Below are 57,671 nucleotides of genomic sequence, written 5' to 3' on the forward strand. Positions count from 1 at the left end.
ATGCTGCGGAAGTCTCGGCCGTCCCAGCGCAACGACCCAGACGTCGGGTCGTGGAAGCGGCACAACAGCGCGAGGATGGTCGACTTCCCCGCACCGGATGGGCCGATCAGCGCGGTGATCTGGTTGCGGGCCAGGGTGAACGACACGTCGTGCAGGACGGTGTCGGATCCGTAGCTGAACGACACCCGGTCGAACTCGACGAGCGTGCCGTCGGGTGGTGTTCTCGCGTCGGGCCCGGTGACGGCCAGTGCCGGGGGGTCACCCTCGGGAAGCTCCCGCAGGATGGTGTCGAGGTGCTGATATGCCCCGGCCGCGGAACGCAGCACGGTGAGCGCGATGAACGCGGCGTTGATCGGAAAGATCGCGTACATGGCGAAGGCGAACAGACTGACGAACTGCCCGACAGTCAAAGCACCGCCGGCGACCCGGCTGCCGTCGACGATCATGATCGCCAAGAACGACCCGGTGATACCCAATCGTACGATGCCGATGTTGGTCGCGGTGGCAGCCGCGACGCGAACACCCGCATCGTAGGCGGCATCCGCGCTGAGGCTGATGGACTCGGCTTCGCGGTTCTCGGCGCCGAACAGCTTGATCGTGCGGGCCGCACCCAGCGCCCGGTCGAGTCCGGAGGTGTAGTCGCCCAGCGCATCCTGGCGACATAACGATGCCCGCTGAATACGGGACAGGAACGGATTGCCCGCGGTGAAAGCCACCGCCAGCGCGGCCACCACCACGGCCACCGTGACCGCGTCGATGGCCAGCATGAACATGCTGGCTCCGAGCAGGGTCACGGTGCCGAACACGACGTCGGCGACCGCGCGGGGCATGTCGCGCAGCAGGCCAGCATCGCTGGTGCCCCGGGCCAGCAGTTCACCCGTCCGGGCGCGGTCCAGCAGTCCGATCGGCAGGCGGACAACATGATTGGTGAAGTCGTTGCGCAGTGTCAGCACGATTTTCTCGCCGATCCGGTCCAACCCGAAATGTCCCAGTGACTCCAGCAGCAGCTGAACCACCAGCATCGTCACCAACGCGACGACGAAGCCCCGGATCGGGACTTCTGCGGAGGCGCGGTCCACCAGCCGGCCGGCCAGCAGTGGCTGCAGCAACGTCAGCGCGGTGGCCGCGGCGAGCAGCACCAGAGCCACCGTCATCGAAAGCCGATGGGCGCGAAGCAAAGTGAGCATGAGCGGCCTAGACCAGTCCGAGGCGCTGCAGGACGGCCGCGTAATGGCGGATGACCGGCGCCGAGATGTGCGGAATGTCGTTGTCGGAGCCGATCTTCGCCTCCCGCACCGCGGCCCGGAACCGGTCCGTCGAGGCGTAGGCGCCGCGGGTCGGCGACAACGGGCGCAGTTGGGCGGCATCGCGCAACAACAACGTCTGCAGCACCGAGTGCTGACGCTGTCGGGTCGGGAGGGCACGCAGTCCGGCTTCGAACAACCGCACCCATTCGTCGAAGTCACCCACCCGCCGGATCGGATATCCGGCCTCGCTCAGCCAGTCGACATACTCGTCCAGTCCGATACCGTCGTCGTGCGGATTCATCACGTGGAACGTCTGGAATCCGTCCACCGCTCGCCCACCCAGCACAGCGATCGCCTCGGCGACGAAATCCACGGGCAGCCCGTCGAAGTGCGCGCGTTGCCGGCCTCCGTTCGCGTCGAGCCGATAGAACGATGCGGGTGCGATGCCGGTAGCCAGCACGCTCAGCACCATCCGGGTCACGGTGTCCGACAGGTTCAGCGGGCCGGTGGCGGTGCCGTCGGCGAGGACCATGTCGCAGCGGAACACGGCCACCGGCAGGCCGCACAGCTCGTTGGCCTCCCGCAGCAGTACTTCACTGGCCCATTTGCTGGTGGCGTAGCCGTCGGCCAAGCCGCCGTTGATCACCCGGGTGGGACTGACGACGCGGATGTCGGCGTTCTCGGTGAAGGCCGACGGCTCGATCTGGTTGCCGACGTCGGCGGTGGACACATAGGCGAACGTCTTACGCTTGGCCGTCAGCGCGAGGCGGATCAACTCGGCCGTGCCGACGACGTTGGGTCCGAACAACTCGCTGTAGGACAGGACCGCGTTGACCACGGCCGCGGAATCCACGATCAGGTCGACGGTCTCGGACAGCCGCTGCCAGGATTGCCGGTCCAGACCCAGATCGGTTGCTGCTTTGTCACCGGCGAAGACCCTCAGATGATCGGCAGCCAGATCGCGGAACACCGAAAGCGTTTCCGGGTCGCCGCCCTCGAAGACCTGTTCCAGGCGCCGCCGGCCGTCCTCGTCCGTGTCCGCCCGGACCAAGCAGACCAGCGTGCCGTCGACCGACTCCACCTGCTTGAGCAACTCCAAGACCAGGTATCGACCGACGAAACCGGTGGCGCCGGTGAGCAGAACGGCCCGGACTTCGGCACTCGGGCCCGGCAGGCCGGGGGCGCCGGTGAGCGTCGCGTCGTCGACGAATTCGTCCAATGTGAGGTCCGCGGCGCGTACCTCGACGCCGTCGCGTCCGTGCACGGCCAGATAACGCGCGTGCACGGCCGGGCTGGCGGTGCCCAACCGCTGGCTGAGGCTTCGGACCGATGGGGCGTCGAGCAGGGTGCGAACCCCGAGATCGCTGCCCAGCGCGGCGTTAATCGCGGTGATCGCCCGCATCGCCAAGATGCTGTCCCCGCCGAGTTCGAAGAACGAGTCGTCGACGCCGACACGCTCGAGTCCGAGCACCCGGGCATAGATCCCGGCGAGGGTGTCCTGGACCGCGTTGATCGGCGCCCGGTACAGCTCGCCGTCCTGGTACTGCGGCGCCGGGAGGCCGCGGGTGTCGAGTTTGCCGTTGACCGTGAGCGGCAGCGCATCCAGGACCACCACCGCGGCGGGCACCAGGTAGGAGGGCAGCCGATCGGCCAGCGCCGCCCGCACGTCGGTTCGATCGACGGCCCCGGTCACGTAAGCCACCAGCCGCCTGTCCCCGGGCCGGTCTTCGCGGGCGATCACCACCGCCTGATCGACCTCGGCCAACTCGGTGAGCGCCGCCCGAACCTCTCCCGGTTCGATGCGGAATCCGCGGATCTGGACCTGTTCGTCCGCCCGACCCACATAGCGCAGTTGCCCGTCGACGTCCCAGCTCACCAGATCACCGGTGCGGTACATGCGCGCGCCGGGAACGCCGAACGGGCACGCCACGAATCTCGATGCGGTGAGCCCTGATCGACGCCAATAACCCACACCCACACCGTCACCGGCGACGTACAACTCGCCCACCACGCCGGTCGGCACCGGCCGGAGCCAACCGTCCAGCACGAACAGCGCCACCCCGGGCACTGGCGAACCGATCGGCGGCGCCCCGCACCCGGGCAGCAGCGCGGCGCTTCTGGCCGCATCCACGGTGGTCTCGGTCGGTCCGTAAGCGTTGACCAGTAGACGCCCGCCAGCCCACCGGTCGACGACCTCGGCCGGGCATGCCTCGCCGCCGGTCACCAACGCGAGCGATTCGAGACCATCCGGAGACAACGCGCCCAGCGCGGTCGGGCTCAAATCGAGGACGGTCACCCGTTCGGCGACCAACAGCGCGTGAAATTCGTTGGGCGACTGCATGGTTGCCTCCGGGACGATCACCAGCCGTCCGCCGCGCAGCAGCGCACCCCAGGTCTCCCACACCGAGACGTCGAAGGCGTAGGAATGGCACTGCGCCCACACTCCCCCGCGCGGCAGCGATGCGTCCAGCGACGCCACCATGTGGGTGACGTTGCGTTGAGTGATGGCCACGCCCTTGGGCAGGCCGGTGGTGCCCGACGTGTAGATCAGGTAGGCGATCTCATCGGGCGCGGGCACCGGAACGGTGGTGCCGGGATGGTCGCCGCTGCCGCGCCCATCGATGATCAGCGGATCGTGTCCGTTCAGCCGCGCGGCCAGTTCCGCCGTGGTCAGCACGATGGTCGGGACGGTATCGGCGAGCATGACCTCGATCCGGGCGGCGGGCAGGGCCGGGTCCAGCGGCAGATAGGCCGCCCCGGTTTTGAGGACCGCCGTGATGGCGACGATAGCCTCGATCGAGCGTGTAAACATCAGCGCCACAACGGCTCCCGGGCCGGCACCGAGACCGATCAGCCGGCGCGCCAGCCGGTTCGACGCCTCGTCAAACTCCCGGTAGGTCATCGTCGAGCCGATGCAACTCAGCGCGACCGCATCGGGGGTGCGGGCGACCTGAACGGCCAACGCCGCCGGAATCGATTGTGCCGTCGCCGGACCCCGGGCCAACACCACGCGGTTGGCCCATCGATCCAGTTGCGCCCCCTCCGCGGGATCCAGCAGATCCAGTGACGACAACGAAAGCCTCGGGTCGTGGGCCATCGTGACGAGGATCCGCCGCAACCGGTCCGCCAGGCCGTCGATGGCCGCCGCGTCGAAGAGGTCGCTGCGGTAGTCGACGTCCAGGCGCAGTTCGTCGCCGGGTGCGGCTTGCATCACCAGCGGGTAATGCGTGTGTTCGCGGGTGGTGACGCCGGTGACGGCGATTCCAGGCGTGTCCAGCAGGACGCCGGTGTCGAGCGGGTAGTTCTCGTAGACGACGAGGGTGTCGAAGAGGACCTGGTGGCCAGTGATGCGGTGCAGATCGCGCAACCCCAGGTGTTGGTGCTCGAGTGTGCGGTGGTGATGAGTGTGCAACTGGCGCAACAAGTCTGCGGTCGTGGTTGCCGCGGTGACGCGCGCCCGCACCGGGACGGTGTTGATGCACAGCCCCACCATCGATTCCGCGCCGGCCAACTCGGTCGGCCGGCCCGACACCGGGACACCGAAAACGACATCGTGGCAACCGGTCTGGATGACGAGCAAGTGGGCCCAGGCGGCCTGCAGGACGGTGCTGATGGTGGTGCGGAATGCGCGCGCCAGTTCGCCGAGCAACCGAGTGTCATCGGCGGACAGCCGGACCCCGACGGAGTTGCGCGGACCCTGCCCGATCCGGTCGGCGGGGGCCACCAGTGTCGGGGTGTCGAAGCCGGCCAGGACCTCGCCCCAGGCGGCGTGGGCGGCGGCAACGTCCCGGTCGGCCAGCCAGGCCACCAAGCGGCGGTACGGCGGGGCCGCGGGTAGCCGCTGCCGGTGATAGCCGGCGAAGATCTCCCGCAGCAGGATCGGCATCGACCATCCGTCGGCTACGACGTGGTGATTGGTCAGCACGAACCGGTACTGATGCTCGGCAGTGCGGATCAGCAATGCCCGAAATCCTTGTGCGTCAACGAGGTTGCATACCGCCGCGCGCTCGTCGGCGCACAGTTGCCGGATCTGGTCTTCGTCGTCGAGCTCGGCATAGCGCCACCGGGCGGCGGGGTCACCGGCGAGAACCTGCACGGGCTCGTCGAATTGGGTGCTGAAGCGTGCAACCAGGTGCGGGTGCCGCTCGACGACCGTTTGCACCGCGTCGCGCAGCCGGCCGGGTTCGACGGCTCCGGTGACCGTGATGTCCAGCTGGACCGTGTACACCTCACCGGACTCCGCGGTGCTGGTGTGGAAGAGCAGCCCCTGTTGCATGGGGGTCAGGGGTAGCACGTCCGCGACCCGGTGTTGCCGCTGCAGCTCGTCGATCTGCTGTTGAGTGAGTCGGGCGGGCGCGATGTCGGACGGGGTCAACCCGCCTCCGCCGGATCGCACGTGCGCGCAGATGCCGCGCAGCGCTTCGAACCACAATCCGCTGAGCCGGGCGACCCGGATGTCGTCCAGTGTCGACGGTGCCCACGTCCAGGTGGCATGCAGCTGTGGGCCGGTATCGGTGTCCAGGGTGGCGGCGTTGAGTTCGACGGTGTGCAGCAACGGCATGGGCAATGCGGTGCCCACGGTGTCGGTGAACAGGGAACCCCAGTGGCAGATGCGCCAGCCGTCCTTGCGGGCGGCAGCGCCCAGTCGTCCCAGGTAGTTGAATCCGATCGTGGGATCGGTTGCGGGCAGGGTTATTTCGTCGTTGAGATAGCGCAGCATGCCGTAGGTCAGGCCGTCGGGCACGGCCCGGAGCTGCTCCTTGACGTTCTTGACCACGTCACCGAGTGCCGGCTGGCCGGCCACCACCTGCGGCCAGGTCAGCCCGCCCGCCGTCAGCGCCACCGGGTACTTCGCGGTGAACCAGCCCACGGTCTGCGACAGGTCGATTCCGGGTGCCCGTTCGTCGTCGCGTCCGTGGCTCTCGACGTCGACGCCGATCGGTGTGTCCATTGCGTCGAGGAATTCAGCGCACGCCAAGACGAAAGCGATCAACAAGATGTCGTGCACGCCGGCGTGAAACGCTGCCGGCACCTCGCCCAGCAGCTCCCGCGTGGTCTCGGTGTCCAACGTCACCGCCAGGTTCCCGGCGGTGGCGAACGTGTCGAGCGCGGCGTTCACCGGCGGCAACGCCGGGGGCGTCACGGCTACTCGGCGCCATATGTCCGCGGTCGCGACAGCTTGCGGTGAACGCGCTTGCTCACGTAGCAGTGCCGCCCAGCGCCGATACGACGTCCCGGCCGCCGGCAGTTCGACCGGCTGACCTGTGCGGCGGTGCACCCACCCGGCATTGATGTCCTGCAACAGGATTCGCCAGGACACCCCGTCGACTGCCAGGTGGTGCACGATCAGCACCAGCTGGCCGACCGAGGTCACCCACAAGGCACTCAACATCATGCCCGCAGCCGGATTCAACCGGGACCGCGCCGCGAGCAACGCGTGGTCGGACAGCACCTCGACCGATTGCAGGCAATCGGTGGCGTCCAGCGCATCCGGGTCGGGCACGTGCATCGCCCAACCCCCGGTGCCGTCGTCGTCGACCCGCAAGCGCAGCATGGCATGTCGCTTCAACAAAAAACGCAGCAGCGCAACGACATCCGCTTCGGTGACGCCCGCCGGAGCCTGCAGCAACACCATCTGGTTGAACTGTGCCACCGGCGCGTCCAGAGCGTGTAGCCAGCGCATCATCGGTGTCAGCGCTACCTCGCCCACGACGTCGTCGTCGTCCGCGTGGGTTTCGTCGGCGATCGCGGCGACCTGGGCTACCCCGGCGACGGTCTGTTCGACGAAGATGTCGCGTGGCCGGCAGAGCACCCCGGCCGCGCGCACCCTCGACACGACCTGCATCGCCAGGATGCTGTCACCCCCCAGCTCGAAGAACGACTCGTCGACACCGACGCGCTGCAGCCCGAGGACTTCGGCGTAGACGACCGCCAGCACTTCCTCCACCGGGCTACCCGGGGCGCGGTAGGTGTCGGCGTCCTGGTAATCCGGCGCCGGAAGTGCCCGCGTGTCCAGCTTGCCGTTGACGGTGAGCGGCCACGCGTCCAGGAGGACCACCGCGGCCGGCACCATGTACGACGGCAGCCGCTCGGCCAATGCCGCACGCGCACCGGCGAGATCGGGCACTCCGGTGACGTAGGCGACCAGTCGCTTGTCGCCGGGCCGGTCTTCGCGGGCGATCACCACCGCCCTATCCACTCCGTCGAGGCCGGCGACCGCGGCCTGAACCTCCCCGAGTTCGATGCGGTAGCCGCGGATCTTGACCTGTTCGTCGGCGCGGCCGAGGTACTCGAGTTGGCCCTCGGCTGGACCGTTGTGGCACCACCGCACCAAGTCCCCGGTGCGGTACATGCGCGCGCCCGCCGCACCGAACGGGCAGGCGACGAATCGAGACGCCGTCAACCCGCCCCGGCGCCAATACCCCAGGCCGACACCCCTTCCCGCGATGTAGAGCTCGCCAACCACACCGGGCGGCACCGGGCGCAACCAGTTGTCCAGCACGAACAACGACGCCCCCGACACCGGTGAGCCGATGGGAGGCGAACCCGGCAGCCCCGCTTTCAGGGGTGCGCTCATCGAGGCATAGATGGTGGCCTCGGTCGGGCCGTAGGCGTTGATCATGATCCGCCCGGGCGCCCACTGTGCCACCACGTCGGGCGGACATGCCTCACCGGCGACCACCAATGCCGTCGATTCCAGCCCCGCGGCGGGCAGGACCCTGACTGCCGACGGGGTTTGGCTGAGCACGTCGACCTTCTCCGCGGCCAGCAGATCGTGGAAGTCTGTCGGCGAGGCGGCCACTTCCTCCGGGACGATGACCAGTCGGCCACCGCGCAGCAAGGTGCCCCAGATCTCCCACACCGACACGTCGAATGAATACGAATGCCACTGCGCCGCAGCGAACGCGAACGGCTCCGGGGACGCCTCGAAGTAACCTGAGTTGCCGAGCAGCTGCGTCACGTTATGGTGCGTGATCGCAATGCCTTTGGGCACACCGGTGGTGCCCGACGTGTAGATGAGGTAGGCGATGTGGTTCGGCGCCGGCACTGGCAGGGGTGTGCACGGCAGTTGCTGGATCTCGGGGTCGGTGACGTCGATCACCGGCAGCTCGTGCCCGTCCAGCAGGTGTGCGCGGTCGCTGGCCGTGACCGCCGCGACCGGGGCGGTGTCGGCGAGCATGAATGCGATCCGCGCCGGCGGCAGCGCCGGGTCGATCGGCAGGTATGCCGCACCGGTTTTAAGCACCGCCGTCATTGCCACGATCGCCTCGGCGCAGCGACAGAACAACAGCGCCACGCCGGTGCCGGGGCCGACGCCATGCTGGGTGAGCCTGCGCGCCAACCGGTTCGATGCCTCGTCGATTTCCCGGTAGGTCCAGGACCGCGGCCCGCAGGTGAGCGCCGTCGCATCCGGGGTGCGCGCGACCCGAGCCGCCCACGCCGCCGGGATCGACACCGCAGGGGGTGCGGGCTGGGTCAGCACGGCGCGGTTGCCCCAGCGGTCCAGTCGGGTCTGTTCGTCGGCGACAAGCAGGTCCACCGCGGACAATCGGCGTTTCGGGTGCGCGGTGAGTTCGGTCAGCAGCCCCTCCAGCCGGTCGCACAGCGTCTCGATGGTGGCGACGTCGAACACATCGGTGCGGAACTCGCACGTTCCGCCAATGCCGGCCGGTGCGCCCGCGTCGGTGAGACGTTCACCGAGCGAGAACATCAGATCCATTCGCGCGGTGTGGGTATCGACCGCTACGGGGGTGACCTCGAGGTCACCCAGCGTGAGTTCGGGCGCGACGTTGTTCTGCCAGGCCAGCATGACCTGAACCAAGGGATGGTGGGTCAGCGACCGTTCGGTGTCAAGGCGTTCGACGAGCAGCTCGAATGGCACGTCTTGATGCTCGTAGGCGGCCAGGCTGCGGTGGCGCACCTGCACGAGCAGATCGGCGAACGTCGGACACTGGGCCAAATCGACCCGCAACACCAGCGTGTTCACGAAAAAGCCGACCACACCGTCCAATTCCGGGGCGCCACGACCGGCGACCGGGAATCCCACCGCCACCTCGGGGTTACCGCTGAGCTTCGACAGCAGCACCGCCAGCGCCGACTGCATCACCATGAAACTGGTCACGCCGTGCGCGTGGGCGACCTCGCGTACCCGCCTTTGCAGACTTGCCGGCCAGGTGACCACCACCTTGTCGCCCTGGTGATCGGCGACCGGGGGGTACGGCCGGTCGGTGGGCAGCTCCAGACGCGACTGCAGTCCGGCGAGCGCGTTTTCCCAGTACCTCAACTGCGTCGCCATCCGACTACGACCGTCGTCCAGATCTCCCAACGTCTCCCGCTGCCACAGCGTGTAATCGATGTATTGCACCGGCAATTGCGGCCACGCCGGCGCCAGCCCAGCACACCGGCTCGCATACGCCGCACCCAACTCGGCGGCCAGCACGCCGACCGACCACCCGTCGGCGGCGATGTGATGCAGCGTCAGCAACAGCAGGTGTTCCCGCTCGTTGCTGCTGAAAAGCATTGCCCGCAAAGGCGTCTCGTGCGTCAGGTCGAAGCTGCGGCGCGCGGCATCACACAGGGCCTGCTGCACGCGGACCGCCGGCCAAGTGCCGGTGTGGACGACCCGCCAACCCAGGTCGACCTGCTCGGCGGGGACGACCTGCTGGCGGGGGATGCCGTCGACCGACGGGAACATGGTGCGCAGGCTTTCGTGCCGGGCCACCAGATCGGCCAGCGCCGCACCCAACGCCCGGATGTCGAGCTCGCCACGCAACCGCAACGCCACCGGCATGTTGTAAACCGCGGAGCGGCCGTGGAATTGGTCGATGATCCACAACCGGTTCTGCGCGAACGACAATGGGACGATTGCCGGGCGCTCGACGGCAACCAGCGAACCCGACCGATTCCCGCCCACCATGATCCGCGCGGCCAACTGCGCTATGGCCGGCGAGTCGAACAGTGTGCGCACCGCCAGGTTGGCATTTAGGGCGGCGTTGACCGCCGCGACGACTCGCATGGCCATCAGCGAATCACCGCCGAGGTCGAAGAAGGAGTCGTCCACGCCGACTCGCTCCACACCGAGCACGTGGGCGTAGATGCCCGTCAGGATCTCCTCGACCGGCGTTGTCGGGGCACGGTAGTCGCCCCTGTCCCGATGGCGCGGGGCGGGCAGGGCGTCGACGTCGAGTTTGCCGTTCACGGTCAGCGGCAACGCCTCCACCGACAGCAACGCGGCCGGCACCAGGTAGGACGGCAGCCGCTGCGCCAACTCGGTGCGCAGCACGGCCGGGTCGGCCGTCCCGGTCAGGTATCCGATCAACCGCCGGTCCCCCGGACGGTCCTCACGGACGACGACCGCCGCCTGCTGCACCCCGTCCAGCCCGGCCAGAACGCTTCGCACTTCACCCAATTCGACGCGGTAGCCGCGGATCTTCACCTGGTCATCCACGCGCCCGGCATAGTGCAGTTGTCCGTCAGGACGCCACGACACCAGATCACCGGTGCGGTACATACGTGTCGCGGACGTTCCCGGGCCGGCGAAGGGGCAGGCCACGAATCGCGATGCCGTCAAACCGGTGCGGCCCACATACCCGTAGGCGACGCCGTGGCCGGCTATGTACAACTCCCCCACCACACCGGGCGGCACCGGACGCAGCCACTCGTCGAGCACGAACAACGCCGCACCGGGCACCGGGGAGCCGATCGGTGGCGATTCGGGCCGCCCGGCGGTCAAGGGCGCGCTCGAGGTCGCATAAATGGTTGTCTCGGTGGGCCCGTAGGCGTTGATCATCACCCGCCCCGGCGCCCACCGATCCACCACGTCGGCCGGGCACGGTTCACCACCCAGCAGCAGCGCGGTTGATTCCAGGCCGGCGGTGGCCAACATGCCTGTCGCGGAAGGGGTTTGGGTGAGCACGTTCACCTGTTGGGAGACCAGCAGGCCGTGAAAGTCGGTCGGTGAGCCCGCCACCTCTTCGGGCACCACCACCAGTCGACCACCGTGCAGCAGGGCGCCCCAGATCTCCCACACCGAGAAATCGAAGGCGTACGAATGACATTGGGACCAGACCTGCTCCGCTGCCAGGCCTGCGATCGGGGACCGGATGAGTTGGGTCAGGTGGTGGTGACTGACGGCGACGCCCTTCGGGACACCGGTGGTGCCCGAGGTGTAGATGATGTAGGCGATGTCGTGCGGGTCCGGGGCTGACAGGGCGGTGCCGGTTTCGGGGTCGGCCCGGAGCGCTTCGTCGAGGTCGGTCACCGGCAACCGGTGTCGGTCCAACCGGTCAGCCAGATCGGCGGTGGCGACCGCGGCGATCGGTGCGGCGTCACCGATCATGAAACCCATTCGGCTACTGGGTGATTGGGGGTCCAGCGGCAGGTAGGACGCACCGGTCTTGAGGATGGCCAGCATCGCGATGACAGCCCGCGCCGACCGATGCAACAGCAACGCGACGCACGCCCCCGGTCCCGCTCCGCGCTGGGAGAGCAACCGGGCCAGGCGATCAGCGGCCCGGTCGACGTCGTAGTAGGACCACGAGGACGCCCCGTCGGTCAGCGCCACCGCAGACGGAGACTTCGCGACCTGCAGCTGCCAGGCCGCCGGAATCGATATCGCTGGGGGCGCCGCGCTGGTCAGCACCGCGCGATTGCCCCATTGCGCCAGTTGCGCGTACTCCTCGGTGCTCAGCACATCCAGGGCCGACAACCGTTGGCCGGGATGCGCTGTGACGGCTGCCAACACCGTCGCCAACCGCGCGATCAGCGTTGCGATCGTGGCGACGTCGTACACGTCGGTGCGGAATTCGGCCCGCACGCCGACGCCGGCGGGTTCGCCGCTATCCGTGGCACGCTCGACGAGGAACAACGCCAGATCCATGCGGGCGGTGTGGGTGTCGACCGGCACGGAGGTGATCTGCAGGTCACCGGCGGCCAGTCCAACGGTCGGATCGTTACTCTGCCAGGCCAGCATCACCTGGACCAGCGGATGGTGTGCCCGCGACCGAGGCGGATTGAGCCGATCGACCAGCGCCTCGAACGGCACATCCTGGTGCTCGTACGCGGCCAGGCTGCGCCGCCGCACCTGCGCGAGTAGCTCGGTGAAAGTCGGGTCACCGCTCAGGTCGACGCGCAGCACCAGTGTATTGACGAAGAAACCCACCAACGCCTCGAGCGCCGGGTCACCGCGACCCGCGATCGGGAAGCCCACCGCCACATCGTGACTCGCGCTGAGCCGAGACAACAGTGCGGCCAACGCCGCCTGGACCACCATGAAGCTGGTCGCGTTGTGCGCGCGGCCGAGGTCTCGAACCCGGCGTTGCAGTGAGGCCGGCCATTCCACGACGACCTGGTCACCGTGATGATCGGCGACCGGCGGATACGGCCGATCGGTCGGCAGCTCCAGGCGCTGCGGCAGCCCGGCCAATTCCGTCGCCCAATAGTCCACCTGAGCTGCCAGCGGGCTGTCCGGGTCGGTCAGGTCGCCGAGGTTCTCCCGTTGCCACAGCGTGTAATCGATGTACTGCACGGGCAATTCGGCCCAGTCCGGCGCCTGGCCCGCGCATCGGCTCAGGTATGCGGTGATGATGTCGCCGGCCAGCACGCCGATCGACCAACCGTCGCCGGCGATGTGGTGCACCACGACGACCAGCACGTGTTCCCGCTCAGAGAGCGCGAATAGCGTTGCGCGAATGGGTATCACCGCTGCCAGATCGAAACTGTAACGCGCCGTCTCCCCGATGGCCTGTTCCAGTTGGTCCGGTGCCCACCCAGCGGCGCAAACGATCTGCCAACCGAAGTCGGCGCGCGCTGCGGGTACGACCACCTGCCGGGGCACGCCGTCGACCGCGGCGAACACCGTACGCAGCGCCTCATGGCGCCGCACGGTGTCGATCAAGCCCGCACCCAGCGCGTCGGTGTCGAGGTGGCCGAGCAGTCGCAACGCGACGGCCCGGTTGTAGACCGGCGAGGCCCCCTGCAACTGGTCGATGAACCACAACCTGCTCTGCGCATACGACAACGGCACGATCGCCGGCCGCGGGACGGCCCGCAACGGCTTGAGCACACCGGAGTCACCGACGATCCGTGACGCCAGCTGGGAGATGGTCGGCGCATCGAAGAGCGCACCGACCCGCAGATCGGCGTTGCAGGCCGCATTGGCCGCGACGATCACCCGCATCGCCGACAGCGAGTCCCCACCCAAGTCGAAGAACGATTCGTCGATACCGACCCGCTCGGCACCGAGCACCTGGGTGAAGATGTCGGTCAGCAGCTGCACGATTTTCGCGGCTTCCTCGTCGGACCGCGGTGGTCCCCCGGTGTCGAGTTTGCCGTCAAGCGTTGTCATCTCGCCGCCAAGTTCCCGACGGCCCGCAACTCAGAAGCCCGTGCCCTGCGCCAACCTCTCGCGCAGGCTCTTGGGCCGGATGTCGGTCCAGTTCCGGTCGATGTAGTCCAGGCAAGCGGCTCGATCCGCTTCGCCGTACACCACCCGCCACCCAGCCGGAACATCGGCGAAGACCGGCCAAAGGCTGTGCTGCTCTTCGTCGTTGACCAACACGACAAAGCGACCACTGTCGTCGTCGAACGGATTGATACTCACTCGTTCTCCTAACCACCTAGCGATGGGTCAACGGCTAGACCAGCGAGCGCGGACCGTCTTGGTGTGCACGGACCAGCGTCGACAAGATAACACCGGCAACCTGTTCTTCGGGACTCCAAAACCCCGGTTGCCACATAGCTTGCGGCGCAGCGCTTGCCGTCGCTTCGCGGATTTCTTGCGGAATTCTTGCGCGTACCGGATCGGCATTCGATATCCAGAACCGGCCACTCGGGCGGATAATCGACACGCCGTCGACGATTGGAGCGCACCATGCCCGTCATGCCCAAGCCCTACCGATCTTTGCAACTGGCACTCGTAATCTTCGGCTCGGTAATGCTTCTCGTCTATCCCTTGGCCGTGGTCTGGCCGTCGGGTTGGGCCTGGCATCCCGGACCGCCCCACCACTCCGACTACTTCATGATGATCGTCGGGGTGTACGCGACCCTGGGCGTGTTCTTGATCAATGCGGCCCGCAGCCCGCAGCAGCACCTCAGCCTGATCTGGTTTGCGATCTGGTCCAGCGCTGTGCACGCGGCGATCATGGCGGTCGAGTCCTTCGGCGGCCACCATCGAATGGGACACCTGTGGGGCGATGTCGCCGCGCTGCTTCTGGTGGCGGTCGTGTTGGCTGTGCTGGTACGGCTGTCCGACCTCAAACAGCCTGCCGCCGGCCACGTCAGCCGGTAGGCGTCACGACGCCGGTGACTCCTCCGGAGTCCAGGCTGGTGGTTGGCCCGGCCGCCCGGGAAACAGGAAGTCGACGAAAGCCGCGGCGGTGGGCTGTGGTTCGTGGTTGGCCAGCCCCGGTCGCTCGTTGGCTTCGATGAACGCGTACTCGTCGCCGGCGACGTCGGGTACCAGCAAGTCGATGCCGGTCACCGGGATGCCGATCGCCTCGGCGGCCGACACGGCCACCCGACACAGTTCCGGGTTCACCTGCGCGGTGACGTCGTGGATCGTCCCGCCCTGATGCAGGTTGGCGGTGTGGCGAACCCGCAAACGGATCCCTTCGGGAAGCACGTCGTCGAGCGACCAACCCGATTCGGCGACGGTGGCCTCGGTGAGGTCGTCGAGGGGGATGCGGGATTCGCCGCCGGTGGACGCCGAGCGCCGCCGGCTCTCGGCACCGATCAGATCCCGGATGGTGTGGTCGCCGGTGCCGATGACTTCCGGCGGCACCCGCAGGGCCGCGGCGACGACCCGGCCGTCGATCACCACCAATCGTAGGTCGTTGCCCGGCACCCGCTGTTCGATCAGCACCTCCCGGTACTGTTCCCGCGCCCGCGCGAGGGCGGCGGCAAGCTCACCGGGCCCGCGTTCGGCGGTGATGCCCACGGTGATGCCCTTGCCCTGCTCGCCGCGGGTGGGCTTGACGACGACCTCCCCGACCTCGGTCAAGAACGCGTAGTCCGCGTCGTCGAAGGTGGCCAGCCGGGCACGCGGTACGGTGATGCCGACCTCGGAAACCAGCCGGCGGGTCAGCCGCTTGTCGTCGCACCGGCACATCGCGACAGCCGACGTGAACTCCGACAGCGACTCCCTGGTGACGATACTGCGACCGCCGTGCGAGAGCCGGATCTCGCCGGTCTCGGCGTCCAGGACCTCCACCCAGATACCGCGGCGCAGAGCCTCGTCGGCGATGATCCTGGCATAGGGGTTGAGGTCGTCGACGGTCTCGGGCGACGGGGTGAACAGCGGTTCGTTGATCGCGTTCTTGCGCTTGATCGCCAGCACCGGGACCCGCCGAAAACCCAGTTTCTCGTACAGGGCGGTGGCAGCGGCGTTGTCGTGCGCGACGGACAGATCCATGTAGGCACGGCCCTTGGCCCGGAAGTGCTCGGCCAGCGCCCGGGTCAGGGCCGCGCCCAGTCCGGGCAGCGCGGCGGCGGGATCCACCGCCAGACTCCACAGACTCGATCCGTGTTCGGGATCGGAGAACAGCACTTCGTGGTCGACTCCGGTGACGGTGCCCACCACCGCACCGTCCTCGTTGCGTACCGCCAGCAGATAGGTCAACGCCTCGACCCCTAGATGGTTCTGCCAGATCGTCTCGACCGGCGCGGGGACCATTCCGCACCGGACGTAGACGCGGTTCATCGCGTCGGCGTCGCCCACATCGCTCAGGGTGCGCACCGTGACATACGGAGGTGGAGTGGGCGGCTCCTCGTCGCTCAGTTCGGCGAAGCGCAGCCGGTAGGTGTGGCTGGGGTCGATGAACAGTTCAGCGGGAGCCTTGGCCACCACCACATGGGACTCGCGCGCATAGATGCAGATGTCGCGACGGCCGGGCGCCTCCCGGCGCAGCGTTTCGGCCAATGTGTCGGCGTCGGCGAATGTCTGCCCGAAAATCAGCCGGCCCCAGCCTAATTCGAGTTCCACATCGTGCGACATCAGCTCTGCGAACTCCGGTGGTGCGGCATTGTGCAGCGCGAGGGTGATCGCCTCCGGGTTGTCCTCCGACGGGTCGAACTCGCTCATTCCGCGGTCCCGGTGACGCCGTGCTTCTGCAACCACATCTCCAACAGGGCGATCTGCCAGAGTTCGTTGCCGCGCAACGGAGTCAACCTGCGGTTGGGATTGGCCAGCAGAGCCTCGACGGCGTCGGCGCGAAACAGCCCGCGCTCCTTGGCAACCGGCGCGTACAGCGCGTCACGGACCATGTCCAGATAGGGCCCCTCCAGATGGGTCAGGGCCGGAACCGGGAAGTATCCCTTGGGGCGGTCGATGACCTCGGCGGGAATGACCCGGCGCGCAGCCTGTTTGAGGACACCTTTGCCTTCGTGGGCGATCTTCAACTCCGGCGGACAGGTCGCGGCGAGTTCCACCAATTCGTGGTCGAGGAAGGGCACCCGTCCTTCCAGACCCCAGGCCATGGTCATGTTGTCCACCCGCTTCACCGGGTCGTCCACCAGCATGACCGTCGTATCGAGACGCAACGCCCGGTCGATACCGGTCTCGGCATTGGCGCGCGCGAAATGTTCGCTGACGAATCGCTCGCTGGGATCGCCGGGTGCGATGTGCTCCGGTGCCACCAAACCCGCGAGACCGGTCACGTCCCGGTCGAAGAAGGCGCTGCGGTACGCCGCGACCGAACCTTGCAGGCTGCCCGCTTCCGGCGCGCCCATCGGCGGATACCAGTGATAGCCCGCGAACACCTCGTCGGCACCCTGGCCCGACTGCACGACCTTCACGTGCCGGGACACTTCCTGGCTGAGCAGATAGAAGGCGACACAGTCGTGGCTGACCATCGGCTCGCTCATCGCCCCGATCGCGTCGTCGAGCGCCGGCAGCATCCGGTCGGTCCCGATCCGGATCTGGTGATGATCGGTACCGAAGCGGTCCGCGATGATGTCGGAATACCGGAATTCGTCGCCCTCGACGCCGCCCACCGACTCGAAGCCGATGGAAAACGTCGCGAGCCCGTGCTGGCCCGCCTCGGCGAGCAGCCCGACGATCAGGCTGGAGTCCACACCACCGGAGAGCAGGCAGCCGACCGAGACGTCCGCGACGAGTCGGCGCTTGACCGCGGTACGCAGCGCGGCGAGGACGGCGTCTTCCCAGTCGTTCTCCGACCAGTCGGCGCGCTCGGCGTGGCGGGTGAAATCGGGCACCCAGTAGGTGGTGGCGACGCGCCGGCCGTCGGGTTCGATGGCCAGCAGCGAGCCCGGCGGGATCTTGCGCACTCCCCGCAGGATCGTCAGCGGCGCCGGGACGACGGAGTGGAACGTCATGTAGTGGTGCAGCGCGACGTGGTCGATCCGGGTGTCCACGCCACCCCCGGCCAGTAACGCCGGCAGGGTCGAGGCGAACCGGATCCGGTGGCTGTCCTCGCTGAGGTACAGCGGTTTGATGCCGAGCCGATCGCGACCCAGCAGCACCCGGCCGCTGTCCCGTTCGACGATGGCGAACGCGAACATCCCGTGCAGGTGGGAGACGAAGTCGTCACCCCAACGGTGGTACGCCTTGAGCAGCACTTCGGTGTCGCTGTGCGAGAAGAACCGGTAGCCCTGGCCCTCCAGCTCGCGGCGCAGGTCCTGGTAGTTGTAGATGCAGCCGTTCCAGACGATGGTCAGGCCCAGGTCGGCGTCGACCATGGGCTGGGCCCCGGCCTCGGTCAGGTCGATGATCTTGAGGCGACGATGACCCAGGGCCACCCGACCTTGTGACCAGGCGCCCGCGGCGTCCGGACCGCGCGGTGACATCACGTCGGCCATCGCCGCGACCGCCGCCACGTCGGGCACCCGGCCGTCGAGTCGCACCTCCCCGGTGGCTCCACACACGTTTCGACCTTATCGGTCCAATTCGACGCGTGCAGAGCGGCCACGGCCGTTCAGCGGCGATGTACGGTTCGACCGTGCAGGTCGACGTGATGACCATTCCGCAGCCGTTGGCGCGGATCGGCGATGTGGCCCGACGCGCGCAGGCGGCCGGCTTCAGCGGCCTGTTGTTCACCGAAACGGGCCGGACCGCCTATCTGAACGCCGCGGTGGCCGCGCAAACCGCGCCCGGCCTCGAACTGTCGACCGGGGTCGCGGTCGCGTTCCCCCGCAGCCCGTTCGTCACCGCCGCGACGGCATGGGAGCTGCAGGAGGCCACCGGCGGGAACTTCCGGCTCGGTCTGGGCACCCAGGTGCGCACCCACGTCGTGCGGCGCTACGGGATGCCGTTCGATCGTCCCGGTCCCCGACTGCGGGACTACGTGCTCGCCGTCAAGGCCTGTTTCACCGCGTTCCGGACCGGGACCCTCGATCATCACGGCGAGTTCTACGACCTGGACTTCATCACCCCGCAGTGGTCCGCGGGTCCTATCGACGCACCCGATCCCAAAGTCGACGTGGCGGCGGTGAACCCGTGGATGCTGCGAATGGCCGGCGAGGTCGCCGACGGAGTCCATGTCCATCCGCTCGGCGAACCCGGATACCTCGCGCGTCACGTGGTGCCCAATATCGCGGCCGGCGCGGCCAAAGCGCGGCGCACGCCGTCGGACGTGGCGGTGATCGTGCCGGTCATGACCATCGTCGGCGACACCGAAGAGGAACGCCGCAACGAGCGCGAACTGGTGCGCGCCAGCCTCGGCTTCTACGCGAGCACGCCCAACTACGCCTTCATCCTGGACGAGGCCGGCTTCGAGGGCACCACCGCGCGCTTGCGGGCGAAGCAGAAAGCCGGCGACCTCGCCGGGATGGCCGAGGAGATCACCGACGAGCACATCGCTGTCTTCGCCACCGAGTCGACGTGGGATGGTTTGGCCGACGCACTTCTTGGCAAGTACCAGGGAGTCGCCAGCCGGATCGTGCTGTACAACGCGCTGGGCGACCCCGAGCGTTTCGAACGTTACGGGGAGATCGCTCAGCGCATAGCGGCTACAAGTTGAGGAGATGATCCTCGAGCGCATTCGAGAGGTAGCGATAATGCCTGCACCGTCAGCCGAGGTCTTCGACCGCTTGCGTCAGCTCGTCGCGATCGACGGCTTCACCGAACGCCCGACCAGAACCATCGACGAGGTCTTCACCGGCAAGCCGCTCACCACGATCCCGATCGGGACCGCGGCCGACGTCGAGGCGGCATTCACCAAAGCCCGTGCCGCACAAGCGGATTGGGCAAAGCGTCCGGTTTCCGAACGGATCGAGGTGGTTCGCCGCTACCGCGACCTGGTGATCGAGAACCGCGAGTTCCTGATGGACCTGCTGCAGGCCGAGGCGGGCAAGGCCCGCTGGGCGGCGCAGGAGGAGATCGTCGACCTGATGGCCAACGCCAACTACTACGTCCGGGTCAGCGCCGACCTGCTCAAACCCCGCAGGGTGCAGGCGCTGCTGCCGGCGATCGGCAAGGCCACAGTGGGTTACCAGCCCAAGGGCGTGGTCGGGGTGATCTCGCCGTGGAATTACCCGATGACGCTCACCGCCTCGGACTCGGTGCCCGCGCTGCTCGCCGGCAACGCGGTGGTGCTCAAGCCCGACAGTCAGACGCCGTACTGCGCGCTGGCCTGCGCGGAGCTGCTGTACCGAGCCGGTCTGCCTCGGGCGCTGTACGCGATCGTGCCCGGGCCGGGGTCGGTCGTGGGCACCGCTATCACCGAGAACTGCGACTATCTGATGTTCACCGGCTCGTCGGAAACCGGCAGCCACCTCGCCGAGCAGGCCGGTCGTCGGCTGATCGGGTTCTCCGCCGAGCTCGGCGGCAAGAACGCGATGATCGTGACGCGGGGCGCCAATCTGAGAAAGGCGACCAAGGCCGCCATCCGGGCGTGCTTCTCGAACGCTGGACAGCTGTGCATCTCCATCGAGCGGATCTATGTCGAAAAGGACATCGCCGACGAGTTCACCCGCAAGTTCGGTGAGGCGGTGCGCAACATGAAGCTGGGCACCTCCTATGACTTCTCCGTCGACATGGGCAGTTTGATCTCCGAGGATCAGCTCAAGGCTGTGTCCGGTCACGTGGACGATGCAACGGCCAAGGGCGCCAAGGTGGTTGCCGGCGCAAAGGCCCGCCCGGACATCGGGCCGCTGTTCTACGAACCGACCGTGCTCACCGATGTCACACCGGAAATGGATTGTGCGCGTGACGAGACGTTCGGTCCGCTGGTCTCGATCTACCCGGTGGCCGACGTGGACGAAGCCGTCGAGAAAGCCAACGACACCTCCTACGGTCTCAACGCCAGCGTGTGGGCCGCCTCGTCCGCAGAAGGCGAGGAGATCGCGGCCCGGTTGCGGTCCGGGACGGTGAACGTCAACGAGGGTTACGCGTTCGCGTGGGGCAGCCTCAGCGCCCCGATGGGTGGGATGGGCATTTCCGGCGTCGGGCGCCGGCACGCCGCCGAAGGACTGCTGAAATACACCGAGTCGCAGACGATCGCCACCGCGCGGGTGTTCAACCTCGATCCGCCGTTCGGGGTTCCCTCGACGCTGTGGCAGAAGGCGCTGCTGCCCATCGTGCGCACCGTGATGAAGCTGCCGGGCCGCACATAACAAGATCACCAAGATCTGCCACTTGCGCCCCACACGACACTAGAGTGCTCTAGGTGGGCAAGAGCACGTCAGGCAACGGCTACGGCCGCTGGCTGGCGATCGCGGTCTCGCTGGTCGTCGCCGGCGGGATGATCTACGCCCAGGACACCAAGCCGAAGACGCAGTGCTGCGCCGAGACACCGTCGGCTTCGGCTTCGGCAGCCGCACCCACCAGCCAACCCACCGCGCCACCGGCCGGGGCGCCGCACGTCGCCACCGCCGAGGAGGCTGCGATGCTGACCGGGAACGCACCCGTCGCCGCCCAGGACTTCCAGGTCGCGCTGCCGGCCGGGGTGGCGCCGGAGCAGGGGCTGCAGATCAAAACCATCTGGGCGGCGCGCGCCATAGGCGTGCTGTTCCCCGAGATATCGACGATCGGCGGATACCGACAAGATGCGCTGCGGTGGCACCCCAGCGGCCTGGCGATCGACGTGATGATTCCTGACCACGGCAGCGAGGCGGGCATCGCGCTGGGCAACCAGATCGCCGGCCTGGCCCTGGCCAATGCCAAACGCTGGGGCATCGATCACGTGATCTGGCGGCAGAAGATCTACATGGGCATCCGGACCGGCAGCTGGACAGCTGACCTGGGCAACGAGACCGCGAATCACTACGACCACGTTCACATCGCCACCAATGGCGGTGGTTACCCGACCGGGCGCGAGACCTACTTCATCGGGTCGATGACGCCCACCCCGCCGGACTGAGGGCACCGGTCGCGAGACGCGGATCGGGTTGTCGGGGTTACTGACGGCGTGGGTGCCGTCGGATCACGCGACGTCAGCCCTAGGGCGTTCGGAGTGAAGCCTGGGCGTTCGGAGTGAAGCCTGGGCGTTCGGAGTGAAGCCTGGGCGTTCGGAGTGAAGCCTGGGCGTTCGGAGTGAAGCCTGGGCGGGAAATCGTCGGAAATTCCGCCCTGGTTACCCCCTCAACGCCAGGATTTCACGCTCAACGCCAGGATTTCACGCTCAACGCCAGGGTTTCACGCTCAACGCCAGGGTTTCACGACCGCCTGCGGAGCCCGGGCAGCATTTACTTGCCGGACCCCCGTGTTTTCGTCGTAGGCTCCTCGATGTCAGGGTTCACATCGCAGATCAGGAGTCCCCCATGAAGGTGGATGCCAAAGAGCAAGAGGAAGAAGCCCGCCGGGTCCGCACCGACGCCCGTCGGTTGCGCGAGTTCGCCGCGTTCGAAAAGTTCTCGGACAGCGAACTGGAACGTCTGGTCGGCACGGCCCACCACACGGCGCAGTCCTCGCCGTGGCCGCTGATTCGCGAGCAAACTCCGTCGGACGCGTGCTTCATCCTGCTCAGCGGCGAGGCCGGCGTCTACGTGGGCCAAGACCGGGTCGCGGTGGTCGGACCGGGTGAGGTGATCGGCGAGTCGGCGTTGCGCCGCGGCAAACTGCGTTCCGCGACGGTCACCACCATCGGGCCCGCCGAGGTGCTGCGCATCGAGCGCGACGACCTCGACCGGCTGCTCCGGGAAATTCCCGCGCTGCGGGAAACCATGGACGCGACGGCCGCCAAGCATGTGCAGGCCGAGCAGCCGCCGAAGCCGAAGCCGGAGCGCTCCAAGGTGAGCGCCTCGATCCCGACCGATTTGGTCGAGCGATTCGAGCAGGCCGCCGACGCCGCCGGAGTGAGCCACTCGGCCGCGCTGGAGGATGCACTCAGCCAGTGGGTGGAACGCAACAGCAAGACGTAGCGAAACCCTGCCCCAGCTGCGGTTGGTTACCCTGGCTGGGGACATGAGGCAGAAGAACCGCTGGGCGTGGGGCGCTGCGGTGTTGGTGTTCTCGGCGTTGGCCGCTTGCACGGCGCCGGCGCCGACCGTTCCCAAAGCCGCCCCCAAGGGCCCCAGGTACGTAGCGCTCGGCGACTCGGCGGCGGCCGCGCCGATGGTGCCCGATCCCGCCGGTCCGCCCGGGTGCTTCAAGTCGACCAACGACTACCCCGCGGTGTTGGCCCGCCAACTCGGCGCCACCACCTTCACCGACGTCACCTGCAGCGGCGCCACCACCGCCGACATCACCGAGCGGGCCCAACAGACCAGCGGCGGCGCCGTGCCCGCACAGATCGACGCGGTAGCCCCCGACACCGAGTTGATCACGATCACGATCGGCGGCAACGACGTCGGTCTGGCAAGCAGCGCGTCGAAGTGCCGTCGCAGTTCGCTGTCCGAGCCACCGTGCTTCGACACCTTCGCTGCCGGGGGAACGGACCGGTTCAGTACGGCGATCCGCGAGCAGGTTCCATCGTGGGACGCCATGATCGACGCCGTGCGGGCACGCGCTCCGCGGGCCAGGATCGTGCTGGTCGGGTACGGAACCTACATCCGGCCCGGCGGCTGCTTCGCCGAGCAACCCATCAACCCCGTTGATGCCGACTACTTTCAAGCCAAAGTCGGCGAGATCGACGACCAGCAGCGGATTTTGGCCACCAGGAAGAACGTCGAGTTCTTCGATACGCGGCCGGTCTCGGTCGGCCACGACATGTGCGCCGCACCCGACGACAGATATTTCGAGGGCTTCGTGCTGGCTCACCTTGCCGCACCCCTGCATCCGAATGCGCTGGGCGCCGGCGCCGTGGGCGACGCGCTTGCCGACCGGATCGGGAAAGACCGCACCTGGTGACCAACGACGGGCCGACCCGGCAGCGACTGAAATCCACGATCCTCGCCCTGGCTGCGCACCGCGGTCCGCACAGCAGCATCTGTCCCTCCGATGCCGCCCGGGCCGTCGGCGACGACAACTGGCGCGAGCTGATGGACGACGCTCGCGATGTGGCTCGGGAACTCGCCAGGTCCGGCGACGTGCAGATCACGCAGCGCGGCACCGCGCTTGACCCGGATGCCACCTGGCGCGGCCCCATCCGCATCAGGATCGTCCCGCGCTGACGACGTAACCTGGCCCGCATGGCCATCGAATCGGCAATGCTCGCCCTCGGTACCCCCGCCCCGTCCTTCACGCTGCCCGACCCGGCGACCGGTGCGACGGTCAGCCTCGAGGACCTGGCCGGCCCCGCGTTGGTCGTCACCTTCATCTGCAACCACTGCCCCTACGTCCAGCACGTCGCGGCCGGGCTGGCCGCGCTGGGTCGGGACCTGGCCGGGCAGGGTGTCGCGATGGTCGGCATCTCCAGCAACGACGTCGTCACGTATCCGCAGGACGGACCCGAACAGATGGTCACCGAGGCCCGCAGGCACGGCTGGACTTTCCCGTACCTCTACGACGAAACCCAGGACGTCGCCCGCGCCTTCTCCGCGGCCTGCACGCCGGACACCTTCGTCTTCGACGGTGAGCGCCGACTCGTGTACCGCGGCCAGCTCGACGACTCCCGGCCCAAGGACGACCGGCCCGTGACGGGCGCCGACGTGCGGGCGGCCGTCGACGCCGTTCTCGCCGGACGACCGGCGGACCCGAACCAACGGCCGTCGATCGGATGCGGCATCAAGTGGCGGTCCAGCTGACGGTGGGTCCTGCCGACTGCGGGTCGAACCAGTCCCGCAGCATTTGACTCGCCAGCGGGGCACAATTCACCGTGGAACTGGTCGACATCGACACCGGGAGGGGCACATTGAGCAAGAAGAACGACGAGCGCGACGTCGAGCAGGACGAACCGAAGGGCGGTCGACCCGGCCCGGCCGATCACGGTCGCGAGGGCGGCATGGCCACCCGCGAACAGGCCCCCGAACTCACCGAGCCCAGCGACGGGGACTGACATGACGCGTGTCGAGCCGTCGGATGCGTTCGCTGAGGTGTCGAGAATCGAACTGGGACAAGGGGATCGCATCAACCTCGGGGTGGCGGCCATCATGATGCGCCTGCCGGAGGTGTCAGTGGCCTTCGGCGGAGTGACGGCCAAGCTCAAGGAGACCGGCACGTTGCCGCCGCGTCTGGTCGAACTGGTCCGGCTGCGCATCGCATTCCACAACCAATGCCGCAGCTGCATGTCGGTGCGCTACCAGACCGCCGTCGATGACGGCTTGACCGAAGACCTGGTGTGCTCGCTGGAACGCCCCACTGAGGCGCCGGACCTGACGGACGCCGAGCGCAGTGCGCTGCGCTTCGCCGACCTGTTCGCCACCAACCATCTGGCCATCGACGAGGCGGTGTACGAGGACTTGCGCGGGCACTTCAGCGAAGACGAACTGGTCGAGCTGGGTTTGCACTGTGCGATCGCCGTCGGCTTCGGACGTCTGGCCGCGACCTGGGACGTGGCGGACAACCTGCCCGCGGAGTTCCAGGCCCGGGGTGAGACGCCCGTTGGACCGTGAGCCGGCGGCGGGGTGGTCGCGTCGGGGTGACAACTCAGCCGTACACCCGGGCGTAGATCTCCTCGATTTGTTGGCCGGTGGGGACGACCGGATTGTTGGCCGGCGAACCGGACGCCAGCGCTTGCTGAGCCATCAACGGAGTCAACGACTCCCACGCCTGACGGTCGATGCCGTAGGAGCGCGGTGTGGGAACTTCCAGTTCGGCACACAACTCGGCCAGCGCCTGCACCAGAGCTTGAGCGGCCACCGCATCGGCGACGTGAGCGTCTGCTGCTCCAAAGGCACGGGCGCAGTCGGCATACCGCGACTCGGCGCCGGTGACGGAGAACTCGGTGACCGCCGGAAACAGCATGGCGTTCGACAAGCCGTGGGCTACCTGGAAATGCGCGCCGATCGGGCGGCTCATGCCGTGCACCAGCGCGACGCTGGAGTTGGAGAAGGCCAGCCCGGCTTGCGTGGCGGCCAGCATCATGGCCTCACGCGCCTGCGAGTCGGAGCCGGCGCGGTAAACCCGGTTGAGGTTGCCGGAGATGAGCCGGATGGCCGACAGCGCAAGGCCGTCGCTGACGGGATTGGCTTTGCGGCTCACGTACGCCTCGACCGCGTGGGTCAGCGCGTCGACACCGGTGTCGGCGGTCAGCCTCGGCGGCATCGACAGAGTCAGTTCGAAGTCGACGATCGCCGCGACCGGCAGGAACGACACACCGGGGCACAGCATCTTCTCGTGGGTGTCGCTGTCGCTGATCACAGTGAATTGCGTTGCCTCCGAACCGCTTCCCGCGGTAGTCGGAATCGCGATGACGGGCAGCGCCGGGCCTGCGTAGCTGTTGGGCGCCTTGAAATTGCGCATAGGTCCGCCCTGATGTGCCAGCACTGCAAGGGCTTTCGCGGAGTCCATCGGGCTGCCGCCGCCGAAGCCGATGACACAGTCGGCGTTGTGGTCGCGCACTGCCCGTACCCCGTCCTCCAGGGAGGCGGTGGTGGGATCCGGGACGGTGCGGTCGAAGAGCGCGGCCGCTATGCCCGCCACACGCAGCAGGTCGAGCACTCGTTGCGCGGCACCGGTGTGGGTCAGGAACGAATCCGTCACCAGCAGAGGGCGTTTCAGCTCCAGGCCGGTGAGCACGTCGGCGATCTCGTTGATCGACCCGGCGCCGATCCGTAGCTGCCGGGGAAACGCGATCAGTGCGGACAAGGTATAACCTCTCGATGCATTAGCGGTACCGCTCGGCCAGCGTCTCGGCCTGGCGGTCGGCCAGCGCCATCGCGGTGAGCATCGGGTTGGCCATCGGGCTGGACGGGAACAGACCGGTGTCGCACACGTAGATGTCGTCGAGTCCGTACACCGCGCCCCAGGAGTCCGTGACGTACCGTCGCGGGTCCGCACCCATCGGGGTGGTCCCGAACACGTGGTTGGCCACCAGGCGAAAGTCGTTGGGCGACAGGCGCGCCGACCGGATCGCGGCTGCGGCTTCGGCTGCGCCGTAGCGGGGTTCGAGGCCGTGGATGCCGGGTACGACGGTGCGCGCACCCGCGGTTTGGAACATCTCGGCCAGTCGCGCCGCGCCTTCCTGAATGCGGCGCACGTCACCGGCACCGACGTCATAGCGCAGGCTGGTCGCGCCGCCCGGCCGGGCCCGCACCCGTCCGACCGAGTCCTGGCCGCTCACCCACACCGTCCAGGTGGCGACGTGTTCGTAGTCGGCCAGTGAGCGCACGAACTCCTCGCCGGTTCCCGGGTGCAGCATGCCCAGCACCGACGGAGTGGCCCAGATCGACTCGAGTTTGATGCCCTCCTCGAGGAATCCGGTGACGTGGTAACCCTGGGTCGCGCCGGTCCACGGTGCGACCTCCTCGTCGAACGCGCCCATCACAATCACACCGGGATGCATCCGCACGTTGCGCCCCACCAGGTCCGCGTCGTGACCGCTGCGCTGCAGGATCTGCGGGGACGCCAACGCACCGGCGGCCAGCACCGTGCATCGGGCGTTCACGCGCACCCGATGGGTGCGCCGGCCGGTGATCGGGTCGACGACCGCACCGCGCAGACCATGCACTCGATTGCCCTGCCGCAGCAGACGATCCACCTGTACGCAGGTGTAGACGCGACCACCGGCCCGCAGCAGTTCGGGTATCCCGCGCCGGTCCATCGACTGCTTGGCCCCTGACGGGCATCCGGTGATGCACTGCCCCGAGCCGCGACAATCGTGCTCGTTGCGCCGCAACGGTTCGACCTGATAGCCGAGCGCTTCGGCGCCGGCACGGAACAGATCGTTGCGCCGGCCCTGCACCTGCGGTTGCACCGGACGCACTCCGAGGAACCCCTCCACGGCGTCGTAGTGACGCGCCATTTCTTCCGGTGTGATCCCGTCGACGCCGTGCTCGCCCGCCCACCTCTGAAACACGAAGTCCGGGGCCCTCATACAGATCCCAGAATTGATCACCGACCCGCCACCCAGACACCGAGCCTGCAGGGTGGGTATCACCACGTTGCCCCGCGTAGTGCGCATCCCGCCGTCCCAGAACCAGCGGGCGAAGGTCTCCCCGGCCTCGACGCCCCGGTCGCGCTGACGCATGGCCGCGCCGGCCTCCAGCACGACGACGTCGAGTCCTTCGTCGGCGAGTCGGTGCGCGAGCACAGTGCCCGCCGGCCCGGAACCTACCACGCAGACATCGCAGTCGAGCGCCAGCGCACGGTTGTAGTCTGAATATTCCTGCACGCGTGCGCGTTTGGCTGTGTCCGGGACGGGACGGCGTGCCTCGAGCTTCGTCTTCGCTTCGTTGAGCACATGCCGAGCTACACCGCCGGCCATTCCGACCACCGGGCCAGATATGGGCCGGCGGTACGCGGAGAGCACTTCCTCGAACGCGCTCAGGAACCAGGCCACGTCGTCGTCTTCGAGGGTGACCGGCGGCAGCAGTTTGATCATGTTGAGGTTGAATCCCGGTATCTGGACCAGGATTCCGCGCCGGTGCAGGTCGATGTGCACCGCGGCAGCGAATGCGCCCGGATCGCCGATGCCCATCAGGGTCTGCTGCATGCGCAGTGCGAGGTTGGCCGATGTCTTGAACACCACGCCGATGATCAGACCCTGCCCGGTGACGCGGTCGATCACGTCGTACCGGGCGGCCAGATCCTGTAGGCCCCTGTGGAATTTGTCCGACAGGGCCTGGGCGCGGGTCGGCGCGTCGAGTTCTTCGAGCACGTCGAGGGTGGCCAGGCCGGCGGCCATCGCCAGGTTGTTCTCGGCGAACGTCGACAGGTAGATCGGGCCGGATTTGAAGGCGGCGTAGACGCGGTCGTAGATGTCCTGGGTCAGCAGCACCGCACTGACCGGCGCCTGGCCACCAGAGAGCGCTTTGCTGACGGTCAGCATGTCCGGTTGAACCCCTGCGCCGTGGCAGCCGAACCAGGTACCGAGCCGTCCGAGTCCGGTTTGCACCTCGTCGATGACCAACGCCGTACCGTGCTGCGCGCAAAGCCGTTGCGCCTCTTGCAGATATTCGGCCGACACCACTTCGCACGTCATCCCCTGAACAGGCTCGACGACGAACGCCGCGACATCCCCGTAGGACAGTTCGCGGCGCAAGGCGTCGATGTCGTTGCGCGGCACCGGCGTACAGGTCGGCATCAGCGGGTCGGCGGTGACCTTCATCTCGTCGAAGCCGCACATCGATATCGCGGCGTAGGTGCGTCCGTGAAATGCCCCGTCCAGGTACAGATAACGACGACGCCCGGTGGCCTGCCGGGTGAACCGGACGCAGATCTCGGTGGCCTCGGTGCCGGAGTTGGCGAACACCACCTTCTGGAATTGTGGGCCGGCCAGCGCGATCAGCCGCTCGGCCAGCAGGCCGCCGAGCACCGAGGCGTTGGCCACCGACAGGTTGGGCAAGTTCATGTCCAGGACGTCGCGCAACGCCGAACGGACCTTGGGGTGGTTGCGGCCGATGAAGTGCACTCCCCCACCGCTGAGCAGGTCGAGGTATCGGCGGTTGTCCTCGGTCCACAGATAGGCACCTTCGGCACGCGTGAAAACCGCATCCATTCCAGCCAATTCGAACATGTACAGCAGCTTGGGGTGGACATGACGCCGGGACAGGTGCGTGCTGGAGTGCAGGTGCTCTTCGACGAACTCGTGGAACGTCATGACCGATGATCCAGCGAGTAGCCGTACTCGTCGAAGACGAACTTCCAGTGCTCGCGCACCAGGTCGGCAAGTTCGTCGTCGACACTGAGCCGATTGGTGCGGTATCCCTTGAGTCCGTTCAGATAGCCGCCGATCGTGGCGTCGTAACGATCACCCTGCGGGATGTCGAGGTGCCGGTAGATGCCGTCGAGCACCTCGCGCGGACGCGCGCACAGGTCGGGGTAGGCCACCTCGATGTAGTTCTCGGGTGGGATCAGCGCGCGATCTTCGAAGAAGCGCTCGAACAACAGTTGCCCGACGACGATCACCTGCGTCGGCAGGTTCTCCACGAAGGACACCTCGGGCACCTGCAGGAAATTCTCCCAATCGGTCTGCTTGCGCATGTGGATGGTAGAAGCGGCGACGGTGAACGGATTACGGTGTATGTGAACGAATTTCGCGTCCGGGAAGACGTCGAGCAGCATCCGGACCCGGGCCATGTGGGCGCAGCTTTTGATGACCGGGCGCCGCCCACCGGAGTGCAGCCGGATCTTGCCGACGAACCAGCGCAGCGCCGCCTTCCACTCGTCGCGCTCGCTTTCGCGGGCCTGCAGGAAGTCGAAATACCGTTCGTAGCGGGGCAGCAGGTCGGGCAGCATGAACGCCAGGTAGGGCGACAGCCCGGTCAGTTTGGCCAGCGCGATCTCGTCCTCGGCGGCTTCGTTCCAGCCTTGCGCGACATTGTCGTAACCGCGGGTTTCGGCGAGCATTCCGGCGGTCAGCGGCGGGATCGTGCTGCCCGTGGTGATGAACGCGGTCGGGAACACCACCTGATAGACGGTGGGATAAGTGTTCTCGGGGTCGCGGCCCAGCAGGTTGTGCAGGTGCGTGGTGCCGCTGCGCCAGTGCCCGAGGATGAAGATCGGGGGCGGGTCGATCGGTGTCGAAGCGATGCGCCGGTCGTAGCGGCGGCGCTCGACCGTACCGACTGCGGTGGCTACCCCGCTCCATCCGGTGATCCAGGCGACCCGGTGCAGATAGCGCGCGCTAACCCGAAACCGCGCACCGGCCAACATCTCGAACCATTCAGGGATCTCGATGCCGGTGATGAGCTGATCGGTGTTGAAGAGACGCTCGAGTCGCTTGACCCGCGGGCCGCTACGCAACCGGGTAGGCCGGCCGGGCCGCCGCACTGGGACCGGTGGACGAGTCGCGGACGGCGGTAGGCCGATCCGTTGCTGCACCGCCGGGTCGGCCAGGTATGCGAGCGTGAAAAGCCAACGCAGCGCGGAGAATAACGCGCGCCGCGGGTAACGGCGTGCGCCTTCCCAGCCCTGTAGTCGCGCGATGCGCTCGTCCAGCGGCGCGGCGGAGAACACGGTTCCGCGGGCCGTGACGGCGGTGCCGACTTCGAATACCAGCAGCAATGCACGCAACTGGGCGCGTTTGGGTAATGGGAGCCGGGCCAACATCGTGTCGACGTAGGTGACCGCGCCCGCCGCGCCACCGCTCACCCCGATGGGTCCGCGCGCCGGGAAGAACGCCTCGGCGATCGAGTCGACGACGACGCATTCTCTGCTGGTCAGCACCTGCAAAGGGCACCCCTTTTCGGCTGCATACGCCACTGTATCGCCGATCAACCAGCACGACGGTTCGAATGGAACCGCTACCGTTCGGAGCGTCTAGTGGCTCTCTGGTGTGCACCCGCCGCCGGTGACGCGGGCCGGCAGCACCGGGCGTCCGCCGGGCTGAGCGCTCTCCCACCGGGACCAGATGCCCTCCGAGTAAGGTTCGGGAACGCCGTTTCGCTCGTAAATTCCCTGGGGGTCATAGATATTCGTACTCGGCCACGGCCATGGGCACACCACTGACGTCGCCGCTCCCGACCAACGGGTGACCGCGGTGTAGACCAGTCCGTAGGTCATGAACGCAAGATTGACCCCGACGAGCATCACCACGAAGGAACCCAGCGCGGGCCGGGACGGGAAGACCTTGGCGCGCTGCGCCAGCTTTTCGGCGACGCTGCGTCCGGTGTCGTCGCGATAGATCATCAGCGCAGCCGGGATCATCAAGATATTGATCAGCGACGACTGCCAGAGCAGCGGGAACTGCCAGCGGGTGCCGAGGAAGATCGATCCGAACGGTATGACCTGGCTGAACGTGTATAGCCCAATGCGGACGCACAGCAGTTCCATCGCGAAGTCGTAGACGAACCCGAAGGCGAACACCAATCCCGACAGACTGAGCAGCGGATGCCGCGAGACGAAGGAATCCTGCGGACCGCGCGCCTGCAGTCGTCGCAACGCCCAGATCGCCGGGAAAAACGGTGGCACCACGAACATTGCGATGGCCGAGATGAAGAGCGGTTCGACGGTCGGAGACAGCGAGACCAGCGGCCAGTCCTCGGGCCAGTGCCACAGGTCGGGGTTGTAGACGGCAAAGGTTACCCAGTTCATCGGCGCGTCCTGCCACGCCAAGGTGGTGACTGCAATCGTCATCAACAGGTAAGGGTGTTTCGGGTGCCGGCGCCACAGGACGGCGACGAGAGCCACAATGGTGACCAACGCCAGGTAACTGAAGATCTCGATGGTCACGATCCAGTGGTTGTAACCGAACAACGGATCCGACAGCGGGTGCGGACCGCCCGTGTCCTGGGGATTGCGGATCCGCGGGGAGACGGCGCCATACCGGGCGTTGTGGATGATCAGCCCTAGGAGCACAACCCCGATCGCTCCCACCGCCCACAGCGGACGTTTGGTGGTCGCGGGGTCCGGTGTGCCTGGCTGATCGGTTTCGGTCTTATGACCTAACATTTGGTCAAACTAGCGCCGCCGTGCTCGCGGATCAATGCAGGCGGCACGCTGAGCTATGCCGGCGCGTTGAATTCGTGATTCGGGAATTCGTTTTCGGCTAATGGATCCGGGCCGAATCGGTTAGGCCCGTCCGTGCCCTTGGTGGCGCCCCAGATGACGAGTATGACGAAGCCGACCAGCGGCACGAAGCTGATCAGCACCCACCAGCCGGAGTTGTCGATATCGTGTAGGCGCCGAACGGTCACGGCCAGGCTGGGTATGAACGTGACGAGTTGGATCAGCAAGTTGACGAACTGGGTCTCGAGCTGCGCGTCGATGACCAGGCTGAGCAGGCCGAGAATGACGGTGAAAAGCGTCCAATACCAGAATTCGGAGCGGCGGGCTCGATCACTGAAATCGAAATATTTGGCGAACCCGGTCGAAATCGCTTGCCCGAAGCCCATTTCATCTCCCCACTTGGGAAACCCGCTTGTGGAAGCGAAAGAATATCAAGTTGGGTCAAAGCGGTCGACTATGTCCGTCAACCGACCTACGCTGAGCGGGTGCTCAGCATCACGGAGTCCACGACGACATCGCCAGGTATCTGCCGCATCTGCTCGGCTCATTGCGGAGTGTTGGTCACCGTCACCGACGGCAAACTGTCCAAGGTCACCGGGGATCCCGACAACCCGATGTTCAAGGGCTACACCTGCGCCAAGGGCCGGGCGCTGCCGGAGATCCACAACAATCCCGCGCGCCTGTTGCACAGCCAGAAACGACGGTCCGACGGGACCTATGCCGCTATCGACAGCGAGCACGCGATGGACGAGATCGCCGCGCGCCTGCAGCAGCTCATCGACGAACATGGACCGCGCTCGGTGGCCATGTATCTCGGAACCAACGGCTTGCCCTACCCGGCGAGTCCGTTGATGGCGAACGCCTTCATGCGCGGCATCGAGTCGCCGATGTTCTTCACCGCCAACACAATCGACCAACCGGGCAAACAGATCGCGCTGTCCGCGCACGGTCACTGGCTCGGCGGTGACGTCAACTTCAACGAAGCCGACAGCTGGATGCTGGTCGGGACCAATCCGGTCGTGTCCAAGTCGATCGGCATCCCGGGCCAGAATCCGGCCCAGCGGATCAAGGAAGCCGTCGGCCGCGGTATGAAGCTGATCGTCATCGACCCGCGCCGCTCGCAGACCGCTGCCCGCGCGGCGATCCACATCCAGCCGCGACCCGGTGAGGATGTCCCCATCCTGGCCGCCATCATCAATCGAATCATCGCCGAAAACCTCTGTGACACAGAGTTCTTGGCTGAACATGTCGACGGCTTCGACAAGTTGGCCGCGGCCGTCGCGGGGTTTACTCCCGAATACGTGGCCGAGCGCGCCGACGTCCCCGCCCAGCAACTGATCGACGCCGCGCACCTGTTCGCCAGCTACGGATCCCGCCGCGGCATGGTGAACTGCGGTACCGGTGCCAACTTCGGACTGCACGGCAACCTGCTCGAATATCTCGCGCTGTGCCTCACCACCATCTGCGGACGATGGCAACGCGCCGGCCAACCCGTGACGCGCCCAAACACGTTGATGCCCGCCTACACCGCCAAGGCGCAGGCGCTGCCGCCGTACCAGGGTTGGGGCTACGGCGAGCAACTGCGGGTGCGCGGACTGACCGACGCGGTGTGCGGCATGCCCACGGCGGCTCTGGCCGACGAGATCCTGATGCCCGGCGATGGGCAGGTGAGAGCTTTGATCTGCGTCGGCGGCAACCCGATGGCGGCGTGGCCCGACCAGCGCAAAACCCAGCGCGCGATGGAGAGTCTGGAGTTGCTGATCACGCTGGACACCGAGATGTCGCTCACCTCGCGGCTGGCGCACTACGTCATCGCACCCAAGATGCAGATGGAAACCCCGGCCATGACGCAGGGCAGCGAGCTGATCAAGTACTTCGCGAGTGGCACCGGGATTCCCGCCGCCTACGCGCAGTATGCGCCGCGGCTGGTCGATCCTCCGGCAGGATCGGATCTGGTCGAGGAATGGCAATTCTTTCTGGGGCTCGCCAAGCGTATGGACCTCACGCTGTTCTTCGTCAACTTCTTCGGCGGGGGCGGCGGCCGCTACATGGAGTCACCGCCGATCGTGCTGACGATGGACGGCAACACCGGGTTGACCACCGAGGAATTGTTCGCCGAGATGTGCGCGACGGCACGCGTCCCGCTCGACGAGGTGAAGAGCCACCCGCACGGCAAGATCTTCGACGTGGACGCGGTGGTCGCCGAACGGGATCCCGACTGCCTGGCGCGTCTGGACGTCGGCAACGACTACATGCTCGGCGAGTTGGCTGCGACGCTGGCCGAGGACTTCCGGTCGGCTCGCAGCGACGCGGCATTCCCGTTTCGGCTGATTCCGCGCCGGCACGGCAACTTCATGAACTCCTCCGGCACCAACCTGTCCACACTGAACCGCGGCAAGCCCTACAACCCGGCCTACATGCATCCCGAAAGCATCGCCGCCCTGGGCCTGCAAGCGGGCGCCGCGGTGACGATCACGTCGCCGCACGACCACATCCCAGCTGTGCTCGAAGCCGACCAGACCTTACGACCGGACGTCATCGCCATGCATCACGCTTTTGGCGGACTCACCGACGAGGACGCCGAGTTCCGTTGTCGCGGAAGCAATGTCGGGCGCCTGGTGCCGACTGACGTCGAGTACGACCCGATCACCGGATTGCCCCGGCAAGGCAATATCCCGGTGAACGTGAGCCCGCTCTAACCCGTTGGCACCTGGAAGACGTCGATCGATCGCACCGTCTTCAGCATGACCAGCGGGATGTGCCGGCTCGTCGATCGCTGATAGGACACGTACGGCGGGTAGAGGTGGCACATGTAGTCCCACACGTCGTGACGTTCGATCGCCTCGGGCTCGCGCCACGTCGCCTCGAACGCCTGGGTCGCGATCTGCACACCGATGGTTTCGCTGGCGACGACGTTGAGGTACCACTCCGGGTGTTTGTCCGCCCCACCCTTGGACCCGACAACCACGATCTCACCGCCGACGTTGCCGTAGATCAGCGGCTTGACGAAGGTCCTGCCCGACTTGCGGCCGGTGTACCTGATCAAGCAGTTGGTCGTCATCTCACGGCCGCCGAGGGCACTGAGATCGAGGATATGGCCTTGTGCGCCACCGGAATCGAGGTATGTCGCGAGGTGATGCTGCATCCAGTCAGTGCGCTCTGCGCGGATCGCAGCGGCGTCGGCATCGGCCATGATCACTTCCCTTCGCCGGTCGCTTGGCCTACGGGTTCGTCCGGTCGAGGATTTGACTAGATCGACGTCAGTCAAACACCGACCAAGAGGGTTCACCCTGGATGACCCGCACCAGGAATTCCAGAGCCTCCTCGGACTGTCTGTCGGAATCGTCCCCGTGGGCGAGGCGGCAGGATTGCGGGTCGATGGACACGATCCACACCCCCTCCAGGCCTGGCTCACGCTGGGAGATGGTCGGAGAGATCACATCGGCCGCGTACGCGAACGCTCCGGCTTCGGTCAGGCCGTCGCTGTAATCCAGGTAACTCTGGTCACGCAGCGTGACGACGTGGTAGTGCGGCATGGTGGCCAACTGATCGGAAAGCGTTTGCGGCCGGTTGTTTTCCGCACTCACAGCCTTGATCTAACACCGTTGGGCGCTCGGCTGCATCATGGGAAGCGCGCCCGAGCAATGGCGCGCAACCGTATTGCGTTCGGACTCAGATCGGTTCAGGGTTGATACAGTCCGCGCCGAAAGGGTTTCTGATGATGATGCGAATTCTCGGGGTTCCTGCCGTGTCGTTCGCCGTCGCCGCCCTGGTTTCGGTCAGCGCTCCGCCCGCGGCCGTAGCGGACACCTACTGTGGCAAGTCGAGCCGCGGGGCTTCGGTTTTCGCCGGCAACTCGGACACCTCGTGCGAATTCGCCATGAACACCGCCGAGACGTATCACGCGCATGGCAACGGCTCGAATCCGTTCGACGTGTACAGCCCGATCACCGGCCGCTCGTACTCGATGACGTGTACCGCCGCCGGGACGGTATGCCAGGGTGGCAACAACGCGCTGGTCTATCTGCGTTAGCACGACCCGTCCGGGTGACAGACGCGGATGGGCGAAGCTACCGCAGTCGTCCCCACCGCGCGAACCGCACCAGATACGGCACCAGCCGGGAAACCGGCACGCACCTCGGCCAGTCACCCGCGCGGAAATAGGCATCAGATCCGCCGTCGACGAAAATCACACTCCCACACAGGAAATCGGCCGCATCCGACAGCATGAAACATGCCCATTCGGCGAGTTGGGCGGGATCACCGAACCCGCCCACCGGGACGGGGAACGCTTGTACCGCTTTGGCCTGTTGCGGCGCCGCGAGCTGCTCTTGCAATAGCGGGGTCAGGATGGCCCCGGGTGCCAGCACGTTGAGCCTGATGCCGGCTCCGGCCCATTCCGGTCGCACCGCCTGCTGTCGAACCCATTGGGTGAGCGCCGTCTTCGACGCGGCGTAAACCATCGTCGGAGCACCCTTGCCGAGCCACCGCACCGAACGCACGGCCTTCTCAGTGTCGCGGGCCAATATTGACCGCACGGTTCGGCGCGGCACCGCTGGCGTGGTGGTGGTCGAATTGCTGCCGATCACAACCACTTTGGCGGGTGAGCCGCTGGCCAGCGCCGCTCGCCACTCGGTGAGCAGGTCCACGACGCCACAGAAGTTCACTTCGGCAATCTCGCGCAGCCTGCCGGGCGTCGGGCCGAGGCCGGCGGCCAGCACCGCGCCGTCGAGGGTGCCGTTGGCTGCGGTCAACACCGCCCGGGCGGCGTCTCTGCGGCCCTCGGACGTCGAAAGGTCGGCTACGACATCGGCGTTTCGGATATCGATGCCGATGACCGTGTGACCGCGCTCGCGCAGCAGTTGTGCGGCCGCATGGCCCATCCCTGATGCGGAGCCCGAGACCGCATAAGTTCCCATCTCGCGGACCTCAGGCGAGTACGGTCTCGGTCTCGCGCACCACGCAACGGGTGCCCGTATAAACCGTCGGCATGCATTTCATGCAGTGCACACAGGATCCCTGGACGGCCCGACCGCTCTGCAGACTGTTGATCAGACCCGGGTCGCGCAGCAGCGCCCGCCCCATCGCGACGAACTCGAAGCCCTCGTCGAGGGCGGATTCGACAGTGGCCAGCGCGTTGATGCCGCCGAGCAGGATCAACGGAATGTCCAGCGCTCGGCGGAATTGACGTGCCAGCGGCAGGAAGTAGGCCTCTTCGAAGGGATACTTGCGGAACAATCGGCGGCCGATGACGCGCAGGCCCAACCCGACCGCGGCGGGCTGTACGGCGATGAAATCCGCCATGGGCACGTCGCCGCGAAAGTAGTACATCGGGTTGAGCAGGGAGCTTCCCCCGGTCAGCTGCAGCGCGTCGAGATGCCCGTCAGCCTGCAGCAGCGCGGCGGTAGGCAGACTGTCGGTCAACCAGAACCCGTGCGGCACACCGTCGTCCATGTTGAACTTCGCTGTCACGGCTACCGAATCGCCGGTCACCGCGCGTACCCGCTCGGCGACCCGGCGCGCCAACTCGGCGCGCCGGTGCACGTCGCCGCCGAACTCGTCAGTGCGCTTGTTGAGGTTCGGGCTGAAGAACGACGACAACAGATAGCCGTGGCCCATATGGATCTCGACCGCGTCGAAACCGGCGTCGACGGCGTTGCGCGCCGCGGTACCGAACTCGTCGACGACAGCGGCGAGTTGCTGTCTGGTGGCGCCCTTCACCACTCCCATCGCAGGCGCGCTCAGGCGGGTGGTCGGCGCCAGGGAAGGGGTGCGATTGGAGCGCATGTTGGCAACCAAGCCCGCGTGGCCGATCTGTGCGCAGACCAGCGCACCCTCGGCGTGCACCGCGTCGGTGAGCCGCCGCAACTGCGGCACTGTTTCCTGGTTCAGCACGATGGTGTCGCGGTGTACCCGGCCGCCGGGTGAGATCGCACAGTAGGCGACAGTGGTCATCGCCGCTCCCCCGCGAGCGACCTCGGCATGGAACTCGATGAGCTCGTCGCTGACTTGACCGCGCGGCATGACACCCTCGAACGTGGCGGCCTTGATGAATCGGTTCTTCAACGTCAGCGGGCCCAGCCTGGCTGGGGTGAAGGGCGCGCCATGCGCTATTTTCGATGCCGTTGGCATCAAAATAGCATGCACGGCGGGTACCAGGAGGTCAACATGCATGTCGCGGTGACGGGCGGAACCGGTTACCTGGGCGCCCATACCGTACGGGCGTTGCTGCAAGCCGGCCACACCGTTCGGCTTCTGGTGACCATCGCCGAAGCCGGCGCCCCGGTGATCGGGCATTTGCGGGCGTTGGGAGAGCTGACGGTCATACCCGGGGACATCCGCGAACGCATCACGGTAGACCAGCTGCTCGACGGCGTGGAGGCGGTGATCCACGCGGCCGGGGTCGTCGGTACCGACAAGCGGCGCGAGGAGTTGATGTGGGCCGTCAACGCCTACGCCAGCGAAACCATCCTGAATCGGGCCGTCGCCCTCGAGCTCGACCCCGTGGTCCTGGTCAGCAGCTACAGCGCCCTGTTCCCGCCGCCGCCGGGACAGGTAATCGGTCCCGACACGCCGACCGCGCCCGGGCGCAGCCCCTATGCCCGCACGAAAGCCCACGCCGAGCGCGCCGCGCGGCAGTTGCAGAGCGACGGCGCACCGGTCGTCGTCACCTACCCCTCCAGCGTGGTGGGACCGGCGTTCTTCACCGCCGCCGGGGTCACCGAACGCGGCTGGGAACCGATCATTCGCGCCGGGGTGGCACCGCGCCTGCGCGGCGGCATGCAGATGGTCGACGTGCGTGACATCGCCGAGGTGCACGCCCGGCTGATGCGTCCCGGCCGCGGGCCCCACCGTTACATCTGCGGGGGCGAGCTGCTGACGTTCGACGAAATCATCGACGCGTTGGAGGAGGCCCGCGGATCCCGCATCCGGCGAGTTCCGGTCTCGCCGCGAGCCTTTCGGGGGGCCGGCCGGTTCGCGGACCTGATCGGAGGTGTGATTCCGCTCGGGGACGGCCTCAGTTACGAGGCCGCGCTGCTGCTGACCGCGGCCACACCGACCGACGACTCGAAAACGCTCGCCGATCTCGGCCTCAGCTGGCGCTCGCCGCGTGAGTCAATCATCGAGGCGTTCCGGCGGCGCGGCTTCGACACCGGCGATCAGTAGCTGCGCAATCCGGCGGCGCAGCGCGGCCGAATCGTCGCCGGCCGCCACCGTGGTCACGAAAAGCGCCGCACCCGCCGCCATCGTCAGCACAGCGCGGGCGTCGAGTTCCGCACGTTCCCGTTCGGCGGGTTCGGCGGCGTGCACATCCTCGACGAACAGCTCAACCGCCGGACCGCTGAAGTTCGCCCACAGCGCGCGTCGCAGCTCTTCGTCGTCGCGCAGCGCCAGCAGCAACCACGGCACCGCCGCGGCGACGTCGGAGCGACTGAACAAATCATGGCTACCCCGCACCACGTAGTCGATCCAGCCGCCGACATCGGTGCCCTCGAACGGCGCAAGGTCGGGTGTGACGCCCAGGATCGCGTCCAACACCAACGCCACCTTCGACGGCCACCTCCGGCTCAGACTGGCCCGACCGACACCGGCTCGCAGCGCCACCAGCCGCAGCGAGATGCCCTGCCAGCCGCTTTCGACCAACATCTCGCGGACAACGGCCAGGACCCGGTCGTCGATCGAGGCGTCACGAGGGCGGCCCGATCGAGGAGCACTGTCCTGGCTCATTGCACCATTCCAGCATCCGCATGCCGGCAGCGGTCATCGCGCCTCAACCGCCATGGCCCCGAAGAGACGAGACCCAACACTGAGGTATCGTTCACTCTCGTCTGTCGACGTGCCGAGGCAGGCTAGCGGGCTGTGGCGCAGTTTGGTAGCGCACTTGACTGGGGGTCAAGTGGTCGCAGGTTCAAATCCTGTCAGCCCGACCAGAGTCGAGGTTGCGCAGCAGCGTTGTTGAGTGCGGCGATGTCCTGGATGAGCAGGTCGTGATTGATCACCTGGCAGTAGAGCCGTCAGTGCGACCCTTGCAGGAAGTCAGACCGTGCCCGTCGGGCCCGACGCCGGTCGCTATCTAGCTTCATGAATGCGCTTTGCAGTGTTGCCACAGACCCCGCCCGGCCGGCGATATCAGAGGCTCAGCAAGACGCGAGACCCGTCTGGGCGCTTCACCGCAACTTCTAGCTCACCGCCGGTCGCCTCAACGTACTTGCGGAGTGTGTCGACCCGGCTGGTGCCCAGATTGCCGTGCTCCATTTGAGAAACGCGGTTCTGTCCGACACCGATTGCTGCCGCCAGGGAGGTCTGGGTGTAGCCGGCGTCTTCGCGCAGCTCGCGCAGACAGTACTGGGCAACCTCGCGATCCATCTCATCCTTGATTGCGTCGATGCGGGCACGGTTTCCCGGACGGCGACGTCGAAGATCATCAAGCGAGGTCATCGTTTCTTCCCCTTTCTTGTCTTCGGCTTGGCGGCTTTGGCCGCTTCAGCCTCCTTTATCAACTTCTGTTGGTGTTCGGTGAACAGTCGATCGGCGGTGGGGATGTTCGTCGCGTACCACTTCGTCCAATTTCCTGCCTTGTCTCCGGCGACCAGCATGATCGCCCGAGATTGGATGTCGAAGGCGAAGAGCACTCGTATCCCTCCCATTTCCGCACCATGGCACATTATCAGCTTTAACTGATATCAGCTAGAGATGATTCCCTTAGGCAGCGGGGGTCGCGCTGGGACCACCCAGGGACCACACGTCATGCGCGACGATGATGACGGCGATGCGGAATCGCAAGGTCAGAGACTGCTGAGGTCGCCAATGATGGACTGCGCCGCAGAAATCAGCACCAGAGCTTCGAATCCGGCCGCGATCGAGAACAACCCCACGTCAGCAGCGATCGGGTTGCCGATCGCGTTGATCAGGCCGACGGGATCGCCGGTCAGGGCTTGCGTGATCCCGTCGGCGAATAAACCGACGTTATATGCCGGTAAGGAGAGCAGCGCCGCCGTCGCGAAGTCGGCCGTGGGCAGCAGCACCGAATACCCGGTGGAAATGGCGCTGGCGACGGTGTTGACGGCATCGGCCGGTGCGGCCAGAATTCGCTCCACCACACCGAGCGACGGCTGCGGAAGCGCTTCCAGCGTGGCGACGAAATTGGCCGGTGTCAGGCTCGACGCGGTGACGCCGACCTCCCGCGCGAAGTCGCTGACTCCCTGCTGGGCGCCGGCCACCAGGGCGCCGGTTACCTCGACCGGATCAAGCGGCGGGAACAGCCCGAACGGGGTGTGCACGTTCGGAGGTCCCGTCGACCAACCCTGATGCGGACTGCCGTAGCCCAGGTTGACCAGCACCCGGACGTCCGGCTCGATCAAGCTCGTCAGCGCAGGACCCACGACCGGCACTGCGCGCAGCGGCTCCAGCAGGGGCAGCCGCGGATTGGGGATCATGTAGTAGTCGGTCGTGGTAGGCCCGACGGTGTCGGTCAACGGGATCGCCGTCGCGATCTGCGCGGGTGTGAGATCGGCGTAGGTGCCGTGCACGTAGTAGATGCCGGCTAGCGCGTTGAGGTCGGCAAGCAGGTTGATCGGATACTGCGGGAAGTCGGCGAATCCGTCGTATTCGATCGTGTAGATGTTCGTAGTGAAGCTGTTGGACGGTGTCGCCCCGTAAAACGTGAAACCCAAACTGGGCATGGACAGGCCAGGAAAACGGGCCAGCAGACCACCATTGGGATTCATCGGATTGCCCAGCAGCGTGAATACGATCGGCAGCGGACTCGGCGTGCCGCTGGGATTGAGCGCCATCATCTCCAGCGACGAGATAATCGAGCTCTGCGAAAACCCCAGCACCGCAACACTATTGCCCGCAGCAAGCTGCTGTTGGATCGCTCCGTCCAGGATTCTTACGCCTTCTGCCACCGACACGTTGGGGATCAGATCCCTGACGCCGGTGAGCGGATAGAACGCCTCGGGAGTGAACAACACCTGCGCGTTGGGCACGGTAAAGGCCGGAAAGTGCGGCGTGATGTATTTGGTCACAACGTCATTCAGGTAGCTGAACGACGGTATCGGGTTGCCGCTGCCGCCCATCACCAGCGTGACGTCGGTGGCCGCCGCGGCCGCGTTGCCCAGTTCGGCCTCTACATAGGCCCTCCCCGCCGCTGACAACGCCCGGGCGAATTCCTCCTGGAAGACGGCCGCCTGCCGCAGGACGGCCTGACCTTGCTGGCCATGTACGCCGAAGAACGCGGCGATGGCTTCCGACACTTCGTCGAGTGCGGCCGCCACCAGACCCGTGGTACGACCCGCGGCGCGTTCGACCACCGGCCCGATCTCCGCCAGGTCGGTGGCGGCGGCCGCCAACGTCTGCGGCACGGTGGTCACGTAGCTAATCGGGCATCCTCACACAAGTCGGTAGACCGCAGCCTAATTCGCCGCCGACGACCTGTCTCAGCTTTACCGGCGCTTCCCGCCGCGCTTCTCGCGCACCCGCACATTGATCCGGATCGGGCTGCCCTCGAACCCGAACGTCTCACGCAGCCGGCGCTCCAGGAACCGCCGGTAGCCGGCCTCCAGGAAGCCCGACGTGAAAAGTACGAACGTGGGTGGCCGTGCGGTGGCTTGGGTGGCGAACAGTATGCGCGGTTGCTTGCCGCCGCGCACCGGCGGCGGCGTGGCCGCAACGACTTCTTTGATCCAGCTGTTCAGCGGGCCGGTAGCAATTCTGGTGTCCCAGGACGCGAGCGCGGTCTCCATGGCCGGCACCAGCTTTTGCACCGCGCGGCCGGTCTTGGCGGAAATATTGACCCGCTGCGCCCAGCGCACCTGCACCAGCTCGCGGTCGATTTCGCGGTCAAGTAGATCCCGCCGGTCCTCGTCGACCAGGTCCCACTTGTTGTAGGCGAGCACCAGCGCCCGGCCGGCCTCGATCACCATCGACAACACCCGCAGATCCTGTTCGGTCAGCGGCTGCGACGCGTCGATCAGCACGATCACGACTTCGGCGGCGTCGATGGCCCCGTGGGTGCGCACCGAGGCGTAGAACTCGTGTCCGCTGGCCTGTCCGACCTTGCGGCGCAATCCGGCGGTGTCGACGAATTTCCAGATTTTGCCGCCGAGTTCGATCAGCGAGTCCACTGGGTCGACGGTGGTGCCCGCGACGTCGTGCACCACCGAGCGTTGATCACCGGCCAGCTTGTTGAGCAGGGAACTCTTGCCGACATTCGGTTTGCCCACCAGCGCGACCCGTCGCGGACCGCCGGTGCCCGCTTCCACTTCGGACACCTCGGGCAGCGCGGCTAGTACAGCGTCGAGCAGGTCGGCCACCCCGCGGCCATGCATCGCGCTGATCGCATGGGGTTCACCGAGCCCCAGCGACCACAGCTCGGCAGCGTCTGATTCGCCTCGATCGCTGTCAACCTTGTTGGCCGCCAGGAAGATTGGTTTGCCCGAGCGAACCAGGATGCGGGCGGCGGCTTCGTCGGCGGAGGTGGCGCCGACCGTGGCGTCGACCACCAGGATCACTGCGTCGGCGGTACGCATCGCCACCGACGCCTGTTCGGCGACCAGCTGCTGCAGGCCTTTGGCGTCGGGTTCCCATCCCCCGGTGTCCTGCACCACGAACCGCCGTCCGGTCCACAACGCGTCGTAGGACACCCGGTCCCGGGTGACGCCGGGCACGTCCTGAACGACCGCTTCGCGCCGGCCGATGATCCGGTTGACCAGTGTCGACTTGCCGACGTTGGGACGACCCACTACCGCCACGACGGGTGCCGGCCCGGCCTCGTCCAACTCGGACAGACCGAAATCGTCGACTTCCCAGTCACTTTCGTCCGCCCAGGTACCGTCCTCGGTCACCGCCGTGCCCCACTTCGCTGGATGACCAGTTCCCGCAGGTGGTCGATCACCTGCGCTTCGGTCATGTCACTGGTGTCGACGACGATCGCATCCGAAGCCGCGCGCAGCGGCGAGACCGCCCGCGTGGAGTCCAGATGGTCCCGGCGCTGCACGTCGGCCAGCACGGCCGGAAAGTCGTCGGCCAGACCCGCCTTGACGTTCTGGGCGTTGCGGCGCTCGGCGCGTGTCTCGGCAGAAGCGGTCAGAAAGATCTTGACCGCCGCATCGGGAAACACCACCGTGCCGATGTCGCGTCCCTCCACCACGATGGTCTCCGGACCTTCCGACATCTGCCGTTGCAACTCGACCAACCGGGTCCGCACAGCAGGCACCGCCGACACCGCGGACACCGCGCGGGTGACGTCGTCACCGCGAATCTGCACCGAAACATCCTCTCCGGCAAGCTCAAAACTGTTGGCGGACGGGTCGTATCCCACCGACAACTGCACCCCCGCGGCACATTCGGCGACTGCCTCAGCGTCGGAAGGATCGATACTCGCACGCAATACGGCCAAGGTCACTATCCGGTACATCGCACCGGTGTCGAGGAAGCGCGCATCCAGTTCGCGCGCCAATCCCCTTGCCACCGAAGACTTTCCCGTCCCCGCCGGCCCGTCGATCGCCACGACCCCGCTCACAAGCCGACCGCCTTGTACAGATTCCCGATCTCGTCGTGCCGCAACGCCCGCACCGAACCCGGACGCTGCTTACCCAGCGTCACCGCGCCGATGTCGGTGCGCACCAACGCCTCCACCGGAAACCCGACCGAGGCCAGCAGTCGGCGCACGATCCGGTTGCGGCCTTCGTGCAGCGTCACTCGTACCAACGTCTTGCCGGGTATCGAGTCGACGACCGCGAAATCGTCGACGCGCACCGGCCCGTCGTCCAGCTCGACGCCGGCGCGCAGCTGTTTGCCCAGGCCGCGGGGCACCGCGCCCGTCACCGTCGCGAGGTAGGTCTTGGGCACCTCGTGCGAGGGGTGCATCAACCGGTGCGCCAGTTCGCCGTCGTTGGTCAGCAGGATCAGTCCTTCGGTGTCCGCGTCCAGACGCCCCACGTGGAACAAGTTCTTGTTGCCCCGGACTTTCCGTTCGATCAGGTCGCCGATGCAGGGACGGCCGCGGTCGTCGGACATCGTCGAGTGCATTCCGCGCGGCTTGTTCAGCGCCAGATACACCAACGTTTCGTCGAGCACCACCCGCGCCCCGTCGACGCGGATCACCGATGCGTCCGGGTCGACCCGCGTGCCCAGTTCGGTCACCACCTGCCCGTCCACCTCGACGCGGCCGTCGAGAATCATCTTTTCCGCTGTCCGCCGTGACGCAATTCCGGCCTGGGACAACACTTTCTGCAAGCGGGTCCCCTGTGGTTCGTCGAATTCGACCATCAGTCGTGGTCCACGTCGAAGGTCAACGCCGGATCGGGCGCCTGGCTGCCACCGAGTTTGATGAAACGTGGCTCGCTGTCCAGGGATTCGGTGAGGTCGTCGATGGTGTCGACGTCGGGCAGCAGCGGCGCGATGTCCGGCAACTCTGTCAGGGACGTCAAACCCAAACGCTCCAGGAACAATTCGGTGGTGGCGAATGTGACCGCGCCGCTGTCCTCGTCGTTGCCGACCTCGGTGATCAACCCGCGGGCCAGCAACGTGCGCATCACGGCGTCCACATTGACACCACGCACCGCGCTGACCCGTGCGCGGGTCACCGGCTGGCGGTAGGCCACCACCGCCAGCGTCTCCAGCGCGGCCCGGGTCAGTTTGGTCCGCGCACCGTCGAGCAACAACTTCTCGACGTAGGGCGCGAACCGTGCCCGGGTGTAGAGTCGCCATCCCTCGCTGGTATTCCGCAGGTCAATGCCGCTGTCACGGGCGGCCAGCTCGTCGGCCATCTGCCCCAATTTCGTGGCGACCCGGTAAACCGGTTGCTCGGTAGCCGAAGCCAGCGCCTCGGCGGTAGCCGGAGTGTCCACCACCAGCAGCAGCGCCTCCAGCACCCGACCGAGTTCGTCGGGATCCAGCTCCGCGGCCTGCGCGATATCGGGGATGCCAGCGTCCAGATCGGGCGGCTGGTCAGTCATGGTCTCGCACTTCTAATAAGGATTCGCTGCTCGGTCGCTCCCCGGTCCACGAAACCTGGAGCACGCCAAGGGGCTCGGACTGGTCGAATGCTACCGCCCGGGACCGATACAGTTCGAGCAGCGCCAGGAAGCGCCCGACGATCTCGACCGGCACCGTGCAATCGGCGACCAGTTCGGAGAACGACGCCCACTGCCCGCTGCCCCGCCCTTCCAGCAGCGCCAGGATGTGGCGGGCCTGTTCGGGCACCGACACCGTCTGCACATGCAAGTGCCCGGTGGCCACCGTCGGAACCGGCCGGGGGGTGAACGCGATCGCCGCGATCTCGGCAAACCGGGCGGCGTCCACGCCCAGCATCACCTCCGGCAGCAGACCCTCGAAGCGCTCCTCCAGCGACACCGACCGCGGATAGCTGCGCAGCGCGGTAGCTTCCAGCTCGGCGAACATCTCGGCGACGTGCTTGAACGCGCGGTACTGCAGCAGCCGCGCGAACAGCAGGTCGCGCACTTCCAACAAAGCCAGGTCTTCCTCGTCGTCGACCTGTCCGGTGGGCAGCAGCCGGGCGGCCTTCAAATCCAGCAAAGTCGCGGCCACCACCAGGAACGCGGTGGTCTCCTCGAGGTCGAGCCGGGATCCGATCGCCTTGGTGTAGGCGATGAAATCGTCGGTGACCTGGTGCAGAGCCACCTCGGTGACGTCGAGCCGGTGCGCGAAGATGAGCTGCAACAGCAGGTCGAACGGCCCCTCGAAATTGGTCAGCCGGACCTGAAAACCGCTCTCGGGTGCGGCGTTCACACGCCGAATCGGTCGATGAACTCGCGCGCCAACGCCCGATACGCGACGGCGCCGCCGGACCGCGGAGCCCACGTGGTGATGGGTTCGCCGGCGACACTGGTCTCCGGGAAGCGCACGGTGCGGGTGATCACGGTGTCGAACACTAGATCACCGAACCGCTCCACGACGCGGGCCATCACCTCGCGGGAGTTCACGGTTCGCGGGTCGTATCGGGTGATCAGGATCCCGCTGATGTCCAGCTTCGGGTTGAGCCTGTCGCGCACCTTGTCCACGGTGTCGGTGAGCAGCGCCAACCCGCGCAGCGAGAAGAACTCGCACTCGGTCGGGATCACCACGCCCTCCGAGCACGCCAGCCCGTTGACCGTCAGCAGCCCCAGCGACGGCTGGCAGTCGATCAGCACGTAGTCGTATCGGTCCAGGACGGGGTACAACGCCCGCGCCAGCGTCTGCTCGCGCCCCACCTCGTTGACCAGCTGAATCTCCGCCGCGGACAGGTCGATGTTGCTGGGCACCAGATCGAGGTTCTTGACCCGGGTATTGATCAGCACGTTGTCGATCGACGTCCGCGGCTCGACCAGCAGGTTGTAGACGGTCTTGTCCAGCTCCCAGTGCGGCACACCCAGACCGGCGGACAGCGCGCCCTGCGGGTCCATGTCCACCAGCAGCACCCGTCGCCCGTACTCGGCCAACGCGGCACCCAGGTTGATCGTCGAGGTGGTCTTGCCGACGCCGCCCTTCTGGTTGCACATGGCGACGACCTTCGCCGGGCCGTGCGAGGAAAGCGGCTGAGGTTCGGGAATCGCCCGCGGCGGCCGGCCGGTGAGGCCGAGCTCCTGGCCGCTGGCGGGGTGGTCGGTCATGCCCGTGCGTGACTGGTGGTGACGGGCGTCTGCTTGGACATCGCAGGAAGTCTAACTGCTACTTCGGCCATGATCGGAGATCCCGGTCCGCGGGTTTCACGTCGTCGCGTCGGGTGCCTGCCTGTGCGTTCACCCAGCAAGACCGGGATTCCTCGGCTTAGGGTGTCGCTATGGATCTCAAGCGGCGAATTCCCCTACTGCGCTGGTCGGTCTGGCGGATGGCCACCGGGGTGCGCAATATCACCAAGACCGGTCAGATCGGCGACGGGCGCGAGGCGGCGGCAGTCGACTACGCGCTGAACAAATCCCGCGCGGGTGACATCGACGACGTGCTGGCCGCCATCGACAAGTTCGCCTACGAGAAGTCGATGTTGATGAACGTCGGGGACGAGAAAGGGGCGTTGCTGGACGCGGCGGTGCGGCGCGCGAACCCGGCGGTGGCCCTGGAGTTGGGCACCTATGTGGGTTACGGCGCGCTGCGCATCGCGCGGGCTGCTCCCGAGGCAAGGGTGTATTCGGTCGAGCTCGCCGAAGCCAATGCCGCGAACGCCCGCCGGGTCTGGGCGCACGCCGGCGTGGCCGATCGGGTGACGTGTGTGGTCGGCACGATCGGTGACGGTGGGCGCACTCTTGATGTGCTGGCTGCAGATCATGGATTCGCTTCTGGCGTATTGGATTTCCTGTTCCTCGATCACGACAAAGAGGCTTATCTGGCTGACCTGCACAGCATCCTGGATCGGGGTTGGCTGCATCCGGGCTCGATCGCTGTGGCCGACAACGTGCGGATACCGGGAGCGCCGAAGTACCGCGCGTACATGCGGGAACAGCAGGGCAAGACGTGGAACACCACGGAACATCAGACGCATTTGGAGTATCAGTCGATGATGGCCGACCTGGTGCTGGAGTCGGAGTACCTGGGCTGAGTTCCCCTCGCAGGCTGGGGTGAGTTCCCCTCGCGAGCAGACGCGAAAGCCCCATTTTCGCGTCGAAAATGGGGGCTTTTGCGTCTGCTCGCGCAGGCTAGGTGGCCCGCGGATGGGCTCCGGCCCACACCTCGCGCAGCGCGTGCACGGTGACCAACGTGTAGATCTGCGTCGTGGTCACCGACGCGTGGCCCAACAGCTCCTGGACCACGCGCACATCGGCGCCGCCCTCCAACAGGTGCGTGGCGAAGGAGTGCCGCAGCATGTGCGGCGACACACCCGAGGTGATACCGGCCCGGTCTGCGGCGTCCTGCAGCACCTGCCACGCGCTCTGCCGGGACAACCGGCCACCGCGGACATTGAGGAAGATGCCCGCAGTCCCACGGCCCCGTCGGGCCAGATCCGGGCGACCGCGCACCAGGTAGGCGTCCAGCGCGTGCACCGCCGGCCGCCCGATCGGCACCAGCCGCTGCTTACCACCCTTGCCGCGCAACAACACCGACCGGGCGTGGGTGTCGACGTCGTCGACGTCCAGGCCGACGGCTTCGGAAATCCGGGAGCCGGTGGAGTACAACAACTCCAGCAGCGCCCGGTTGCGCAACGTCAGCGGTCCGTCGGAGGCGTCCTCGCCGCCGGCGGCTTCCAGCAGCGCCAGCACCTGGTCGATGGTGAGGCTTTTGGGTAGCCGCCGCCCCGGCGTCGGCGGGCGCACCGCGCGCGCGACGTCCAGATCGGCCAGCCCTTCGGCGGCTGCGAAGCGGTGCAGTCCGCGCACCGCGATCAGCGCCCGCGCCGCCGACACCGCGGACAGCGCCGTAGCCCCGGAATCCGGATCACCGCGCCGCAACGCCACTAAGAACTCGCTGACGTCGTTCTCCCCGACCCGGGCCAGATCGTGAATTCCGCGCTCCTCCAGGTGTTTCGCGTAGCGACGCAGGTCGCGGCGATAGGAGCTGAGGGTGTTGGCGGCGACGCCGCGCTCGATGGTCAGATGGTCGAGGTAGCCCTGCAGCTGCCCGTCCAGCGTGAGTGCCGTCGTCACTGCGCGGCCTTGCGTTCGGCGAACGCCGTGGGTTTGTCGACCCACGGACTGTCCACCGGGCGCGGCTGGGCCAACCCCTCGGTCACCGCGTGCGTCGCCAGAATCCCGGCAATGGCAATGGAATTGACGATCTCACCGCTCAGTACCCGTTGGACCGCGTCGTCGAGGGCGTACCAGCGCATCGTCATGTCGGCTTCTTCGTCCTGCGCCTCGGGCCGTCCGATGTCACTGAGCCCGGTGGCCAGGTACACCCGCACCGATTCGTCGCTGTAGCCGGGGGCGGTGTTGACGTCGAGCAGCACCTGCCAGGTGGTGGCGTGCAGACCAACCTCTTCCTCGAGCTCACGTGCGGCGGTCAGGTGCGGCGGTTCGCCCGCGGCGTCGAGCAGTCCGGCGGGCAACTCCCAGATCCGGCGCCCGTAGGTGTGGCGGTACTGGTAGACCAGCGCGATCTCGTTGTCGTCGTTCATCGCGACGACGGCGACCGCGCCGTAATGTTCGAGCACTTCGCGCTTGGCGGTGTTGCCGCCCGGCATCCGCACTTCGTCGCGGCGTAGCGCGAAAATGGCTCCTTGATAAAGGGATTCGGACGATACCGTCTCGAAGTCGTGCTCAGCCACGGGTGACGGGTTCGGCTAGCGACTGCGCGATGCCACTCCGGTGCTCGTTGCCGTTGGGCCCGTGTTCGGGTATCTCCGGGATCTCCACGGGCAGCAGCTCACCGGCCTTGTAGTCGATGGCCGCCCTGACGAAGGCGACGAACAACGGGTGCGGGCGGGTGGGCCGGCTCTTCAATTCCGGGTGGGCCTGGGTGCCGACGATGAACGGGTGCTGGTCTGCCGGATACTCGACGAACTCCACCAGGTGCCCGTCGGGTGAGGTCCCGCTGAACCGCAGACCGCTTTCGGCGATCTTGTCCCGGTAAGCGTTGTTCACCTCGTAACGGTGCCGGTGCCGCTCGGACACCTCGGTGGTCTGGTATGCCTGCGCCACAATCGAATCCGCGTCCAGTACCGCGGGATAGGCGCCGAGCCGCATGGTGCCGCCGAGGTCGGCCTCACCGGCCACGATGTGCTCCTGGTCGGCCATCGTAGAAATCACCGGATCCGGTGTGTCCGGTTCGAATTCGGCCGAACTCGCCTCGGTCAGCCCCACCGAGCGGGCGGCTTCGATCACGATGCACTGCAGCCCGAGGCACAATCCGAACACCGGCAACCCGCGGGCCCGCGCATGCCGGATGGCCCCGATCTTGCCCTCGATGCCGCGGATGCCGAACCCGCCGGGAATCAGCACCCCGTGCACGTCGCCCAGAGCGTGCGCCGCACCACTGGGCGTCTCACAGTCATCGGAAGCCACCCAATGCATTTCGACCTTCGCGCGGTGCTTGAAGCCACCGGCGCGGAGCGCCTCGCTGACCGACAAGTAAGCGTCCGAGAGCTCGATGTACTTGCCTACCAACGCAATTCGCACCGTGTCGTGCGGTTCGTGCACGCGACGCAGCAGGTCGTCCCACTCGGTCCAGTCGACGTCACGGAACGGCAGGTTGAGTCGACGCACCACGAACGCGTCGAGTTCCTCGCGGTGCAACACCTTGGGGATGTCGTAGATGGACGGCGCGTCCGGGGTGGAGATGACACCGTCGATGTCGACGTCACACATCAGCGCGATCTTATTCTTCAGCGCCTCGGGAACGACGCGGTCGCAGCGCAGGATCAACGCGTCCGGGCTGATACCGATGCTGCGCAGGGCGGCCACCGAGTGCTGGGTCGGTTTGGTCTTGAGTTCGCCCGACGGAGCCAGATAAGGCACCAGCGACACGTGCAGGAAGAAAACGTCCTCGCGGCCCAGGTAGTGGCGGACCTGACGGGCCGCCTCCAGGAACGGCTGGGATTCGATGTCGCCGACCGTGCCGCCGATCTCGGTGATCACCACGTCCGGGCGGTTGCCGTCGGCGTCCGGTTCGGCCATTGCCAGGATGCGACGTTTGATCTCGTCGGTGATGTGCGGAATCACCTGGACGGTGTCGCCGAGGTATTCGCCACGGCGTTCTTTGGCGATTACCGTCGAATACACCTGCCCCGTAGTGACATTCGCCGACCCGGACAGGTCGCGATCCAGGAAACGCTCGTAGTGCCCGACGTCGAGATCGGTCTCCGCGCCGTCTTCGGTGACGAACACCTCACCGTGCTGGAACGGGTTCATGGTGCCGGGGTCGACATTGAGATACGGGTCCAGCTTTTGCATCGTGACGTAGAGTCCGCGCGCGGTCAGCAACTGACCCAGGCTGCTGGCGGTCAGACCTTTGCCCAACGACGAGGCGACCCCACCGCTGACGAAGAGGTGCTTGGTGGCAGTCTGCGGATGCTTGCGCAACTGGGCGACCTCCGTGAAGACGGGCAGGGCATTGGTGCAGGAAAAACAACGAGCTGGGCCTGCCGACCCACGGAAACCCACCCTAACATCCACCGCGTCACGCCGCGGGGAACACGCCCTACTGGGGAACGGTGACCGACGCGGCCCCGTGTCCGGTGCCGTAGTGGGCGGGACGGGCACCGCCGAGCAGGTCGTGCAGGGCGAGGATCGCGGTGATCCGCCCGGACTCGGCGTTGACGTCGTCGACCGTGCTGATCGCCCCGGCCATCGCGGCGTCGGCGCGTGCCACCGCCACCGCGGCGCTGCCACCGGCCGAACCGTCGCGACCGGCGAGCACCGTGCCCGAGCCATGCGGGGCCAGGGCAGCCGCGAATCGCGCCACCGTGGCTCCTTGATTGCCGGCATCGGCGGGCAGTCCCCCGCCGGTCACGACGATCGCGGCGTTTGCCACATCGACGTGCTGACTGGGCTGGTAGGTGATGAACCCGGTTTCCCGCAGGGCGGCCAGGACGGTGTCGCGCTGGGTGTCGTCGACCGGCGGCGCGTCGGGTTTGGCTGCGGTCAGCAGCGCAATGCCGAGCAGGTCACCGGCCTGGGAACCCTGGTCGACGAGTTTGGTGCTGAGTTGCGTCCCGGCCGGCAGGACGGCCGAGTTGACCACCGAGCGCAGCTTCTCCCCCGAGTTGGCTTCGACGAACTCCTGTGTCAGCGACACCGTTCCGGTGACCGAACCACCGGCCTGTCCCACGATCTTCGATATCGCCGCAACGTCGTCGTCCTTGGCGTCGGGGGTGCGGAAGAGCACCACTGTCTTGCCGGTCAACGCGTCATGCACGATGCGGCCGAGCACCTGGGCATTGAAACTGTTTGCGGCGCTGAGCTTTTCGTTCAGCGCATTGCGCTGGTCGTTGAGTCCGTTGACTTGGGCGGCGAGGTCGCGCTTCTCGTTACGCAGGCTGGACAGCACCGTGTCGGAGAAGAAGCCGGAGCCCAGCACCACTCCGATGGCCAGCGCCAGGAAGACCGCGGCCAGTGAGATTGCATGTTGGCGTAACGAGATCATGATGGTTCCGATCTAGGAGATCAATTGCTGGATCCAGAGGGTGAATTGGTTCCAGTAGTCGACGACCCAGTGCAGCACCACGCCGTCGGTGCGGGACACCCACAGCACCACGATGATGGCGATCAGCATGGTCAGCGCCAACAGCGCGATGGCACCGCCGGAGATGTGGTTGCGGTACAGGGTGGCGACCGCTCTGGCGTCCACCAGCTTCTCGCCGACCCGAAGCCGGGTCAGGAACGTCGAGGGGTTGCTCTGCGAGCGGGTGCGGTCGAAGAACGTCTCGATGTTGGCGGTGTGGCCCGCGGTGACCAGCAGCGCCGCCCCGTGGTGGTCGGCCAACAGCAGCGCGAGATCGGTTGCCGAACCGGCCGCGGGGAAAGTCATGGCCCCCACCCCCAGGTCCTGGATGCGTTCCAGGCCGGGCGCGTGCCCGTCAGCGTCGGCGGGCAACACCACCTGCGCGCCGCACTTGAGGACCTCGGTGCTGATCTGGTCGGGATCGCCGACGATGAGCTGGGGGCGATAGCCCGCCTTGCGTAGCACGTCGGCACCCTGTCCGACGCCGACGAGCACCGGTTGGTACTCCTTGATGAACGGCTTGAGCGACTTCAGGTCCTCGGCGGCGCTGTCCTCCTCCGAGACGATCACCACGTGCCGGCGGCGCATGTCGACGTCGATGTCGGGAATGCCGATGCCGTCGATCAGCAGCGGGCTTTCGCTGCGGATGAACTCAATCGTGTTGCCTGCGAACGCTTCCAGGTGTGCGGCCAACCCACTCTTGGCCTCGCGCATCAGGTCGGCGATGTCGTGGTCGGTGCGCTCGGTGCCGCGGATCAGCCGTCGGTCCCCGGAGTACACCCCGCCTTCGTGCAGTCGGATCTTGGAGCCGTCCTTGACCTTCTTGAAGATCTCCGGCCCGGTCTCGTCGATCAGGGTGACGCCGTTGTTCACCAACACCTCGGGGCCGAGGTTGGGGTAGCGGCCCGAGACCGACGGGGAGGCGTTGACGACGGCGGCGATGTCAGCTTCGACCAATGCGTCGGCGGTGATGCGGTCCAGGTCGAGGATGTCGAGGACGACGATGTCGCCCGGGCACACGCGGCGCAGGAGTCGGTCGATGTTCCGGTCCACACGTGCGGTGCCGATCAGGCCGGGGCGGTCACTGTTGCGAGATAGCAGCGCTGACATCTTCATGGGGGCTGATTCTGTCCGCGTCGGCCGCCGCAGGTGGGGAGGCGCGCCGTAACATCTGCCTCATAAGTTTAAAACTGTCACATCTGTAACAGGTGCGTTGCGGTCCGGCATCAGCGGTTTGGGCACACCGATGTATGGCCGCCGCATTGCTGGCGCCTTCGAGCGCGAAAGTCCTCATATGTACGCCAAAACCAGCATTCTGCGTACATATGGGGCCGCTCGCTGCCGCACCTCCGGCGTGCCGAGGAGTCCTAGAGCTCCTGCTGCGCGGTGTCGAGCAGCTCGCGGGCATGAGCCCGACCACTGTCGGACTCCCCCAGCCCGGCCAGCATCCGCGCCAGCTCCGCCACCCGGTCGTCGCTGTCCAGCCGGCGAACCCCGCTGGCACCCTTGGGTCCTTGGCTGTGCACCACCAGATGGACGTCGGCGTACGCCGCAACCTGGGGTAGATGCGTCACGACGATGACCTGATGGGTTCGGGCCAGCCGGGCCAGCCGCCGGCCGATCTGTACCGCCGCCCAACCGCCTACCCCGGCGTCGACTTCGTCGAACACCATCGTCGTGCCGGTCGCCGACCCGGCCAACACAACCTCCAGCGCCAGCATCACCCGCGACAGCTCGCCCCCCGAAGCGCTCTTGGCCAGTGGCAGCACCGACATGCCGCGGTGTGCGGCAAAGCCGAACTCGACCACGTCGACGCCGTCGACGCCGGCCCGCACCGTCTCACCTGAAGGCAGTACCAGCGGATCGTGGGATTCGGTCAGGTCGGCGGTCACGTCGATACTGAATTCCGCGTCGGCCATCGCCAGCGCCGAAAGCTCGGCGGTGACCTCCTTGGCGAGTTTTTTTGCTGCCTTGTGCCGACTCTTGCTGAGATCCGTTGCCACCTGGGCCAATTGGTGGCCGAGTTCGTCGGCACGCCGCTCCAGCGCGGCCAGACCCTCTTCGGAGACGTCGAGCTGGGCCAACCGTTCGCGGGACTCCTGCGCCCACCGCAACACCCCGTCGATGTCGGGCGCGTACTTGCGGGTCAAAGTTCGCAGCTGAGCCTGGCGGGCCAGCTTGGCCTCCAGCGCGCTGGCGTCGACGGGTAACCCGTCCAGGTAGTCGCCGAGCTCGCCCACAGCATCGACGATCACCGTCAGGGCACCGGAAATCTGTTCGGCCAGCGTCCGCAGCCGGGCATCGCCGGTCGATTCCAGCGCCGACCGCGCCCGCCCCAGCGCCTCTGCGGCGCCGAATCCGTCCTCCGACGAGCTCGACAGCGATTCGCGGGCAACCGCCGCAGCCTCGCGCAACGTGTCCAGTTCGGACAGTCGGACGATATCGGCGACCAGTGCCTCGTCCTCCCCCGGCAGCGGGTCGACGGCATCGATCTCGGTCAGCGCGAACTTCAACCGGTCGGCTTCCTGGACGAGTTCGCGGGCGCGATCGCGGCGGTCGGCCAGATCGCGCCGGGCCGTCAACCAGGCGTCGCGCAACTTGCGGTAGCGCTCCAGCGCGGGCCCGACGGCCGCGAACCGGTCCAGCGCACCACGTTGTTCGTCGGGACGCATCAGCCGCAGCTGGTCGTTCTGCCCGTGCAGCGCCAGCAGCTGAGTGGTGAACCCGCTCAACGACTTTGCCGGCACGCTGCGGCCGCCGAGGTAGGCGCGCGACGGCCCGTCCCGATTGACTGTGCGCAACGCGATCACGCTGCCGTCTTCGTCACGCTCGGCACCGGATGCATCCAGGATGGCGTCCAGATCCGCGGTCATCGCGTCGGCGACATCGCTTGTGCTGAAACGGCCTTCGACGACGGCGCGGTCGGCCCCGGACCGGACCCGGGCCGGATCGGCGCGCCCGCCGCCCAGCAGATGCAACCCGGTGACCACCATGGTCTTGCCGGTGCCGGTCTCGCCGGTCAGTACCGTCAAGCCGCTGCCGAACTCGGCGGTCGCGACGCTGATGGCGCCCAGCGACTCGATTCTGATCTCGGTGAGCACCAGTTACTGCCCGCGCCAACCTGTTACGGGCAACCGGAACTTGGTCACCAACCGGTCGGTGAACGGCGCGCTGTCCAGCCGCGCCCACTTCACCGGTGTGACAGCGCGACTCACCTCCAACCGACTGCCGGCCGGCACCAGCATCTCCCGGCGTCCGTCGCAGAACACCAGCGCATCGTGACCGTCGGCCTCGACTTCGATCGCAATGACTGCATCCGGGCTGGTGACCATCGGGCGCCCGAACAACGCGTGAGCGTTGTTGGGCACCACCAGGATTGCTTCCAGATCGGGCCACAACACCGGTCCGCCCGCGGAGAACGCGTACGCGGTGGATCCGGTGGGAGTGGCCACCAGCACCCCGTCGCAGCCGAACGTCGATACCGGCCGACCGTCGATCTCCACCACTACGCCCAGCACCCCCAGCCGGGGACCCTTCTCCAGACTGGCTTCGTTGAGTGCCCAGCCCTGGTCGATCACATCGCCGCCTTGGCGCACAACCACATCCAGCGTCAGACGGTCCTCCACCCGGTAGCTTCTGGCGCAGATGTGATTGAGCACGACGTCGATGGCTTCGGCCTCGGCTTCGGCCAAAAATCCGATGCGGCCCAGGTTGACGCCCAGCACCGGGATGCCGGCGTTGCGCGCCAACTCGGCCGCGCGCAGGAACGTACCGTCGCCGCCCAGCACGAGGACCAGTTCACAGCCGTCCGCGGCCCGAGGGTCGGCATCGATGACCTCGATATCGCTGCCCACGGCCCGCATGTCACCGGGAGCCAACCGCAGCGATCCGCGGTCGACCGCTTCGGCCGACAGCGCACGCAGTTCAATGCCGTTGTCGTTCAATATCTTTTCCACGCGCCGGGCGGTTTCGGTCGCTTCGTCACGGCCGGTGTGGACGACCAGCAGCACGGTCCGTTGCGATGTCACTGCGGCCCCTCCCTGACAGCACGCTGCACCGCAGCCGTCAACTCCTCGCCAGCCAGCCCGCGACCGGGTTCGGCACGCAGCCACAGGAAATACTCGACGTTGCCCGACGGCCCCGGCAACGGACTGGCGGTCACGCCCACCGCGGGCCAGCCGAACTCCGCGGCCCGGCGCGCCACCGTCAGCACCGCATTCGTGCGCAACTGCGGGTCCTGGACGACCCCGCCGGGTCCCACCTGGCCCTTGCCCACCTCGAATTGCGGCTTCACCATGGGAACGATATCCGCGCCGGGCGAAGCGCAACCAACCAGCGCGGGCAACACCGTCGCCAACGAGATAAACGACAGGTCAGCCACCACCAGGCCGACGGGACCGCCGATCGCCGTGGGAGTCAGGTCCCGGACGTTGGTTCGCTCGACCACC

General features: G+C 66.9%; 46 protein-coding genes, 1 tRNA gene and 1 pseudogene (2 of these 48 running past the window's edge). 15 read left to right on the top strand and 33 right to left on the bottom strand.

Going from position 1 to position 57,671, the window contains the following annotated elements; translation table 11 throughout:
- The 4 genes and pseudogenes from AC5Y47_RS05310 to AC5Y47_RS05325 all read right to left on the bottom strand — a co-directional run.
- Positions 1-1,154 carry the 5' portion of an ABC transporter ATP-binding protein gene (locus tag AC5Y47_RS05310; protein ID WP_499942662.1) on the bottom strand. 517 nt of this gene lie to the left of the window's left edge, so 1,154 of the gene's 1,671 nt are visible here — the first part of the coding sequence; it begins with the start codon at positions 1,152-1,154; its stop codon lies off the left edge, out of view.
- Positions 1,155-1,194: 40 nt separating this feature from the next.
- Positions 1,195-10,164, bottom strand: a complete 8,970-nt coding sequence (locus tag AC5Y47_RS05315) for an amino acid adenylation domain-containing protein (RefSeq protein WP_499942883.1) — start codon at positions 10,162-10,164, stop codon at positions 1,195-1,197.
- Positions 10,165-10,176: 12 nt separating this feature from the next.
- Positions 10,177-13,593: pseudogene (locus tag AC5Y47_RS05320) on the bottom strand (non-ribosomal peptide synthetase); the annotation flags it as partial.
- Positions 13,594-13,623: 30 nt separating this feature from the next.
- Positions 13,624-13,848 (bottom strand): MbtH family protein, encoded by a 225-nt coding sequence (locus AC5Y47_RS05325; RefSeq protein ID WP_499942664.1) that lies wholly within the window; start codon positions 13,846-13,848, stop codon positions 13,624-13,626.
- A 279-nt stretch (positions 13,849-14,127) separates the two neighbouring features.
- Here AC5Y47_RS05325 and AC5Y47_RS05330 point away from each other — a divergent pair, with 279 nt between their 5' ends.
- Positions 14,128-14,535: a DUF6632 domain-containing protein gene (locus tag AC5Y47_RS05330; protein WP_499942668.1), complete on the top strand. Its 408-nt coding sequence runs from the start codon at positions 14,128-14,130 to the stop codon at positions 14,533-14,535.
- Positions 14,536-14,538: 3 nt separating this feature from the next.
- Here AC5Y47_RS05330 and ngg read toward each other — a convergent pair whose 3' ends face one another.
- Positions 14,539-16,326, bottom strand: a complete 1,788-nt coding sequence (gene ngg, locus AC5Y47_RS05335; protein WP_499942670.1) for an N-acetylglutaminylglutamine synthetase — start codon at positions 16,324-16,326, stop codon at positions 14,539-14,541.
- Positions 16,323-18,128: an N-acetylglutaminylglutamine amidotransferase gene (locus AC5Y47_RS05340; RefSeq protein ID WP_499942672.1), complete on the bottom strand. Its 1,806-nt coding sequence runs from the start codon at positions 18,126-18,128 to the stop codon at positions 16,323-16,325. The genes ngg and AC5Y47_RS05340 overlap by 4 nt, the downstream gene beginning before the upstream one ends.
- A 74-nt stretch (positions 18,129-18,202) precedes the next feature.
- On the opposite strand from AC5Y47_RS05340, the gene AC5Y47_RS05345 reads away from it, so the two are divergent.
- The 9 genes from AC5Y47_RS05345 to AC5Y47_RS05385 all read left to right on the top strand — a co-directional run bounded on the left by AC5Y47_RS05345 (position 18,203) and on the right by AC5Y47_RS05385 (position 25,133).
- Positions 18,203-19,222 (top strand): TIGR03617 family F420-dependent LLM class oxidoreductase, encoded by a 1,020-nt coding sequence (locus AC5Y47_RS05345; RefSeq protein ID WP_499942674.1) that lies wholly within the window; start codon positions 18,203-18,205, stop codon positions 19,220-19,222.
- Between the two features lie 37 nt (positions 19,223-19,259).
- Positions 19,260-20,816: a succinic semialdehyde dehydrogenase gene (locus AC5Y47_RS05350; protein WP_499942676.1), complete on the top strand. Its 1,557-nt coding sequence runs from the start codon at positions 19,260-19,262 to the stop codon at positions 20,814-20,816.
- Positions 20,817-20,869: 53 nt separating this feature from the next.
- Positions 20,870-21,562 (top strand): VldE C-terminal domain-containing protein, encoded by a 693-nt coding sequence (locus tag AC5Y47_RS05355; protein WP_499942679.1) that lies wholly within the window; start codon positions 20,870-20,872, stop codon positions 21,560-21,562.
- 400 nt (positions 21,563-21,962) lie between these two features.
- The gene (locus AC5Y47_RS05360; protein ID WP_499942681.1) at positions 21,963-22,562 is read left to right on the top strand and encodes a cyclic nucleotide-binding domain-containing protein; all 600 of its coding nucleotides are present in this window, start codon (positions 21,963-21,965) and stop codon (positions 22,560-22,562) included.
- A 43-nt stretch (positions 22,563-22,605) separates the two neighbouring features.
- Positions 22,606-23,490 (top strand): SGNH/GDSL hydrolase family protein, encoded by an 885-nt coding sequence (locus AC5Y47_RS05365; RefSeq protein ID WP_499942683.1) that lies wholly within the window; start codon positions 22,606-22,608, stop codon positions 23,488-23,490.
- Complete coding sequence (locus AC5Y47_RS05370) at positions 23,487-23,753, top strand: DUF3253 domain-containing protein (RefSeq protein ID WP_499942686.1); 267 nt, start codon at positions 23,487-23,489, stop codon at positions 23,751-23,753. The genes AC5Y47_RS05365 and AC5Y47_RS05370 overlap by 4 nt, the downstream gene beginning before the upstream one ends.
- An 18-nt stretch (positions 23,754-23,771) precedes the next feature.
- The gene (locus AC5Y47_RS05375; RefSeq protein ID WP_499942689.1) at positions 23,772-24,326 is read left to right on the top strand and encodes a thioredoxin family protein; all 555 of its coding nucleotides are present in this window, start codon (positions 23,772-23,774) and stop codon (positions 24,324-24,326) included.
- Positions 24,327-24,397: 71 nt separating this feature from the next.
- Entirely contained in the window at positions 24,398-24,577 is a 180-nt protein-coding gene (locus tag AC5Y47_RS05380; RefSeq protein ID WP_499942892.1) for a hypothetical protein, read from the top strand.
- 1 nt (position 24,578) lies between these two features.
- On the top strand, positions 24,579-25,133 hold the full coding sequence (locus AC5Y47_RS05385; protein ID WP_499942692.1) for a carboxymuconolactone decarboxylase family protein: 555 nt from the start codon (positions 24,579-24,581) through the stop codon (positions 25,131-25,133).
- A gap of 34 nt (positions 25,134-25,167) precedes the next feature.
- Here AC5Y47_RS05385 and AC5Y47_RS05390 read toward each other — a convergent pair whose 3' ends face one another.
- The 5 genes from AC5Y47_RS05390 to AC5Y47_RS05410 all read right to left on the bottom strand — a co-directional run bounded on the left by AC5Y47_RS05390 (position 25,168) and on the right by AC5Y47_RS05410 (position 32,516).
- A complete protein-coding gene (locus AC5Y47_RS05390) occupies positions 25,168-26,328 on the bottom strand; it encodes an iron-containing alcohol dehydrogenase (protein WP_499942696.1) in 1,161 nt (386 codons plus the stop codon).
- A 19-nt stretch (positions 26,329-26,347) separates the two neighbouring features.
- Positions 26,348-29,281, bottom strand: coding sequence for an aminotransferase class III-fold pyridoxal phosphate-dependent enzyme (locus tag AC5Y47_RS05395; protein WP_499942700.1), 2,934 nt, complete (start codon positions 29,279-29,281; stop codon positions 26,348-26,350).
- Complete coding sequence (locus AC5Y47_RS05400) at positions 29,278-30,849, bottom strand: sulfotransferase (protein ID WP_499942703.1); 1,572 nt, start codon at positions 30,847-30,849, stop codon at positions 29,278-29,280. The genes AC5Y47_RS05395 and AC5Y47_RS05400 overlap by 4 nt, the downstream gene beginning before the upstream one ends.
- 93 nt (positions 30,850-30,942) lie before the next feature.
- Positions 30,943-32,073 carry a spirocyclase AveC family protein gene (locus AC5Y47_RS05405; protein ID WP_499942705.1) on the bottom strand — a complete coding sequence of 377 codons (1,131 nt, stop codon included), beginning with the start codon at positions 32,071-32,073 and terminating at the stop codon, positions 30,943-30,945.
- 53 nt (positions 32,074-32,126) lie between these two features.
- Positions 32,127-32,516: a DUF805 domain-containing protein gene (locus AC5Y47_RS05410; RefSeq protein WP_499942710.1), complete on the bottom strand. Its 390-nt coding sequence runs from the start codon at positions 32,514-32,516 to the stop codon at positions 32,127-32,129.
- A 99-nt stretch (positions 32,517-32,615) separates the two neighbouring features.
- On the opposite strand from AC5Y47_RS05410, the gene AC5Y47_RS05415 reads away from it, so the two are divergent.
- Positions 32,616-34,829, top strand: coding sequence for a molybdopterin-containing oxidoreductase family protein (locus AC5Y47_RS05415; protein WP_499942714.1), 2,214 nt, complete (start codon positions 32,616-32,618; stop codon positions 34,827-34,829).
- Here AC5Y47_RS05415 and AC5Y47_RS05420 read toward each other — a convergent pair.
- Positions 34,826-35,323 (bottom strand): nitroreductase/quinone reductase family protein, encoded by a 498-nt coding sequence (locus AC5Y47_RS05420; protein ID WP_499942717.1) that lies wholly within the window; start codon positions 35,321-35,323, stop codon positions 34,826-34,828. The genes AC5Y47_RS05415 and AC5Y47_RS05420 overlap by 4 nt on opposite strands.
- A gap of 67 nt (positions 35,324-35,390) precedes the next feature.
- On the bottom strand, positions 35,391-35,717 hold the full coding sequence (locus AC5Y47_RS05425) for a hypothetical protein (RefSeq protein WP_499942721.1): 327 nt from the start codon (positions 35,715-35,717) through the stop codon (positions 35,391-35,393).
- A 131-nt stretch (positions 35,718-35,848) separates the two neighbouring features.
- Here AC5Y47_RS05425 and AC5Y47_RS05430 point away from each other — a divergent pair, with 131 nt between their 5' ends.
- Positions 35,849-36,163, top strand: coding sequence for a hypothetical protein (locus AC5Y47_RS05430; protein WP_499942722.1), 315 nt, complete (start codon positions 35,849-35,851; stop codon positions 36,161-36,163).
- Between the two features lie 37 nt (positions 36,164-36,200).
- Here AC5Y47_RS05430 and AC5Y47_RS05435 read toward each other — a convergent pair whose 3' ends face one another.
- Together AC5Y47_RS05435 and AC5Y47_RS05440 are read right to left on the bottom strand one after the other, a co-directional pair.
- A complete protein-coding gene (locus AC5Y47_RS05435) occupies positions 36,201-37,049 on the bottom strand; it encodes an SDR family oxidoreductase (protein WP_499942724.1) in 849 nt (282 codons plus the stop codon).
- 10 nt (positions 37,050-37,059) lie between these two features.
- Positions 37,060-38,262, bottom strand: a complete 1,203-nt coding sequence (locus AC5Y47_RS05440; protein ID WP_499942727.1) for an NADH:flavin oxidoreductase — start codon at positions 38,260-38,262, stop codon at positions 37,060-37,062.
- 36 nt (positions 38,263-38,298) lie between these two features.
- Here AC5Y47_RS05440 and AC5Y47_RS05445 point away from each other — a divergent pair, with 36 nt between their 5' ends.
- Positions 38,299-39,297, top strand: a complete 999-nt coding sequence (locus AC5Y47_RS05445) for an NAD-dependent epimerase/dehydratase family protein (RefSeq protein ID WP_499942885.1) — start codon at positions 38,299-38,301, stop codon at positions 39,295-39,297.
- Here the strand turns inward: AC5Y47_RS05445 and AC5Y47_RS05450 are convergent.
- Positions 39,247-39,858 (bottom strand): TetR/AcrR family transcriptional regulator, encoded by a 612-nt coding sequence (locus AC5Y47_RS05450; RefSeq protein ID WP_499942730.1) that lies wholly within the window; start codon positions 39,856-39,858, stop codon positions 39,247-39,249. The two genes, AC5Y47_RS05445 and AC5Y47_RS05450, sit on opposite strands and share 51 nt — an antisense overlap.
- A 126-nt stretch (positions 39,859-39,984) precedes the next feature.
- Between AC5Y47_RS05450 and AC5Y47_RS05455 the strand changes: the two genes are divergently transcribed.
- Positions 39,985-40,061, top strand: a tRNA-Pro gene (locus tag AC5Y47_RS05455).
- Between the two features lie 199 nt (positions 40,062-40,260).
- Here AC5Y47_RS05455 and AC5Y47_RS05460 read toward each other — a convergent pair.
- The 9 genes from AC5Y47_RS05460 to AC5Y47_RS05500 all read right to left on the bottom strand — a co-directional run bounded on the left by AC5Y47_RS05460 (position 40,261) and on the right by AC5Y47_RS05500 (position 47,744).
- Positions 40,261-40,569 (bottom strand): helix-turn-helix domain-containing protein, encoded by a 309-nt coding sequence (locus tag AC5Y47_RS05460; RefSeq protein ID WP_499942733.1) that lies wholly within the window; start codon positions 40,567-40,569, stop codon positions 40,261-40,263.
- Positions 40,566-40,763 carry a type II toxin-antitoxin system RelE/ParE family toxin gene (locus tag AC5Y47_RS05465; RefSeq protein WP_499942735.1) on the bottom strand — a complete coding sequence of 66 codons (198 nt, stop codon included), beginning with the start codon at positions 40,761-40,763 and terminating at the stop codon, positions 40,566-40,568. The genes AC5Y47_RS05460 and AC5Y47_RS05465 overlap by 4 nt, the downstream gene beginning before the upstream one ends.
- 153 nt (positions 40,764-40,916) lie before the next feature.
- The gene (locus AC5Y47_RS05470; protein ID WP_499942888.1) at positions 40,917-42,512 is read right to left on the bottom strand and encodes a PE family protein; all 1,596 of its coding nucleotides are present in this window, start codon (positions 42,510-42,512) and stop codon (positions 40,917-40,919) included.
- A gap of 63 nt (positions 42,513-42,575) precedes the next feature.
- On the bottom strand, positions 42,576-43,976 hold the full coding sequence (gene der, locus AC5Y47_RS05475; protein WP_499942737.1) for a ribosome biogenesis GTPase Der: 1,401 nt from the start codon (positions 43,974-43,976) through the stop codon (positions 42,576-42,578).
- Complete coding sequence (gene cmk / locus AC5Y47_RS05480; protein WP_499942739.1) at positions 43,973-44,653, bottom strand: (d)CMP kinase; 681 nt, start codon at positions 44,651-44,653, stop codon at positions 43,973-43,975. The genes der and cmk overlap by 4 nt, the downstream gene beginning before the upstream one ends.
- Positions 44,650-45,402 carry a pseudouridine synthase gene (locus AC5Y47_RS05485; RefSeq protein WP_499942742.1) on the bottom strand — a complete coding sequence of 251 codons (753 nt, stop codon included), beginning with the start codon at positions 45,400-45,402 and terminating at the stop codon, positions 44,650-44,652. The genes cmk and AC5Y47_RS05485 overlap by 4 nt, the downstream gene beginning before the upstream one ends.
- The gene (scpB, locus tag AC5Y47_RS05490; RefSeq protein ID WP_499942746.1) at positions 45,402-46,091 is read right to left on the bottom strand and encodes an SMC-Scp complex subunit ScpB; all 690 of its coding nucleotides are present in this window, start codon (positions 46,089-46,091) and stop codon (positions 45,402-45,404) included. The genes AC5Y47_RS05485 and scpB overlap by 1 nt, the downstream gene beginning before the upstream one ends.
- The gene (locus AC5Y47_RS05495) at positions 46,084-46,884 is read right to left on the bottom strand and encodes a segregation/condensation protein A (RefSeq protein WP_499942751.1); all 801 of its coding nucleotides are present in this window, start codon (positions 46,882-46,884) and stop codon (positions 46,084-46,086) included. The genes scpB and AC5Y47_RS05495 overlap by 8 nt, the downstream gene beginning before the upstream one ends.
- Positions 46,881-47,744, bottom strand: coding sequence for a ParA family protein (locus AC5Y47_RS05500; protein WP_499942754.1), 864 nt, complete (start codon positions 47,742-47,744; stop codon positions 46,881-46,883). Before AC5Y47_RS05500 ends, AC5Y47_RS05495 begins: the two co-directional genes overlap by 4 nt.
- Positions 47,745-47,914: 170 nt before the next feature.
- Here AC5Y47_RS05500 and AC5Y47_RS05505 point away from each other — a divergent pair, with 170 nt between their 5' ends.
- Positions 47,915-48,667: an O-methyltransferase gene (locus tag AC5Y47_RS05505; RefSeq protein ID WP_499942756.1), complete on the top strand. Its 753-nt coding sequence runs from the start codon at positions 47,915-47,917 to the stop codon at positions 48,665-48,667.
- 97 nt (positions 48,668-48,764) lie between these two features.
- Here the strand turns inward: AC5Y47_RS05505 and xerD are convergent, their stop codons facing one another.
- The 8 genes from xerD to AC5Y47_RS05545 form a co-directional block, all read right to left on the bottom strand.
- The gene (gene xerD / locus AC5Y47_RS05510; protein ID WP_499942758.1) at positions 48,765-49,709 is read right to left on the bottom strand and encodes a site-specific tyrosine recombinase XerD; all 945 of its coding nucleotides are present in this window, start codon (positions 49,707-49,709) and stop codon (positions 48,765-48,767) included.
- Positions 49,706-50,329, bottom strand: a complete 624-nt coding sequence (locus tag AC5Y47_RS05515; protein WP_499942760.1) for an NUDIX domain-containing protein — start codon at positions 50,327-50,329, stop codon at positions 49,706-49,708. The genes xerD and AC5Y47_RS05515 overlap by 4 nt, the downstream gene beginning before the upstream one ends.
- Positions 50,322-52,082 carry a CTP synthase gene (pyrG, locus tag AC5Y47_RS05520; protein ID WP_499942763.1) on the bottom strand — a complete coding sequence of 587 codons (1,761 nt, stop codon included), beginning with the start codon at positions 52,080-52,082 and terminating at the stop codon, positions 50,322-50,324. The genes AC5Y47_RS05515 and pyrG overlap by 8 nt, the downstream gene beginning before the upstream one ends.
- Positions 52,083-52,200: 118 nt before the next feature.
- On the bottom strand, positions 52,201-53,145 hold the full coding sequence (locus tag AC5Y47_RS05525) for a copper transporter (RefSeq protein WP_499942766.1): 945 nt from the start codon (positions 53,143-53,145) through the stop codon (positions 52,201-52,203).
- Positions 53,146-53,157: 12 nt separating this feature from the next.
- Complete coding sequence (gene steA, locus AC5Y47_RS05530; RefSeq protein WP_499942769.1) at positions 53,158-54,339, bottom strand: putative cytokinetic ring protein SteA; 1,182 nt, start codon at positions 54,337-54,339, stop codon at positions 53,158-53,160.
- A gap of 251 nt (positions 54,340-54,590) precedes the next feature.
- A complete protein-coding gene (gene recN / locus AC5Y47_RS05535) occupies positions 54,591-56,324 on the bottom strand; it encodes a DNA repair protein RecN (protein ID WP_499942772.1) in 1,734 nt (577 codons plus the stop codon).
- Positions 56,325-56,327: 3 nt separating this feature from the next.
- Positions 56,328-57,251, bottom strand: a complete 924-nt coding sequence (locus tag AC5Y47_RS05540; protein WP_499942775.1) for an NAD kinase — start codon at positions 57,249-57,251, stop codon at positions 56,328-56,330.
- Positions 57,248-57,671, bottom strand: partial view of a TlyA family RNA methyltransferase gene (locus tag AC5Y47_RS05545; RefSeq protein WP_499942778.1) — the 3' portion only. It continues 386 nt past the right edge of the window; 424 of the gene's 810 nt are visible here — the last part of the coding sequence; its start codon lies beyond the right edge, outside the window — the gene reads right to left on this strand; the stop codon is at positions 57,248-57,250. Before AC5Y47_RS05545 ends, AC5Y47_RS05540 begins: the two co-directional genes overlap by 4 nt.

The sequence above is a fragment of the Mycobacterium sp. NGS22 genome, from assembly GCF_059813095.1.

What these genes read in the sequence shown, in the direction of transcription:
- AC5Y47_RS05505 (WP_499942756.1), top strand. Translation starts at nt 47,915, where the DNA reads ATGGATCTCAAGCGGCGAATTCCCCTACTGCGCTGGTCGGTCTGGCGG.
- AC5Y47_RS05440 (WP_499942727.1), bottom strand. Translation starts at nt 38,262, where the DNA reads ATGCCAACGGCATCGAAAATAGCGCATGGCGCGCCCTTCACCCCAGCC.
- AC5Y47_RS05500 (WP_499942754.1), bottom strand. Translation starts at nt 47,744, where the DNA reads ATGACCGACCACCCCGCCAGCGGCCAGGAGCTCGGCCTCACCGGCCGG.
- ngg (WP_499942670.1), bottom strand. Translation starts at nt 16,326, where the DNA reads ATGAGCGAGTTCGACCCGTCGGAGGACAACCCGGAGGCGATCACCCTC.
- AC5Y47_RS05430 (WP_499942722.1), top strand. Translation starts at nt 35,849, where the DNA reads ATGATGATGCGAATTCTCGGGGTTCCTGCCGTGTCGTTCGCCGTCGCC.
- AC5Y47_RS05445 (WP_499942885.1), top strand. Translation starts at nt 38,299, where the DNA reads ATGCATGTCGCGGTGACGGGCGGAACCGGTTACCTGGGCGCCCATACC.
- AC5Y47_RS05405 (WP_499942705.1), bottom strand. Translation starts at nt 32,073, where the DNA reads ATGTTAGGTCATAAGACCGAAACCGATCAGCCAGGCACACCGGACCCC.
- AC5Y47_RS05385 (WP_499942692.1), top strand. Translation starts at nt 24,579, where the DNA reads ATGACGCGTGTCGAGCCGTCGGATGCGTTCGCTGAGGTGTCGAGAATC.
- AC5Y47_RS05420 (WP_499942717.1), bottom strand. Translation starts at nt 35,323, where the DNA reads ATGGCCGATGCCGACGCCGCTGCGATCCGCGCAGAGCGCACTGACTGG.
- AC5Y47_RS05330 (WP_499942668.1), top strand. Translation starts at nt 14,128, where the DNA reads ATGCCCAAGCCCTACCGATCTTTGCAACTGGCACTCGTAATCTTCGGC.
- AC5Y47_RS05525 (WP_499942766.1), bottom strand. Translation starts at nt 53,145, where the DNA reads ATGATCTCGTTACGCCAACATGCAATCTCACTGGCCGCGGTCTTCCTG.
- AC5Y47_RS05395 (WP_499942700.1), bottom strand. Translation starts at nt 29,281, where the DNA reads ATGACGTTCCACGAGTTCGTCGAAGAGCACCTGCACTCCAGCACGCAC.
- AC5Y47_RS05485 (WP_499942742.1), bottom strand. Translation starts at nt 45,402, where the DNA reads ATGGTCGAATTCGACGAACCACAGGGGACCCGCTTGCAGAAAGTGTTG.
- AC5Y47_RS05375 (WP_499942689.1), top strand. Translation starts at nt 23,772, where the DNA reads ATGGCCATCGAATCGGCAATGCTCGCCCTCGGTACCCCCGCCCCGTCC.
- scpB (WP_499942746.1), bottom strand. Translation starts at nt 46,091, where the DNA reads ATGACTGACCAGCCGCCCGATCTGGACGCTGGCATCCCCGATATCGCG.
- AC5Y47_RS05410 (WP_499942710.1), bottom strand. Translation starts at nt 32,516, where the DNA reads ATGGGCTTCGGGCAAGCGATTTCGACCGGGTTCGCCAAATATTTCGAT.
- AC5Y47_RS05365 (WP_499942683.1), top strand. Translation starts at nt 22,606, where the DNA reads ATGAGGCAGAAGAACCGCTGGGCGTGGGGCGCTGCGGTGTTGGTGTTC.
- AC5Y47_RS05450 (WP_499942730.1), bottom strand. Translation starts at nt 39,858, where the DNA reads ATGAGCCAGGACAGTGCTCCTCGATCGGGCCGCCCTCGTGACGCCTCG.
- AC5Y47_RS05360 (WP_499942681.1), top strand. Translation starts at nt 21,963, where the DNA reads ATGAAGGTGGATGCCAAAGAGCAAGAGGAAGAAGCCCGCCGGGTCCGC.
- AC5Y47_RS05435 (WP_499942724.1), bottom strand. Translation starts at nt 37,049, where the DNA reads ATGGGAACTTATGCGGTCTCGGGCTCCGCATCAGGGATGGGCCATGCG.
- AC5Y47_RS05460 (WP_499942733.1), bottom strand. Translation starts at nt 40,569, where the DNA reads ATGACCTCGCTTGATGATCTTCGACGTCGCCGTCCGGGAAACCGTGCC.
- steA (WP_499942769.1), bottom strand. Translation starts at nt 54,339, where the DNA reads ATGAAGATGTCAGCGCTGCTATCTCGCAACAGTGACCGCCCCGGCCTG.
- AC5Y47_RS05315 (WP_499942883.1), bottom strand. Translation starts at nt 10,164, where the DNA reads ATGGTGGGCGGGAATCGGTCGGGTTCGCTGGTTGCCGTCGAGCGCCCG.
- AC5Y47_RS05350 (WP_499942676.1), top strand. Translation starts at nt 19,260, where the DNA reads ATGCCTGCACCGTCAGCCGAGGTCTTCGACCGCTTGCGTCAGCTCGTC.